The organism is Deltaproteobacteria bacterium, assembly GCA_019308905.1.
Lineage (GTDB): Bacteria > Desulfobacterota > BSN033 > WVXP01 > WVXP01 > JAFDHF01.
Genome location: JAFDHF010000041.1, coordinates 1 through 57,425, shown reverse-complemented (window position 1 = coordinate 57,425; position 57,425 = coordinate 1). Strand labels below are relative to the sequence as shown.

At 56.8% G+C, this 57,425-nt stretch carries 56 protein-coding genes and 2 pseudogenes (1 of these 58 running past the window's edge); 47 read left to right on the top strand and 11 right to left on the bottom strand.

Annotated features, from left to right (window positions below; all coding sequences use genetic code 11):
* From JRJ26_13475 to JRJ26_13445, 7 genes are all read right to left on the bottom strand, one after another.
* Positions 1 to 660, bottom strand: partial view of an amidohydrolase family protein gene (locus JRJ26_13475; protein MBW2058497.1) — the 5' end (the start) only. 744 nt of this gene lie to the left of the window's left edge; only the first 660 of its 1,404 coding nucleotides appear in the window; the start codon lies at positions 658 to 660; its stop codon lies beyond the left edge, outside the window.
* Between the two features lie 32 nt (positions 661 to 692).
* A complete protein-coding gene (locus JRJ26_13470; protein ID MBW2058496.1) occupies positions 693 to 1,679 on the bottom strand; it encodes an ABC transporter permease in 987 nt (328 codons plus the stop codon).
* Positions 1,680 to 2,756, bottom strand: coding sequence for an ABC transporter ATP-binding protein (locus JRJ26_13465; GenBank protein ID MBW2058495.1), 1,077 nt, complete (start codon positions 2,754 to 2,756; stop codon positions 1,680 to 1,682).
* A complete protein-coding gene (locus JRJ26_13460) occupies positions 2,656 to 3,738 on the bottom strand; it encodes an ABC transporter ATP-binding protein (GenBank protein ID MBW2058494.1) in 1,083 nt (360 codons plus the stop codon). The genes JRJ26_13465 and JRJ26_13460 overlap by 101 nt, the downstream gene beginning before the upstream one ends.
* A 33-nt stretch (positions 3,739 to 3,771) precedes the next feature.
* A complete protein-coding gene (locus JRJ26_13455) occupies positions 3,772 to 4,563 on the bottom strand; it encodes an ABC transporter permease (GenBank protein MBW2058493.1) in 792 nt (263 codons plus the stop codon).
* A gap of 160 nt (positions 4,564 to 4,723) precedes the next feature.
* A complete protein-coding gene (locus JRJ26_13450; protein ID MBW2058492.1) occupies positions 4,724 to 6,382 on the bottom strand; it encodes a hypothetical protein in 1,659 nt (552 codons plus the stop codon).
* 412 nt (positions 6,383 to 6,794) lie between these two features.
* The gene (locus tag JRJ26_13445) at positions 6,795 to 7,940 is read right to left on the bottom strand and encodes a radical SAM protein (GenBank protein ID MBW2058491.1); all 1,146 of its coding nucleotides are present in this window, start codon (positions 7,938 to 7,940) and stop codon (positions 6,795 to 6,797) included.
* Between the two features lie 254 nt (positions 7,941 to 8,194).
* On the opposite strand from JRJ26_13445, the gene JRJ26_13440 reads away from it, so the two are divergent.
* The gene (locus JRJ26_13440) at positions 8,195 to 9,718 is read left to right on the top strand and encodes a transglycosylase SLT domain-containing protein (protein ID MBW2058490.1); all 1,524 of its coding nucleotides are present in this window, start codon (positions 8,195 to 8,197) and stop codon (positions 9,716 to 9,718) included.
* Between the two features lie 125 nt (positions 9,719 to 9,843).
* Here JRJ26_13440 and JRJ26_13435 read toward each other — a convergent pair whose 3' ends face one another.
* Positions 9,844 to 10,899: a CDP-alcohol phosphatidyltransferase family protein gene (locus JRJ26_13435; protein ID MBW2058489.1), complete on the bottom strand. Its 1,056-nt coding sequence runs from the start codon at positions 10,897 to 10,899 to the stop codon at positions 9,844 to 9,846.
* Between the two features lie 280 nt (positions 10,900 to 11,179).
* Between JRJ26_13435 and JRJ26_13430 the strand changes: the two genes are divergently transcribed.
* From JRJ26_13430 to mvk, 12 genes are all read left to right on the top strand, one after another.
* Positions 11,180 to 11,815: a stage II sporulation protein M gene (locus JRJ26_13430; GenBank protein MBW2058488.1), complete on the top strand. Its 636-nt coding sequence runs from the start codon at positions 11,180 to 11,182 to the stop codon at positions 11,813 to 11,815.
* Positions 11,816 to 11,999: 184 nt separating this feature from the next.
* Complete coding sequence (ugpB, locus tag JRJ26_13425; protein ID MBW2058487.1) at positions 12,000 to 13,316, top strand: sn-glycerol-3-phosphate ABC transporter substrate-binding protein UgpB; 1,317 nt, start codon at positions 12,000 to 12,002, stop codon at positions 13,314 to 13,316.
* Between the two features lie 77 nt (positions 13,317 to 13,393).
* Entirely contained in the window at positions 13,394 to 14,275 is an 882-nt protein-coding gene (gene ugpA, locus JRJ26_13420; GenBank protein ID MBW2058486.1) for a sn-glycerol-3-phosphate ABC transporter permease UgpA, read from the top strand.
* A gap of 11 nt (positions 14,276 to 14,286) precedes the next feature.
* On the top strand, positions 14,287 to 15,129 hold the full coding sequence (ugpE, locus tag JRJ26_13415) for a sn-glycerol-3-phosphate ABC transporter permease UgpE (GenBank protein MBW2058485.1): 843 nt from the start codon (positions 14,287 to 14,289) through the stop codon (positions 15,127 to 15,129).
* 10 nt (positions 15,130 to 15,139) lie between these two features.
* Complete coding sequence (locus JRJ26_13410) at positions 15,140 to 16,225, top strand: sn-glycerol-3-phosphate import ATP-binding protein UgpC (protein MBW2058484.1); 1,086 nt, start codon at positions 15,140 to 15,142, stop codon at positions 16,223 to 16,225.
* A 123-nt stretch (positions 16,226 to 16,348) separates the two neighbouring features.
* A complete protein-coding gene (locus tag JRJ26_13405) occupies positions 16,349 to 16,906 on the top strand; it encodes a glycerol-3-phosphate responsive antiterminator (GenBank protein ID MBW2058483.1) in 558 nt (185 codons plus the stop codon).
* 260 nt (positions 16,907 to 17,166) lie between these two features.
* A complete protein-coding gene (glpA, locus tag JRJ26_13400; GenBank protein MBW2058482.1) occupies positions 17,167 to 18,741 on the top strand; it encodes an anaerobic glycerol-3-phosphate dehydrogenase subunit A in 1,575 nt (524 codons plus the stop codon).
* A gap of 1 nt (position 18,742) precedes the next feature.
* A complete protein-coding gene (gene glpB, locus JRJ26_13395; protein ID MBW2058481.1) occupies positions 18,743 to 20,023 on the top strand; it encodes a glycerol-3-phosphate dehydrogenase subunit GlpB in 1,281 nt (426 codons plus the stop codon).
* Complete coding sequence (locus JRJ26_13390) at positions 20,020 to 21,231, top strand: anaerobic glycerol-3-phosphate dehydrogenase subunit C (protein ID MBW2058480.1); 1,212 nt, start codon at positions 20,020 to 20,022, stop codon at positions 21,229 to 21,231. The genes glpB and JRJ26_13390 overlap by 4 nt, the downstream gene beginning before the upstream one ends.
* Before the next feature lie 67 nt (positions 21,232 to 21,298).
* Positions 21,299 to 21,592 carry a hypothetical protein gene (locus JRJ26_13385; GenBank protein ID MBW2058479.1) on the top strand — a complete coding sequence of 98 codons (294 nt, stop codon included), beginning with the start codon at positions 21,299 to 21,301 and terminating at the stop codon, positions 21,590 to 21,592.
* Positions 21,570 to 22,832, top strand: a complete 1,263-nt coding sequence (locus tag JRJ26_13380) for a DHH family phosphoesterase (protein ID MBW2058478.1) — start codon at positions 21,570 to 21,572, stop codon at positions 22,830 to 22,832. The genes JRJ26_13385 and JRJ26_13380 overlap by 23 nt, the downstream gene beginning before the upstream one ends.
* A 4-nt stretch (positions 22,833 to 22,836) precedes the next feature.
* Positions 22,837 to 23,772, top strand: coding sequence for a mevalonate kinase (gene mvk / locus JRJ26_13375; GenBank protein MBW2058477.1), 936 nt, complete (start codon positions 22,837 to 22,839; stop codon positions 23,770 to 23,772).
* Positions 23,773 to 23,821: 49 nt separating this feature from the next.
* On the opposite strand, the gene JRJ26_13370 is transcribed toward mvk, so the two are convergent.
* From JRJ26_13370 to JRJ26_13360, 3 genes and pseudogenes are all read right to left on the bottom strand, one after another.
* Positions 23,822 to 24,550: a glycerophosphodiester phosphodiesterase gene (locus JRJ26_13370; GenBank protein ID MBW2058476.1), complete on the bottom strand. Its 729-nt coding sequence runs from the start codon at positions 24,548 to 24,550 to the stop codon at positions 23,822 to 23,824.
* 62 nt (positions 24,551 to 24,612) lie between these two features.
* Positions 24,613 to 25,002: a type II toxin-antitoxin system VapC family toxin gene (locus tag JRJ26_13365; protein MBW2058475.1), complete on the bottom strand. Its 390-nt coding sequence runs from the start codon at positions 25,000 to 25,002 to the stop codon at positions 24,613 to 24,615.
* An 8-nt stretch (positions 25,003 to 25,010) separates the two neighbouring features.
* Positions 25,011 to 25,250, bottom strand: a pseudogene (locus JRJ26_13360) (type II toxin-antitoxin system Phd/YefM family antitoxin).
* Positions 25,251 to 25,618: 368 nt separating this feature from the next.
* Between JRJ26_13360 and JRJ26_13355 the strand changes: the two are divergent.
* The 34 genes and pseudogenes from JRJ26_13355 to JRJ26_13190 form a co-directional block, all read left to right on the top strand.
* A complete protein-coding gene (locus JRJ26_13355; GenBank protein MBW2058474.1) occupies positions 25,619 to 26,479 on the top strand; it encodes a CehA/McbA family metallohydrolase in 861 nt (286 codons plus the stop codon).
* Positions 26,480 to 26,765: 286 nt separating this feature from the next.
* Positions 26,766 to 27,047 carry an AbrB/MazE/SpoVT family DNA-binding domain-containing protein gene (locus JRJ26_13350; GenBank protein MBW2058473.1) on the top strand — a complete coding sequence of 94 codons (282 nt, stop codon included), beginning with the start codon at positions 26,766 to 26,768 and terminating at the stop codon, positions 27,045 to 27,047.
* Positions 27,044 to 27,325, top strand: a complete 282-nt coding sequence (locus JRJ26_13345) for a cytotoxin (protein MBW2058472.1) — start codon at positions 27,044 to 27,046, stop codon at positions 27,323 to 27,325. Before JRJ26_13350 ends, JRJ26_13345 begins: the two co-directional genes overlap by 4 nt.
* Positions 27,326 to 27,935: 610 nt before the next feature.
* Positions 27,936 to 28,256 carry a PilZ domain-containing protein gene (locus tag JRJ26_13340; GenBank protein ID MBW2058471.1) on the top strand — a complete coding sequence of 107 codons (321 nt, stop codon included), beginning with the start codon at positions 27,936 to 27,938 and terminating at the stop codon, positions 28,254 to 28,256.
* 296 nt (positions 28,257 to 28,552) lie between these two features.
* Complete coding sequence (locus JRJ26_13335) at positions 28,553 to 29,659, top strand: response regulator (protein MBW2058470.1); 1,107 nt, start codon at positions 28,553 to 28,555, stop codon at positions 29,657 to 29,659.
* 4 nt (positions 29,660 to 29,663) lie between these two features.
* Positions 29,664 to 31,067: a sigma-54-dependent Fis family transcriptional regulator gene (locus JRJ26_13330; protein MBW2058469.1), complete on the top strand. Its 1,404-nt coding sequence runs from the start codon at positions 29,664 to 29,666 to the stop codon at positions 31,065 to 31,067.
* Positions 31,068 to 31,700: 633 nt separating this feature from the next.
* Positions 31,701 to 33,344 carry a sigma 54-interacting transcriptional regulator gene (locus JRJ26_13325; protein MBW2058468.1) on the top strand — a complete coding sequence of 548 codons (1,644 nt, stop codon included), beginning with the start codon at positions 31,701 to 31,703 and terminating at the stop codon, positions 33,342 to 33,344.
* Positions 33,345 to 33,560: 216 nt separating this feature from the next.
* A complete protein-coding gene (locus tag JRJ26_13320) occupies positions 33,561 to 34,988 on the top strand; it encodes a sigma 54-interacting transcriptional regulator (GenBank protein MBW2058467.1) in 1,428 nt (475 codons plus the stop codon).
* 130 nt (positions 34,989 to 35,118) lie between these two features.
* Positions 35,119 to 35,559: a diguanylate cyclase gene (locus tag JRJ26_13315; protein MBW2058466.1), complete on the top strand. Its 441-nt coding sequence runs from the start codon at positions 35,119 to 35,121 to the stop codon at positions 35,557 to 35,559.
* A 258-nt stretch (positions 35,560 to 35,817) separates the two neighbouring features.
* Entirely contained in the window at positions 35,818 to 37,464 is a 1,647-nt protein-coding gene (locus JRJ26_13310) for an AAA family ATPase (protein MBW2058465.1), read from the top strand.
* A 580-nt stretch (positions 37,465 to 38,044) separates the two neighbouring features.
* The gene (locus JRJ26_13305) at positions 38,045 to 38,527 is read left to right on the top strand and encodes a hypothetical protein (protein ID MBW2058464.1); all 483 of its coding nucleotides are present in this window, start codon (positions 38,045 to 38,047) and stop codon (positions 38,525 to 38,527) included.
* A gap of 178 nt (positions 38,528 to 38,705) precedes the next feature.
* On the top strand, positions 38,706 to 39,398 hold the full coding sequence (locus JRJ26_13300; GenBank protein ID MBW2058463.1) for a polysaccharide biosynthesis/export family protein: 693 nt from the start codon (positions 38,706 to 38,708) through the stop codon (positions 39,396 to 39,398).
* Positions 39,399 to 39,426: 28 nt separating this feature from the next.
* Positions 39,427 to 40,728, top strand: coding sequence for an outer membrane beta-barrel protein (locus JRJ26_13295; GenBank protein MBW2058462.1), 1,302 nt, complete (start codon positions 39,427 to 39,429; stop codon positions 40,726 to 40,728).
* Between the two features lie 193 nt (positions 40,729 to 40,921).
* Positions 40,922 to 41,149 (top strand): hypothetical protein, encoded by a 228-nt coding sequence (locus tag JRJ26_13290; GenBank protein MBW2058461.1) that lies wholly within the window; start codon positions 40,922 to 40,924, stop codon positions 41,147 to 41,149.
* Complete coding sequence (locus tag JRJ26_13285; GenBank protein ID MBW2058460.1) at positions 41,146 to 41,532, top strand: clan AA aspartic protease; 387 nt, start codon at positions 41,146 to 41,148, stop codon at positions 41,530 to 41,532. Before JRJ26_13290 ends, JRJ26_13285 begins: the two co-directional genes overlap by 4 nt.
* 89 nt (positions 41,533 to 41,621) lie before the next feature.
* Positions 41,622 to 42,866: a hypothetical protein gene (locus JRJ26_13280; protein MBW2058459.1), complete on the top strand. Its 1,245-nt coding sequence runs from the start codon at positions 41,622 to 41,624 to the stop codon at positions 42,864 to 42,866.
* Positions 42,863 to 43,054 (top strand): hypothetical protein, encoded by a 192-nt coding sequence (locus JRJ26_13275; GenBank protein ID MBW2058458.1) that lies wholly within the window; start codon positions 42,863 to 42,865, stop codon positions 43,052 to 43,054. Before JRJ26_13280 ends, JRJ26_13275 begins: the two co-directional genes overlap by 4 nt.
* A gap of 6 nt (positions 43,055 to 43,060) precedes the next feature.
* Complete coding sequence (locus tag JRJ26_13270) at positions 43,061 to 43,303, top strand: hypothetical protein (GenBank protein ID MBW2058457.1); 243 nt, start codon at positions 43,061 to 43,063, stop codon at positions 43,301 to 43,303.
* The gene (locus tag JRJ26_13265) at positions 43,276 to 44,118 is read left to right on the top strand and encodes a polysaccharide biosynthesis tyrosine autokinase (protein MBW2058456.1); all 843 of its coding nucleotides are present in this window, start codon (positions 43,276 to 43,278) and stop codon (positions 44,116 to 44,118) included. Before JRJ26_13270 ends, JRJ26_13265 begins: the two co-directional genes overlap by 28 nt.
* Positions 44,119 to 44,271: 153 nt before the next feature.
* A complete protein-coding gene (locus JRJ26_13260) occupies positions 44,272 to 45,465 on the top strand; it encodes a sugar transferase (protein ID MBW2058455.1) in 1,194 nt (397 codons plus the stop codon).
* Between the two features lie 95 nt (positions 45,466 to 45,560).
* Positions 45,561 to 46,598 carry a Gfo/Idh/MocA family oxidoreductase gene (locus JRJ26_13255; protein MBW2058454.1) on the top strand — a complete coding sequence of 346 codons (1,038 nt, stop codon included), beginning with the start codon at positions 45,561 to 45,563 and terminating at the stop codon, positions 46,596 to 46,598.
* Positions 46,588 to 47,187 carry an N-acetyltransferase gene (locus JRJ26_13250; GenBank protein MBW2058453.1) on the top strand — a complete coding sequence of 200 codons (600 nt, stop codon included), beginning with the start codon at positions 46,588 to 46,590 and terminating at the stop codon, positions 47,185 to 47,187. The genes JRJ26_13255 and JRJ26_13250 overlap by 11 nt, the downstream gene beginning before the upstream one ends.
* Positions 47,187 to 47,393 (top strand): annotated as a pseudogene (locus JRJ26_13245) (GxxExxY protein). Before JRJ26_13250 ends, JRJ26_13245 begins: the two are co-directional and overlap by 1 nt.
* Positions 47,394 to 47,649: 256 nt before the next feature.
* A complete protein-coding gene (locus JRJ26_13240; GenBank protein MBW2058452.1) occupies positions 47,650 to 48,780 on the top strand; it encodes a hypothetical protein in 1,131 nt (376 codons plus the stop codon).
* Positions 48,781 to 48,850: 70 nt separating this feature from the next.
* Positions 48,851 to 49,075 (top strand): acyl carrier protein, encoded by a 225-nt coding sequence (locus tag JRJ26_13235; protein MBW2058451.1) that lies wholly within the window; start codon positions 48,851 to 48,853, stop codon positions 49,073 to 49,075.
* Positions 49,072 to 50,604 (top strand): amino acid adenylation domain-containing protein, encoded by a 1,533-nt coding sequence (locus JRJ26_13230; GenBank protein MBW2058450.1) that lies wholly within the window; start codon positions 49,072 to 49,074, stop codon positions 50,602 to 50,604. The genes JRJ26_13235 and JRJ26_13230 overlap by 4 nt, the downstream gene beginning before the upstream one ends.
* Positions 50,591 to 51,475: a hypothetical protein gene (locus JRJ26_13225; protein MBW2058449.1), complete on the top strand. Its 885-nt coding sequence runs from the start codon at positions 50,591 to 50,593 to the stop codon at positions 51,473 to 51,475. The genes JRJ26_13230 and JRJ26_13225 overlap by 14 nt, the downstream gene beginning before the upstream one ends.
* Entirely contained in the window at positions 51,472 to 51,747 is a 276-nt protein-coding gene (locus JRJ26_13220) for an acyl carrier protein (protein MBW2058448.1), read from the top strand. The genes JRJ26_13225 and JRJ26_13220 overlap by 4 nt, the downstream gene beginning before the upstream one ends.
* Positions 51,744 to 52,808 carry a ketoacyl-ACP synthase III gene (locus tag JRJ26_13215; protein MBW2058447.1) on the top strand — a complete coding sequence of 355 codons (1,065 nt, stop codon included), beginning with the start codon at positions 51,744 to 51,746 and terminating at the stop codon, positions 52,806 to 52,808. The genes JRJ26_13220 and JRJ26_13215 overlap by 4 nt, the downstream gene beginning before the upstream one ends.
* A 113-nt stretch (positions 52,809 to 52,921) precedes the next feature.
* Entirely contained in the window at positions 52,922 to 53,971 is a 1,050-nt protein-coding gene (locus JRJ26_13210; GenBank protein ID MBW2058446.1) for a GNAT family N-acetyltransferase, read from the top strand.
* Between the two features lie 84 nt (positions 53,972 to 54,055).
* Positions 54,056 to 54,538, top strand: coding sequence for an acyltransferase (locus JRJ26_13205; GenBank protein MBW2058445.1), 483 nt, complete (start codon positions 54,056 to 54,058; stop codon positions 54,536 to 54,538).
* Between the two features lie 102 nt (positions 54,539 to 54,640).
* Positions 54,641 to 55,615 (top strand): hypothetical protein, encoded by a 975-nt coding sequence (locus JRJ26_13200; GenBank protein MBW2058444.1) that lies wholly within the window; start codon positions 54,641 to 54,643, stop codon positions 55,613 to 55,615.
* A complete protein-coding gene (locus JRJ26_13195; protein ID MBW2058443.1) occupies positions 55,612 to 56,808 on the top strand; it encodes a glycosyltransferase family 4 protein in 1,197 nt (398 codons plus the stop codon). The genes JRJ26_13200 and JRJ26_13195 overlap by 4 nt, the downstream gene beginning before the upstream one ends.
* Positions 56,809 to 56,903: 95 nt before the next feature.
* A partial coding sequence (locus tag JRJ26_13190; GenBank protein ID MBW2058442.1) for a Gfo/Idh/MocA family oxidoreductase occupies positions 56,904 to 57,425 on the top strand: 522 nt, incomplete at its 3' end.

Below are 57,425 nucleotides of genomic sequence, written 5' to 3'. Positions count from 1 at the left end.
CAGGAGATCGTGCTTTTCGGCGAACTCCTTGCACTTCTTATAGGTCTCCCCGGTCGTCATGTCAGGAGCCTTTGGTGTCATCGCGGTCCTGATCCGCCCGTTGTCTCGTCCCTGCCACTTCTCGAAGAGCTCCACCGCTCTTTCGAAGCCGGCTTGACCCTTCTCAGGCAGATAGACGTATTCCCCGTACCTGAGTCGTTCCAGATCCACCTCCTCGATATCAGCGCCGAGCAAGGCCCTCAGGCCGGCTTCTTCCACCACGCCGGCGAAGCCGTCAGGGTAGGTGTAGATGACCATGATCGTCGTGCACCCCCCGTAGATGAACTCGGCGCAGGATGCGAGTCCGAGCATCTCCATGTCGTCCGGCCTCCTGTATCCTTCAAGGGGCAGGTTCACAGTGAAGAATTCCCCGATCAGCTCGTATACGCCGCGAAAGTACTGCTGCAAGTGGCAGTGCGCGTTCACAAAGCCCGGGAGCACGACCCTGTCCTTGCCGTCGATCACCTGGCATCCTTCAACGTTCTCCCCGGCCAAGTCGCCGACACCCGATATGATTCCGTCTCGGATCAGGAGGTCTCCCCTGGGGTATGTTCGACCCTCCCCGTCCATTGTCAGGATATAGGCGTCCTTTATGAGAATGTCCTTTCTTTCGTCAAGCATATCCTTACCCTCGCACGCTCAAGATGATGGTGTCATCGCCTGGTTGAGTCCTCGGACGCGATTCTCGGATCGAGGTAGACGTAGATCAAATCCATGACGAGGTTCAGCACGATGACCACCATGGCCATGAGAAAGAAAGTGGCCTGGGCGACCGGATAGTCGTGCCGCGTGACGGAGTCGACCATGAGGCGGCCGACTCCGGGCCAGGAGAAGACCACCTCCACCAACACCTGGCCTCCGAAAGCAAACCCTATCATGATCGTGGAATAGGTGAGGACCGGAATGATTGCGTTGCGGACCGCTATGCGCCTGATCTTGGAGGGCGAGAGCCCTCTCGCCCTGGCAAAGCTCAGGAATTCTTCGCCGATGAGTTCTATGATGCTCGTCCTGGCTATCATCAACACGTCACCGACGTTGTAGAGGATTGTCACCACGAAAGGGAGGGCCATGTGGTGGGCTACATCGAGGAATTCTTGCCACCACGTCAGTCCCTTGGCTTCGACGGTCCTCATCCCCCCGAGAGGGAAAAGATCGAGGTAAAAGGATAAGAACATCATGGCAAAGACGCCGCTCACAAAAACCGGGAAAGACCGCGCCAGCAGGGAGAAGATGACCCCTGCTTTTTCCGTCTTCGAGCCGTGTTTCCACCCGAGATAGGACCCTGCCATTATCCCGAGGACCACGGTAGCCAGCATGGCCGGCCCCATGAGGATCAGTGTGTTGAAGATCCGGGGGGTTATGATGGCGACCACATCGTCCCGGTAGAAGAACGATCTGCCCAGATTGCCTTTCAGCAGATTGCCGACGTATCGGAAATACTGAATGTAGATGGGATCGTTGAGCCCCCAGGCTTCCCTTATGGCCTCGATTTCTTCCGGTGCCAACCGGCCGCTCACGTACATGGCGGTCGGATCACCCGGTACCAGCCGAAACAGGAAGAACATCAGAGTCAAGACGACCAGCAAGGTCAGGATGGTCTGCAAGACCCTGCTGACAACGTACCTTCCCTGCAAGATCACTCACCCTTTCCCGGCGAACGGACACGCAACCAGGTGTCCGCTCCCCGTGTCCCTGAGGCGGGGTTTTTCCCTGCTGCACAGTTCGGTCCTGGCCGGACATCTCGTTTGGAATGCACAGCCTCGGATCACTCGTGTGAGGTCGGGCGGCTCCCCTGAAATGATACCGGAGGTGTGACGCACCCGGGAAAAATCCGGCACCGGGACAGCAGCAATAAGAGCTTTGGTGTAAGGATGGAGAGGCTCGGATATCACGTCTCTCGGCTTACCCATCTCGATGATCTCACCGGCATACATCACTGCCACTTTCTTGCACAGGCTTCCGAGCAGAGCCACATCGTGTGAAATATAGAGCATGGCCATCTGGAGCTCTTCCGTCAAATCCCTGAGCAGGTTCAGTATGCTTGCGCGTATCGACACGTCCAACATGGATACAGCTTCATCGGCGACCAGCAGGGTCGGCTCCAGCACTATCGCACGGGCGATGCAGACACGCTGTCTCTCGCCACCGCTCAACTCGTGGGGGTACTTGTCGATGAACGATTCGATGGGGGTAAGCCGGGCCCTTTCCATGGCCCGCACTATGCGGTCGAACCTCTCTTTCCTGGAGCCCAGGTTGTGGATCCTCAACGGCTCGTCGATTGTGCGGCGGACGGTGAACCGCGGGTTCATGGATTCGAAGGGATCCTGGAAAATCAACTGTGCCCTCTTCCTGAAGTCTTTCAGCTCTGCTCCTTTGAGTTCTCTGAGGTCTCTGCCTTCGAAGATGATTTTCCCGTCCGTGCAGGAGTAAAGGCCGAGCAAAAGCATACCGGTAGTCGTCTTGCCGCAGCCGCTCTCACCCGCCAGGCCGAATACCTCTCCCCTTTCTATGGAGAAGGAGATGGAGTTGACGGCCCTTACGTATCTCTCCTCCCGGCCGCGGGTGAAGAGAGACGCCATCGCGTCGAGCAGCGATTTTCGCACCGGAAAGTGCTTCTTAACATCGACCAGTTCTATCATGGAGCTCCTGGGCCGCCTGTCTCTTCGCGGTTTCTGCCAGCAGGATCTCTTTGATCCTGAGGCGGAACTCTTCTGCATGGTCCATTCGGAGGCAGGCACACAGATGCCCTGGTTCCACCTCCACGGTGTCCGGAACGGTTTTGTAGCATGCTTCCACAGCGAATGGACATCTCGGTGCAAACCCGCAACAATCGAGAGGCCTCGTCAACTCGGGCGGGCTCCCCGGTATGGAAACAAGCTCCTTATCCAGGTCGGAAATGCTCGGGAGCGCTCCTTTCAACCCCATGGTGTAGGGATGAAATGGGTGATCAAAGACCATCTCAATCGGCCCGAACTCCATGAGCCTCCCGGCATACATCACCCCGACTTTCTCGCAAATCTCGGCCACCAGAGATATGTCGTGGGTGATCAAGACGAGGGAGATCTTCTTCGCTTCCGACAAGGAGCGTAGGAGATTTATGATCTGGGCCTGCATTATCACGTCGAGGGCCGTCGTGGGTTCGTCGGCGATGATCAACTTCGGGTTGAGGGCAACGGCCATGGCGATAATGACCCGCTGCCGCATGCCGCCGCTGAATTGATGGGGGTACTCGTGAATCCGCCTCTTGCTAAGGCCCACCAAGTCGAAGAGCTGTTCAGCCTCCAGCATGACCTTCTGTTTGTGCGGCATCCCGTGGGCCGCGAAGGTTTCCAGAAACTGTTCGGAGATGCGGGCAACGGGATTGAGGGCGTTCATGGCGCTTTGGGTCACCAGGGAGATCTCAAGCCACCTCACCTCGTTCAATTCGGTCTCACTCAGGCGGAGCAGGTCGCGTCCCCGAAAGAGTATGTTTCCATGGGTAGTCCGCGCATTTTCCGGCAGCAATCTCAATATGGCCTTGGCGATGGTGCTCTTGCCGGAACCGGACTCGCCGACCAGGCCTATCCTCTCACCCTGCTCCAGTGTGAAAGAGACCCGGTCGACTGCGTGGATCTTCTTGCCTTGGCCGAGCCGATAGGACACGCTCAAGTCCCGGACGTCCAGCAGGGGCTGCGAGTTGCGGTTCAACCGCTCCGTCATCGGCAGGGGGTCTCTCGGTGCCACCATGGTCTGCTACTTCCTCTCTCTCAGGCGAGGATTTATCTTGTGTTCATAGGCGAACCCCACCATGAAGGCAGAGACGACGAAGATGGTGATGGCCATCCCAGGGGGTACGACGACCCACCAACTCCCGCGGACCGAACCCGTCTGAAAAGCGCCGTAAAGCATCGTCCCCCAGCTGATCATCCTGGGGTCGCCGAATCCGAGAAAGCTCAGGCTGGCTTCCGCGATAGTGGCCCAGGCGATGCCGAGGGCGATGTAGAGGAACGAGATGGGAAGGACGTTGGGCAGGATGTGCACATACATGATTCGGATGTTGCTTGCACCCGCGACGCGGGCTGCCTGCACGAACGGCCTCTCCTTGAGACTCAGGACCTGCGAACGGATGACTCGCGCGGTTGTTCTCCAGAAGAGTATGGAAATCGTGAGGATGATGTTCCAGATTGAGGGTTCGGTCAGGGCGATCAGGAGAATGGCGAAGGGCAGGAATGGAATGCCGAAAGTGACGTCGGTGAGACGCATCAACACACTGTCGAGCCGCCCGCCGAAATATCCTGAAATCAGCCCTATGTTGGTGCCGATAAAGGTGATGAACAGAGCAGCCGTCACGCCGACTATGAGTGCGGCCCGGGAGCCCATTATCAACTGGCTGTAGACGTCATAACCGTAATAGGTGGTGCCGAGCCAGAATCTGGTTGAAGGCGGCTGCGAACGGGCAAGCCGGTTGTCCACGTATTGGTATTCGGTGGGATCGTACCGGATCAGGTGAGGGGCGCCCACGGCCACGAAGACAAACAGGCACATTACCGCGAGGCCCACGAGCCCCGCCTTGTTTTCTAACAGGAAGCCTGCGGATGAAAGAATCCTTTTGATGAATCTCTGCTTCACATCAAAGTCTTGGAAATCCAACCCCCCGGGCGCTCGGTCACCGGGGGGTGGATCTGCCAGTCACATAGCAGCCGGGCTACTTCTTTGGATAGTGCAAGCGGCCCTTCTTGTCCCACGTGTAACCCGCTTCCTTGAGGATCCTGCGAGCAGTATCCAGGCTGAACTCGGTGGCCTTCAGGTTCGGATTGGACCAGAAGGTCAGGGCAGGGGAGATCGGCTCGTCGGGCGCGACGATGCCGTGGCCGCCATAGTTGATATCGAGCATCAACCGCCGGTTTACGGCGTGCTTTATCGCCTGGCGAAATGCAGGATCGGCGAAGGGCTTCTGTTTGAAATTGGGACGAAGCTCGGTCGGTCCGACGCTGCCGGTGCTGACGGAGGTCAGGTGAGCAAACGAATCGAGGCGCTTGGCCTGCTCGGCGTCCAGGTTCCAGGCGACGATATCGGCGTCCCCTTTCTCGAGTGCGGCCATCAGCCCCTCCGTGGTGGGGATCACCTTGTAGTAGAGTCCGTCGAACTTGGGAGCATTGAAGTGCTGCTTGTTTGCTGCCAGGTGGAAGAATTCGCCTTTTTTCCACTCCGCGAACTTGTAGGCGCCGCTCGCTATCGGCTTGGGGTTGGTCCAGTCGACCGGGTTGTCCACATCGACCGTATCCGGGATCTTTTCCCAGATATGCTTGGGTGCTATGAAAATATAGGGAAGCACCGTCTCCTCGAAGGGCGCATAAGGCTTGTTGAAGACGAGGCGGACCGTTCGATCGCCGACAATTCTCGCCTCTTTGACGAGTTTCCAAATCGTGGCGTGGTTGGGGAATTTCCACTTCTTGACGTAGTCGAATGTGAACTTTAGATCCTCGACCGTGACAGGACGGCCGTCATGAAACTTCATCCCCTTCCGCACGGTGATCTCGAAGTTGAGCGGATCCACGACCTTCCACGATTCTGCTGCCCAGGGTATCAGTTCCAGCTTTTGGTTTCGCCTAACCAGAGGGTCGTATATGAGCCTTAACCACCACATGTCCTCAACATCGGGTGTATAGAAGGGGTTCATGGAATTCAGGCCGTGTATGTTGACGACGGTTATCTCACGCTTGTCGGTCTTGGGGCTCGCGTTCAGATAGGTCAGGGGGATGTACGGCCAGCCCACACCGGAGCCGAGCACGGGCTGAGCCCCCTCGATGCGGTCGCTGTTGTAGGCCTGGAAATAGTCCTTGAAATAGCAGATATACTGCGCGTTGTCACGGTGTAGGATCTCTTCTGCTTTCCAGACCAGTTTTTGCCGCTTCTTGCGCTCCATCTCATCCTGCTGGGCCAGGACCAGCCTGTCGTACTCATCGTTGATGTAGTACCCGTAGTTCTTGCCGCCCGGTTTACTCCGGTCCGAGAGAAAAATCTCGGACAGGAAAAAATTGGGGTCGAATCTGGCCGGTGAGCTGCCCCATGTACAGAGCACCAGGTCAAACGGGTTCTCGCCCCGCACGATGTCGGAGACCCACAGATCATAACCCGATGATTTGATCTCCATCTTGATTCCCAACTTGTCGAGATCCTTGGAAAGGATGCGGGTGATTTCCAGTTCCGGGGGATAGTTCGGGTTCCAATACTTGATCACCACCGGCCCACCGGCTCTGCCTTGAGCCCGGGCCGCCGCAGCGCCCATGGCCAGTGCCAGCAGGAATGAGAGCGCGATTACGAGCAGCAAGCTCCGTGTACGGTACAAGGGTCTCTTTTCCATCTCTGCACCTCCTCTGTCTTAGTGATTAGGGTTCTGGTCAGGCGACGAGGCCTTTCCCCCCGTGCCCCAGTTGAGGCCGGCCGATGCAGTGAAGCCCGTGTTTGGGTAGCGAGTCCGGACTTCGGTCATCTATATATTGTATTTTCTGTATGCTATACTTTCTCTCCTACCGTGTCAATACTCAGAATCGGTGCAGTCTCCAGAGTTTCGGTCGGGGATTCCTGCAAGTATGTGACCTTACAATCGTTTTCCATAGGAGTTTTTTGGCGCACCCGTCTCGCCGAGAGGAGCGTCCCCGGAGGGACCTGCTCCTGCTTTCTGAGGCCGCAAGGCCGGGTTCAGGAGGTCGAGCGGAGGCGGGGTTTTCGGTGGCGACTGCTTGACAAAGGGCCGGCCTGGAAGCTCCCGGCGTCTAGATGAAACGGTTCATCAGCGCTCTGAGGCTCTCTTCCGCCTTTCCTTCTCCCCTCTGGTCCAGGCGGCCGATGATCTCTTCCACCCTGAGACGCCTCTCGCTGTCCCGGAGGTCGTCGAGACGCCGATAGAGACCTGCCCGCCGGCCTACCTTGAAGGCCAACCGATCTCGTGCCGGCAGCGAGAGGTAACGGTCGATGAGGGCGATCATCTTCTCCTTGTCTTCCGGCAGCCTGCCCTCGACCTCTTCGAGGAGGTTGAGGATGTGGTCGCTCACGAGGCAGCTCCGGATCCCCTCGAGTCGCTCGACAAAAAGGCGGATCTCCCGCACCACATCGTCCTCTTCCAGCAGTTCCATCTCGCCTGATTCGACCTTCCGGTAGAGAGGCATATCGCTGCTTACGCAGAGAGTGCGGAGCCGGATGAATTGCGGGTTGATCCGGTTGAGGGTCGTGGCCGTCGCGACCGCGTGTTCCGTGCTCCATCTCTTTCCGCCGAGACCCGGCATCACATACTCACACAGAGAGATCCCCGATTCCACGACTTTCCTGCCCGCCTCCACGTGCTCGGCGGCGGTAACGCCTTTTCGTATGTAGGCAAGCAGCGGATCGTGGCCCGTTTCAAGGCCCACGTGGATCCTGGACAAACCGGCTTTGCGGAGGGCCGTCAGTTCTTCCACGGTCTTGGAGGCCAGCGTCTTGGAGCGGGCATAGGTGGTGATGCGCGTGATGGAGGGGAACTCCTGTTTCAGGAAGGCCAGGACGTCGGCGAGATCTTCGGTTTTCATGATCAGGCTGTTTGCATCCTGGATAAAGGCCTGGCTTCCCCCGAAGTAGAGCCATGCTGCCACGGATCGATGGCTCTCGCCGTACCTGGAGTAGTCCCCGTAGACGATTCTTACAACCTCGTCGGTGATCTCGCCGCCGCAACCGTGACGCCAGGAGATCTCGCGGATCTCGTCGGCGATCTCCCTGGCCCTCTCGATATCCTTCTTGATTTCGGGTACAGGACGGATCTGGAATTTCCGGCCCTTGTAAGTGTGGCAGAATTCGCAGCGGTTCCACGGGCAGTTCCGGGTCGCTCGAATCAGCAGGCTACGGGCCTCGCTCGGCGGTCGTATCGGTCCCTGTTCGAATTCAAACATAGGATCTCCTCGGAACTATCCATGATACCATGCCGGGAGGATCTTTTTCATCCTCTTGGGGTTCCGATCGCGCGCGGCACAGGGGAACGGATCCGCCCGCGGACGGCTTGGTCCAGAAATTGCACCGCATCATCGCCGTAGAAAAGATCCCTCAAGCCTGCACCGCCGGGTGCCGTTCCCTGGCCATAACGCACCTTGTTGTGTCCAAGACCCCTTGACTCACCGGTGTTTCCGGTGGTATGAGAACCGCTATTATGGCAAATCCCTTCGGATTCAGAAGTCTGACCGTCGGTGCCGTCCTTTCTCTCACCGGCTTCCTCGTTGTTTCGTGTTCAGGTGTAGCCGTAAAGGGATCCTCCCCCGGGACCCCCGAACCCGGTTCGGATCCCCCCGGCCTACAGGCGGGTCTGGAATGGACGGATCTCGACTGGCGTGTTTTCGCCGGGCCCTCTGGTACCGGGTCGACAGGCCCGGCCCTGGATGGAGATCCGTCCGGGGCAGGAGAAGAGGCCGGCGGGGTTGCGGAGGGCCAGGGCCGCGAAGATCCTGGTGATAAGAACGGCCACTCTCCGGATGATGTCAAAGAAGATGAGAACGCCGACCAGGCGCGGCTCTACGATGCCATCGACTTCTGCCAGAAGTCTCAGGATCTCTGGAAGGCGGGCAGGTTGGACGAGGCCAAGAAGAGCCTCGACCAGGCCTACCAGTCGATACTGGACATCAATCGCAGGGAAGACCCTGAGATAGCCCAGCAGATAGATGATCTCCGCTTTCTCATATCCAAGAGGATTCTGGAGATCTACGCGTCCCGTCTCAATGGGGTGAATGGGAACTACAAAGAGATCCCTCTGGTCATGAACGGTTACGTGGAGGCGGAGATAAAGCGCTTCCAAACCAAGGACAGGGATTTCTTTCTCCAGGCCTATTCCCGGTCCGGCAGGTACCGTCCCTACATCCAGGAGAAACTCGAAGAGGCCGGCCTGCCTGCCGAACTCTCATGGCTCCCCCTGATTGAGAGCGGCTTCAAGGTGAGGGCCCTCTCCCGGTCCCGCGCTCTCGGCCTCTGGCAGTTCATCCCTTCCACGGGATACAAGTTCGGCCTGAGAAGGAACCGGTGGATCGACGAGCGGATGAATGTGGAAAAGTCGACCAGGGCCGCCATCGAATATCTGAAAGAGCTTCACGGGATCTTCGGGGATTGGACGACCGTGCTCGCCGCCTACAACTGCGGCGAGGGCACGGTCCTCCGCGAGATTCGGCGCCAGAGGATCAACTATCTCGACGACTTCTGGGATCTATACGGGAGGCTGCCGCGGGAGACCGCCCGTTACGTGCCCAGGTATCTCGCCGTCCTCCACATCATAGCGGATCCTGAGCGGTACGGCTTCGTACTGGACGGCCCGGATCCGCCCATGGCTTTTGAAGAGGTGAGAATAGCCAAGAGGGTGAGACTGAGGGATGTGGCGCGTCAGATAGGAGTTCCGGAAGCCATGCTGGTTGAGCTCAACCCGGAGCTTCGATACAAGGTTACCCCGAAAGGCTACAGTCTCAGGGTACCCTCGGGCAAGGGACGACTCCTCCTGGCGAGGCTCGAAAAGATCCCGGTCTACGTTCCTCCCAAGAGGCGGTATGTATACCACCGAGTCAGACGAGGTGAGACCCTCTCCCACATCGCCAGGAGATACCACACCTCGATACGCTCCATTGCCAAGGCCAACGGAATCGTCCAGAGGAACTTCATTCGGGTGGGCCAGAAGCTCAAGATTCCCGTGAGGTAGAAAGCCTGCCGGGAAGAGAAGCACGCGGGTCCGTTTTACCCTGGAAAGCCTCGCGTTACCCTCGCGATTCTCCGTGAAAACCCCGGAACCCCTGTCCAGGGGCGGTGGAAGAGACTCCCGGAAGGTTAAGATGAGGATGTGCTGGCAAGAAGGAGTTGCCGGTGCCCGTAGAAATCGACCGCCCCGTAGATACCGCTCAGAGAGAGGGAAATCCATAGAAACGCCGTGGCAGCGGTCTGGACGTCGGTGAAGGCGAAAAATCCGACCCCCGCGATCAAGGCCAGGGGGATCATCACCATCCGCTTCAGTCTCTCCTTGGTTCTCTCTTCCCTGCCGAGGGCCGCAACCCAGATATCCAGGCCCTGCGAGGCGAAATCGAATGAGAGAATGAGAATCACCATCCATGAAGCTTCCGGAACGAAACGGACCATGGCCAGTGCGGCCATTGGGACCAGAAAGCCGGTGATAAGCCGGAGGAATACCCCTAGGAGGCTCCCCCCGGTTTCCCTCCAGGCAGAATAGAAGACCCTCAGGTACTGCAGGCCGGAAGCGTAGGTGAACCCCAGGATCACTACCATATAGAGGAGGGCGCTCTGCCTCTTCGGGAAGACGGCCGCGATCGCCAGGATGTATGAAAAACAGCCGAGAGCCAGCATGGTTCGGTGCGGTATTCTCCCCCGGCGGATCAGGTCGACGGCGGCAAGGACCACCGCGACGGCGAGGGGAAGGCAGAAGAGGGCGACAACCAGTCTCCTGTCAGGGACGAGATAGACCAGGAGGATGAAGGCGGCCCCGCCCATTTGAATGGTCGTCTTCGACTTGGCGAGTTCAGTCACCCGGAGCTCCTGTTTTGTGCGGCTCAGAAGGCGCCGGATCTCCGTGATGAGGAACTCTCGAAGGAAGAGGAGAAAGGCCGCCCAGAGGGGAACATAACCGAGTTGGACAAAGGGGATGTAAATGACGGTTATGAAGATCTTGTCCGCTATGGGATCGAAAAGGGTTCCAAAAGGTGTCGTCCCGTAACGTCTTGCCAGGACTCCGTCGAGATAGTCGGTGAATCCGAGCAGGGCGAACAGAGACAGGGCGACGAGCTTTGCCGCAAGACCCCCGTAAAGAAGGACGCAGGGAATGGGGAGACAGATGATTCGTATAATGGTAAGCTGATTTGCCGTGATTCTCACAGGATCTGCCTGCAGGATCGAGCTCTTTTTGTGGTAGACCGCCCGGAAGACCGCGGTCAGAATCCGGACGGGTCAATTAGGATGCCAAGACAAAGAATAAATCAATTTTCTCGGGCAGGCAATGCTTTGTTGCGAGACCTTCTGCCTCGCCTTGCCGGGAGGTCGTGGATCCCTGCTCCGACAGAGACGCTGCAGGCGGCCCCGGGGCAAGCCCTGAGCCGTCCGTCGCGGGATGAAAGTAGCCTCTTCTAAATGATTCCACTTGGGTCCGGGGGTGATCTTGGAAGCACTGGCATTCTACCTGCGCCTCGTGCACTCCCTGAGGGGGGATCTGCTGGTCTGTGCCGCACTCCTCTTTTTTGGAGGCCTTTTGTGTTCCCCCCTGGTGGTGGAGAAACAGATCAGGCCGCTGCTGGTCTATCCAAGGTGGCTGTGGCGCCGAATCCAGGGGTGGGTTCATCCGGGGACGCCTTTCTTGAAGATGGTGGCGCTGATCTTTCTTCTCAACGCCGCCTCCCTTCTTGTGAACATAGTCTCGGGGATGTCCGGCGTCCTCCCCTTCTTGTTCGGGTTTCTTATCGGACTGAATGTGGGGGTGATCGTCGTGGAAGAGACAGGCACGTGGAGTCTCCTGGGCCTTGTCCTCAACCCGGTGGCCCTTTTGGAGTTTCCTGCCACGTGGATCAGCCTTTCTGAGGGAATGGAGCTGGGGCTGTCTGTGCTCGGTCGCTTCTCCTTCTCAGGATCCCTTGCGGTGCTGGACAAAGGTCTGACCGTGTATCTGGCCCTCATCCTGCCTCTCCTGCTGGTTGCCGCCTTCACAGAAGTGGCCCTCATCAAATGGGGCGCGAGGGTTGGAGGGAAGGGGAGAGGAACAGGGCCCTCCGGGGGGACCGGCGTTCTGCGCGGCCCCTGAAATCTTTCGCCTTCAACGGCCCGGTCTCATGTCGCTTGATGTCACGGAAGTCCCTCTCTTTGATTTCCACTTGCATCGGATTTGGTTTGAGGCTAGACTGAAATTGGGAGGTCAATCACGGGAGAAAGGAGGGATCGGGGACGAGATAGTTTTGAATGTTTTTGAAAAGAAAGGAGGATTCGGCATGAGAAGGTCTCGATTGGTTTTGTTCATTGCTGTTTTTGTTCTCGGCCTTGCCGTGACCGGTGCGCAGGCGGTCACTGAAATCCAGTGGTGGCATGCTCACGGGGGGCGGCTGGGGGAGAAGGTCAATGCCATTGCCGCGGGTTTCAATAGCCTGCAGAGCAAGTACCGGGTGGTACCGACATACAAGGGGAGCTATCCTGATACCATGACTGCCGGTATTGCGGCGTTCCGCTCAAAGAATCCGCCTCATATCCTTCAGGTCTTTGAGGTGGGGACGGCGACCATGATGGCGGCCAGGGGGGCCATCAAACCGGTTTATGAGGTAATGGCGGAATCGGGAGTGCCGTTTGACCCCAATGCCTATCTTTCCACGGTGATCAGCTACTACACCACACCCGACGGCAGGATGTTGTCCATGCCCTTCAACAGTTCGACCCCTGTCCTGTACTACAACAAAGATGCCTTCAGGAAGGCGGGCCTCGATCCGAACAAGCCGCCCAAGACATGGCCCGAGGTGGCCGAGTACGCGAGGAAACTGGTCAAGGCGGGCTACTCTGCCGGCTTCTCAACCGCGTGGATCTCCTGGATCCACCTCGAGAACTTCAGCGCATGGCACAATGTGCCGTTCGGAACCAAACAAAACGGTTTTGGTGGATTGGATACGGAGTTTGTCTTCAACGGACCCCTGCAGGTGAGGCATATCCAGCAACTGGCCGACTGGCAGAAGGAAAAGATATTCGTTTACGGTGGGCGGCGAAACCTTGGCAACGCCAAGTTCTCCTCCGAAGAAGTGGCCATGTACACGGAATCTTCAGCCGGGTATGCAGGTTTCAAGAAGACCTGCAAGTTCGAGTTCGGAACGAGCATGCTCCCCTATTGGCCGGATGTGCCCGGAGCTCCTCAGAACACGATTATCGGCGGCGCGAGCCTCTGGGTGATGGCCGGGCATCCCGCCGAGGATTACAGGGGTGTGGCAACCTTTTTCGGCTATCTCTCCTCACCTTCTGTCCAGGCCGACTGGCATCAGTTTACCGGATACCTGCCGATTACGACTGACGCCTACTACCTGACAAAGGGGCAGGGATTCTACGAGAAGAATCCGGGGATGGAAACCGCATTGAAGCAGATGACCCTCCACAAACCGACCGAAAACTCCAGAGGCCTGCGGTTCGGCAACTACGTGCAGGAGCGCAGCATCATCTACGGTGAGCTGGAAGCCATCTTTGCCGGAAAGAAGAGCGCGCAGGAGGGGTTGGACGACGCGGTGGCTGCCGGGAACAAGCTACTGCGCAAGTTTGAAAGAGCCCACAAATAGCTGCCATGGGGCGGAACCGGACCCATCCACCGCCGTGGCCGGGTCCGGCCGCCCTCTTCAGAGTCCATCGGTCTCTTATGGAAAAACGGGTTGTCTTCAGACACAGGTTTCTTCCCTATCTCCTGGTTGCGCCCCAGATCATCATCACCCTCATATTCTTCATCTGGCCGGCTTCCCAGGCGATCTACCAGTCTGTCCTGCAGCAAGACCCTTTCGGTCTTTCCTCGGCCTTTGTCGGGCTGGCGAACTTCCAGCAGATCTTCACCGACGAGATCTACCTGCACTCCATCTACGTGACGGTGGTCTTCAGTTTCTCGGTTGCGGCAATCGCCATGTCGGTTGCCCTGGTTCTCGCTGCAATGGCGGATCGGGTCATTCGGGGAGCCACCACGTACAAGACCCTGATTATCTGGCCCTATGCGGTTGCTCCCGTCGTAGCCGCGGTGCTGTGGTACTTTCTCTTCAACCCGACAGTGGGGATCGTTGCCTTCTATCTTAAGACCCTCGGATACGACTGGAACCACACCCTGAACGGGGGGCAGGCGTTGTTCCTGGTTGTCATCGCAGCCGCCTGGCGTGAGATCGCCTACAATTTTCTCTTCTTCCTGGCCGGGCTTCAGGCCGTTCCGAGGTCCTTCATCGAGGCGGCGGCCATCGACGGTGCTTCGCCGCTGAAGCGATTCTGGACGATCTCCTTCCCCTTGCTGTCGCCTACGTTCTTCTTCTTGATAGTAATGAACATCGTGTATGCCTTCTTCGACACCTTCGGTGTGATCCATGCCATCACCGAAGGAGGGCCGAACGACGCCACAAACATCATGGTCTACAAGGTCTATCACGACGGGTTTCTGAGTTTGGATCTCGGAGGGTCCGCGGCTCAGTCGGTTATTCTGATGATCGTCGTCATCTCTCTCACGGTTGTTCAGTTTCGCTATATCGAGCGGAAAGTGCACTACTAGAGGAGCCGTTGATGGTTGAACATCGTCCCTGGCTTACCTTTCTGACCCACGCGGTGCTGGTTCTGGGCATGTTGATTCTCGCCTTCCCCATCTACGTCACCTTTGTCGCTTCGACGCACACCCTGGGGGAGATAACGACGTCCTTTCCCCTTCTGCCGGGAAAGCATCTGATCGAGAATTACATCCGGGCCCTGACTCTGGGAACGACCGAGGTGGGGGCTACTGTGGGCAGGATGATGCTCAACAGCCTGATCATGGCCCTGGGAATCACCTTCGGGAAGATTGCCATCTCCCTGCTTGCCGCCTATGCCATCGTCTATTTCAGGTTCCGCTTCCGCATGTTCTTTTTCTGGATGATTTTTATTACCCTGATGCTGCCTGTGGAGGTTCGTATTCTACCGACCTACAAGGTTGCGGCCGATCTCAAGATGCTCGATTCTTACTCGGGGTTGATCCTCCCTCTCATCGCCTCGGCTACGGCCACTTTTCTGTTTCGCCAGTTCTTCATGACGGTGCCCGATGAGCTCTGCGAGGCGGTGAGAATCGACGGGGGCGGCCCTATCCGTTTCTTCTTCGATATCCTGTTGCCCATGTCACGCACCTCGATTGCGGCTCTATTCGTGATCCTCTTTATCTACGGTTGGAATCAGTATCTCTGGCCTCTGCTGATCACCACGAACGAGGGTTACTACACGGTTCTGATCGGCATCAAGCGGATGCTCGACGTTGGGGAGGGGCAGGCGGAATGGCACATCATCATGGCCTCTTCCATGCTGGCGATGATCCCGCCGGTGCTCGTCGTCATCTTCATGCAGAAGCAGTTTGTTCGAGGCATGACCGAAACCGAGAAATAGGGGTACGGCTATGGCCGATGTCAGTCTCAGGGATGTGTACAAGAAGTTCGGGAAGACCGAGGTTATCCATGGAATAAGCTGCGAGATCAGGGACGGCGAGTTTATCGTGATCCTGGGTCCCTCTGGCTGTGGCAAATCGACCGTGCTCCGCATGGTTGCGGGACTTGAAGTGATTACCAGCGGCGAGATTGCCATCGATGGAAAGGTGGTCAACCGCCTGGAACCCGCCGACAGGGATATCGCCATGGTATTCCAGAACTATGCCCTCTATCCCCATATGACGGTCTACAAGAACATGGCCTACGGCCTCAGGATACGGGGCATGCCCAAACCCGAGATCGAAAGAAGGGTCCGCGATGCCGCAAGGATCCTGGAGCTGACCGACTTCCTGGACAGGAAGCCGAGACAGCTCTCGGGGGGGCAACGGCAGCGTGTTGCCATGGGCAGGTGTATTGTACGGGAGCCCAAGGTCTTTCTTTTTGACGAACCCCTCAGCAACCTCGACGCCAAGCTGCGAGTCCAGATGCGACTTGAAATCCGGAGGCTTCACGAGGACCTGAAGATCACCAGTATCTACGTCACCCATGACCAGGTGGAGGCGATGACCCTGGGTGACCGCCTCGTGGTGATGAAGGACGGTGTGGTTGAACAGATCGGTACGCCCCTGGAGATCTATCAACGGCCAAGGACCATTTTTGTCGCCGGTTTCATCGGCTCACCCTCCATGAACTTTCTTCCGGCACGGCTGGATAGTCGAGGAAGAGGGATCGAGCTCTCTGGAGGGGAGACCCTGCCCCTTCCGGATGAAAGCCTCTCTGCCCGGGGAGGCAGGCAGGTGACCCTCGGCATCCGGCCCGAGCATCTGGTCGTGACGGAGGAGAGCTCGGCCCAGGTCCATCTGAAGGTCGACATGATTGAGGCACTCGGGGCCGACACGGTTGTCCACGGGCATCTGGGGGAGGATCGACGCCTTGTTACGGTTCGCGTGCCGGGTGTCATGAAGGTCGCAACGGCCGAAACCCTGCCCCTCAGGTGTGACCCGGAGCGATTGCACCTGTTTGACCCTGAAAGCGGGGCTCGTCTGGGCTCCACCTGAGTTCAGGCTTCAACGGCCCGGCGATCTCCGGGGAAGTACTGTTTGGTCGTCTCAACGGGCAAGAAGCCTGCCCTCGCTGTACTGCTTTGCTTGCCGGACCTTTTGTGAGAAATAGGCTCTTACATGGATTTTCTCGCCGTTCTGAAAGAGAAGCCGCTGGTCGCGGCCCTTAGGGACCTCGGTAATCCACCTTTCCCCGAGTTCCCGAACGTGGGGGTGTTGTTCCTTCTCGGGGGTACGATATTCGACATCCCCAGAATCGTCGATGAGGCCAGGCGCCTCAACAGGCTCGTTTTTGTCGATATAGACCTCATAAAGGGAATCGGCAAGGACAGCTCCGGGGTGCGTTATCTTGCCAGAGAGAGCCGGGCGGACGGCATCATCACCACCAAGAGCAACCTCGTTGCCGCTGCCAGGAAGGAAGGCCTGTCTACCGTTCAGCGGATCTTTGTCCTCGATTCGGAATCCCTGGCAGGAGGCCTGAACGTGGTGGTGAACTCGAGACCCGATGCAGTCGAGATCCTGCCGGGTTTGATCGTGCCCAAGATCATGAACGCGATCCGGGCGAGAACATCCACCCCGGTCATCGCCGGCGGGTTGATAACGGAAGAGCGTGAGGTGGAAGAGATCCTTGCTTCAGGGGCTGTGGCGATATCGACCACGAGCTACCACCTGCTGTGACCTTCCAGGTGTTCCGGTCTCCTCCTGTCAGGGCAGGCTCTTGGGCAAGGCGGAGGAATGATACCGCCGGCAAATGGTCTGGGTCGGACCAAGTGAAGATAGAGAGCGCATAGGGTGAAGGCGGCCACTTGACAAAGCCCTTCGCGTCTTGTTATATCTTTACAGGACAGAGACAAAAGAGAGAGTCCTGATAGGAGGCGCACCGGGTTTTGGGGCGCAGGACTATCAGGATTTTTTTGTGCCGACAGAGGGAATCCGAGATGGTGCTCGAAGCCGACGTCATCGTTATCGGAGGTGGATCAACAGGTACCGGTATCGCCCGGGACCTCGGCCTCAGGGGATTGAGCTGCCTGGTTCTTGAGAAGAGCGACCTTGCCAGTGGGGCCACGGGGGCCTGCCAGGGACTCCTTCACAGCGGCTGCCGCTACGTGGTTTCCGACCCCCCGTCTGCAAAGGAGTGTTACCAGGAGAACAGGATCCTGAGGGAAATAGCCGCAAGCTGCGTCGAGGAGACAGAGGGTCTTTTCGTCTCCCTCCCCGAGGATGGATTGGAATACCAGGAGCGGTTTATCTCGGCCTGCGGCGCCGTGGGCATACCGGTGGAGCGACTCTCCCCTGAGGAGGCTCTTGCCCTCGAGCCGAGTCTCTCGGGCGAGTTGATCGGTGCTGTAAGGGTTCCTGACGGTTCGATCAATCCCTTCACCCTCGCGGCGGAAAACGCCAGGGCGGCTCAAATTCACGGCGGGACGATCATTACCCATGCGAGGGTGGATAGCCTGCTTGCCGAGGGAGGAAGGGTGAGGGGTGTCCGGGGCACCCATGTCAGGACAGGAGAGGTCTTCGAAGCCTTTTCCGGATTCGTCATCAATGCCGCGGGTGCCTGGGCCGGCCAGGTGGTCCGCAGCCTCGGACTTTCGATTCCCCTTGTCTACTCAAAGGGAAGCATCCTGGTAACGAGCAGGCGGCTGACAGAGACCGTGGTCAACAGGTGCCGGCCCCCCTCGGATGGAGACATAATCGTCCCGAACGAGACCACGGGTCTGATCGGCACCACGTCGATCCAGGTGGAAGACCTGGATCGGCTCACAGTCGAGCCCGATGAGGTCAGACTCCTGCTGGAGGAGACCGCCAGGATGATTCCCTCTGTGGGCTTGGCGAGGCTCATCCGGGCCTATGCCGGGGTGCGTCCCCTTTTCATGCAGGCTGGCGTGAAGAACGATCGACAGGTGAGCAGGGGATTTGTCGTCATCGACCATGAAGAGGAGCAAGGGGTCCGGGGACTTCTGAGCATCGTCGGCGGCAAGATGGCCACCTACAGGCTGATGGCCGAGAAGGCCGTGGATGCGGCCTGCGAGAAACTCGGCGTTACCGCCTCCTGTGCGACCCACCTCGAACCCCTCCCGGGTTCCAGGAAGCACGGTTTTGTCAGCCTGGCGGAGCGGTTGAGAAAGACCTCCCCGGAAGAAAGAAAGGATCCGGGGAAGGATCTGATTCTCTGCGAGTGCGAGCTTGTCACCCGGAGAGAGATAGAGAAGGCGGTGATCGAGGACGGGGCCTCTGATTTGAACGATATTCGGATGCTGACGCGCATGGGGACCGGTCCCTGCCAGGGGGCCTTCTGCGCGTACAGGAGCCTCGGCACTCTGCTGGAGGCGGGCGGGGCCGGGGAAGGGTTTCCGGATGAGATGTTGAAGGATTTCTTGGAGCGTCGGTGGAAGGGTGTGAGGCCCGTGGTGGAGGGCGACCAACTCAGGGAGGAGCAGGTGGCCGAAGAAATCTACATCGGGATATTCGGCCTTGAGAAGAAGGGGCCGGCGAGACTTTCGGGGAGGTAGGATGAAACACGATGTCATTGTAATCGGCGCCGGACTTTCCGGGCTCATGGCCGCAAAGACAGCGGCCGATTGCGGCCTCAGGACGCTGATACTGGCAAAGGGCATGGGAATGATCCATGTCTCCCCGGGTGGGATAGACCTGCTCGGGTACTACCCTGAGGAGAGCATGGAGATCGAGGAGGACCCATTTTCCGCTCTCGGCCGGTTGATAGAGGAGAGGCCGGATCATCCCTACTCAAAGGTAGGCCTGGAGGATCTGGAGCATGCCCTGGCCTCATTGTCCGCCCTCTTTTCCTCCGGGGGCTACCGTTACACCGGCGAAGGGCGAAAAAACACGGTGCTTCCGACCGGTATCGGCTCTGCGAGACCCTCATACCTGGTTCCCTCCACCATGGTCGGAGGAAAGGGCGTTTTTTCCGAGCCGACCCTGCTCGTGGGATTCCACGAATTTGCCGGTTTCTATCCTGCCTATGCTGCGCGGAACTTGCGCAACTCCGGAGGGGAGGGCGGCGGCGGCCCGGAGGTGAGGAGCGGGTATGTTGAGGTCGCAGACATCGGGGGCCGGAACAGCTTCAAGGGTTCTTCGCTGGCTCTCCAGTTCGATGTGGGGGCCTTCAGGGAAGCGGTGGCCGAAAGAGTCCGGGGGATAATGGAAGGGGAGAGGCTCGTCGGCTTTCCGGCCGTGTTGGGCCTCCGTGATCCACAGGGAGTGAAGCTCGACCTCGAGGCACGGATAGGCTCAGAGGTTTTTGAACTCTCTGTCCTTCCCCCGTCGATCCCTGGAATGAGGTTGTTTGACGCCTTCCAGCGGGCCCTCAGGGCAAAGGGGGTGAAGATGATCCAGGGTGTCGAGGTGGTCTCGGCGGTTCGGAAAGGCCGTCATTGCCGGGGGGTTGTGGTCAAGACCCCCTCAGGCCAGCAGAGGGTCCATGAGGCGGATTCTTTTGTTCTCGCCACCGGAAGGTTTTTCGGAGGCGGACTCAGGGCGGAGCACGATCGGATCGTGGAACCCATATTCGACCTGCCGGTCGTGCAGCCGGAGGGAAGAGCCGAGTGGTTCTCCGATGACTTTTTCGCAAAGGAAGGCCATCCCATCAACAGGGCCGGCATCAAGACGAACGACCGGCTCAACCCCGTTGACGGGAAAGGCGGGCCGGTGCTTGAGAATCTCTTCTTGGCCGGTTCAATACTTGGACATCACGACCCTGCCAGGGAGAAATCCGGAAGCGGGGTGGCGGTGGGTACGGGTTACAAGGCTGTCCAGAATCTGGTGGAAAAATGAAACAGAAGACCCCGGTGGCGGATAGAAGCGACCAGTGTATTAAGTGTGGGATATGTACGGAGTACTGTCCCGTTGCCCGAGTAACAGGGGATTTTCTCGGTTCCAAACAGGCCGGCCCCGATGCCCAGCGGTTTCGACGCCCTCAGGATCGATCCGCGGATCCCTGGGTGAGCCTCTGCATCGGCTGCGGCAAGTGCGATCTTGTCTGTCCGGCCGGGGTCAACGTCTCCGACCTCACCCTCATGGCAAAGGCCAAGCTGGCCGGAGAGAAGGGATTCAGCCCGAGAGACTGGCTGCTGGGCCACACCCATCTTTTCGGTTCGGCTGCCGTGTCCTTGGCTTCCCTTACCAATATGGTGCTCAGGAGCCGTCTTTTCAGGGGAGTTTCCGATCGCCTCCTTGCCATAGACCGGAGGAGGCCGCTGCCCGGCTATGAAAAGGAGACCTTTCGCGGGTGGTTCAGGAGCCACAGGTCCAAGGGGCAGAGGAAAGTGGCCTATTTCTATGGATGCTACGCCAACACAAACGAGATCGATGTGGCGATTGCAGTGGTAGAGGTTCTTGAGAAAAACGGCTTCGAGGTCGTCCTCCCCTACCAGGAGTGCTGCGGCATGCCCTCTCTGGGACAGGGGGACCTCGAATCGGCGAGGGCCCTGGGCGAGAGAAACGTCCGTTCCTTGGCCAGGGTGGTCGATGAGGGATACGACATCGTTTTCAGTTCGGCCACATGCGGCCACATGATTCGTTCCGAATACCCGGAGTTTTTCAGAATCGAGGGAGCCCAACGGGTGGCCGAAAGGATCTTCGACGTATCCGAGTACCTGCTGATGCTTCACGAAAGGGGAGAACTCAATACGGACTTCGAGCCCTTGAAGGACCGGCTGCCCTACCATGCGCCCTGCCATTTGAGATCGTTGGGAATCGGCCTTCCTGCCATAGACCTGCTCCAACTGATCCCGGGTCTGGAGCTGGTGGACATCGATGCAGGCTGTTGCGGCCTCGGCGGTACCTATGGATTCAAGAAGGAGACGTACGACATCTCCGTGGCTATCGGCCAGAATCTCGTAAGGGCCCTTGAAGAGTTCGGATCGAGCGTGGTTGTTTCGGACTGCGAGGGGTGCAGGATGCAGATCAGGCACCTTACAGGGCTCGATGCGGTCCATCCCCTGCAGATCCTGAGAGACGCCTATAGGCGGGGTAGAGCATGACAAGACCTGTTGCAATCCCTCAGGGAAACGCCTACAATGGGGATACACAGTCTCAAGGAGGCGCTTCATGCTCAAGAAGCTGACCCAAAAGCTCTTTGGCGGCGGCCCCTCTCCCCGGTCTTCGGATGGGTTTTTCTTAAAGGTCCGTTGTGCGGCCTGCGGAGAGATATTCAATCTCTTCATCAACAAGTCGACCGACCTCGCGCAGGATTTCGGTGAGGACGGAAGCGTCACCTACTTCTTGAACAAGGAGATAATCGGGGGGCGCTGCAAGAATGCGATCCAGGTGCGAATGAGATTCGACGGGGACAGGAACCTCAAGTCCAAAGAGATAGAAAATGGAGAGTTCGTCGAGGACTAACGGTCCTACGGCAATGATCGAACCGTGGGTCGAGGCCGTGGAAGTGGCGATCGGGGAGCTCAGGGCGTGGCCGAAAAACGAGATTCATATCTTCCACCACAACGACGCCGACGGCCTCTGCTCGGGGGCGATACTCACCAGGGCCTTTGAAAGAGACGGATACCGGGTCCATCGTCTCTGCCTGGAGAAGCCTTATCCGGAGGTCCTCGAAAGGCTCTTTGAGGAGGACGGGCAGATCTTCGTTTTCGCAGACTTCGCCGGGAGAATCGCCCCGATGCTCTCCGGGTTGAACAGGGGGAGGAATCTCACCCTGATTCTCGATCACCATGCGGCCCGGGAGGCGACCGATCCCAGGGTCCATAATCTCGATCCTGATCTTTTCGGTCTCAAGGGAGACAGGGACATTTCGGCCTCCACCACGTGCTATCTCTTTGCCGGGAGCCTCGATCCGGCCAACCGGGACATGGCCGATCTCGCGGCCCTGGGGGCCGTAGGGGATGAGTTCTTCGTGGAGGGGAGGCTTGTGAGCGAGAACAGGGCGGCAGCCATGGAGGCGGTCCGCCAGGGGAGGCTCGAGATCCAGGAGGCGGAGAGAGGAGAAAGGTATATTCTCAGGACATCCCGGGGTGAGCTGCCGTGCGACCGGTTTGCGGCCTATCTGGACGTCCTGGGAGGGGTCGGATACTACAGGGGAGGGCCGGAAGTAGCTGTCAGGGTTTGTCTCGATGGTTTTTCGGAAGAGTCTGACAGGATGGCCGGCGAGCTGGAGGCCACAAGGACCCGCGCCTTCGAATCAGAGATTGCAAGACTCAAGGCCGGAGCCCTCAGGTATTCTCCCCACATTCAATGGTTTCACGTGGAGAACCGCTTTTCCCCCATGGGGGTGAAGACGATCGGGGCCTTCTGCGATGCCATCAAGAATGCGGACTGGATAGATCCCGGGCGTTACGTTGCAGGCTTTCAGGCCATTCCCGACGAAATCCCGGGTTTCGGCCCCGTGGCCTTGGATCAGGTGAAGATCTCCATGCGGGTGCCGGCCTATCTGGAAGGTGAGATCAGGCGAGAGAGGGCAATGGGACTCGACCGGCTCCTTCCGGATGCGACCGACAGGCTCGGCGGGTTCTCAGACGCCTGCCACAGCCTGACTGCTGCTACGACGGTGGCCAAGGGCAAAGAAGAGAGCCTCATCGAGGAGATGGAAAGGATTCTTGAGACACACTCGTCGAGTCCGGGAGGATGATGCAATGGGGAGAGGAACGGGTTACGGCAAGACGATTCTGATCGGTGATCAGTTCGTGCTGGAGGGAGTTCCGGCCATCGTCTCCTCTATCCCCTTCGAGACCGTTGCCAGGGTGGAAAGGACCGGAGGCAGCGGCTGGGTGCTTGAGGACAATCGGATCGAGGTGCCGGGATACAAGGATAGCAAGAAGGAGCAGCAGGCGAGATCGATCAACAGGATTCTCGAGGTGATGGGGATCGACGCCGCAAAGACCCCTATCAAGATCACCTTTGAAGGCACCCTCTTGGCCGGAAGCGGGGTCGGTGCCAGTGCTGCCAGTTGTGTCTCCCTGGCAAGAGCCCTGAACGACGAGTTCGGGCTCGGTCTTTCGATCGACGAGATAAACCAGGTGGCCTGGGAAGGGGAGTTCGCCTATCACGGAGTGCCTAGCGGTGTGGACAACACGGCCTCCTGCTATGGGGGCCTCATGCTGTTTCAGCTTAGAGACGGCCGAAAGACCGTGGAAAAAATCGAGGTCAAGGAGCCCATCGAGGTGGTCCTGGGAAACAGCGGTGTTTCGGCGAACACGGCGGCCCTCGACGATCTCGTCAACAGGGAGAAAGAGAGGGACCCCGAGCTTTTTGCCTCGAGGCTCGGGACCATCACGGAACAGGCCCTCGAGGTGAGGAGGTGTCTCGAGTCTGGCGACCTGGAACGGGTCGGCAGGATCATGACCGACAACCACGGGATCCTGATCGACATGGGGCTTTCCCACGAAAAGCTCGTCTACCTGTGCGATCTGGCTCTCCGAGAGGGGGCTTTTGGAGCGAAACTCACGGGCGGCGGGATGGGAGGATACATGGTGGCCCTCACACCTGGCAGGGAGCTCCAGGAGAGGGTGGCCTCGGCCATCGAGAGCGAAGGGTTCGCGGTCATGCGGGCCACTGTGGGTGGAGAGTGACGGTCGATTCGGTGGATGAGAAGGACCACGCACGAGGGATGCACCTGCGTTACACACGGAGGGTTTTGTCTCTCGCACGCACGGCCAGATCGGGTCTGTCCGTTATGATGGCCTCGATCCGGGGGTCTCTTGCGAATCGCTCCATCTTCTTCTCTTCGTTGACGGTCCAGACGTAGACGGGTTTGTTGTTCCTTCTCGCCCTACTCAGAAAGCCGAATCTCAGGAGCTTGAAGTGGGGTACGAGGAAGTCCGCCCTCGCGATCCTGCATCTCTTCATGGGAAAGAATTCAGAAAACCTCGTTTCTATATAGTCGTCCGGCTTTTTCCGGCCCAGTATCAACCCGGTCCTCACCCAGGGGAAGTCGTCCTTTATCCTTCTTACCGAGGAATCGTTGAAGGAGGTGACGACGAACCCGTCTTCACCGAAACGGCTGCGGACGAGCTCGATGAGCTGGTCTTCGTATCCCTCCTCCTTGATCTCCACGTCCATCCCGATCCTTCCCCTTGCAAAGTCGAGCACCTCTTCCAATCTGGGCACATGGACGTGTCTTGCCCGGAGGTCTTCCTCGATCTCCCCGTATGTGAGTCCGCTGACGGGTTTGCCGTGGACGAACCGGTCGTGATGGGCTATAAGGATACCATCTTTCGTCCTTCTCACATCGAACTCGATCATGTCGGCCCCGGCGCGGAGGGCCTCCTCGAATGATTCGAGGGTATTGTCTTCTGCATAGGCAGAAGCCCCCCGGTGGGCTATGATAATCGGTCTTTGGAAGTTCAAAGCGTCTTCAAATCGAGGTAGACAATCACCGATACTGATCAAAGCGGCAACCCGTATGAATATCAGACCGCTGCCAGGACCGGAACGGATTCAGCGGCGATGATTCTTCTATCGGCGGTAACCAGGATCAGGTCGTACACAAACGCAGTGGCTGCCAGAAATCGGTCAGCGGGGTCCTGGTGGGGAAGATTAACAAAACGGGCTTGAATCGCTACTTCCCTGTTGATGGCTGCCTCCCTGAGAGGAATCTTTTGAAAAATATCACGTACTGATCTTTCAATGTCTGAGGTGAAGGAAATATGCCCTTTTTCGGCCAACAAGAGAATCTCCCATACGCTGATTGGAGAAAACCAGAGTTCATTTGATGCGCTTTCCAGCTCCTCTGCGAGCTTTTGGGGGAGTCGCTCAGGCTCAGCGGCACTCCAGAGAATAATGTGCGTATCAAGGAGCAGCCTCGATCTTTCAATGCCTCCCACTCTTTTTCATCCAATGGGGGAGATATGATATCACCTGTAATCTTGATACTATCCCTCATACAGCCCAGCCATCGATCAGGTTGAGGAGGAGGTGGAGGCGGTGTTACCAGCGCGACGGGCTCGCCTTTGCGCGTCACCAGGATTGATTTCCCGGTCTTCTTGACGTTGTCCAAAAGGCGCAGGCAGGTGGCCTTGAACTTTGAAATTGGTATTGTCTCCTGCATCTTGGGATCCGTTTTTCATTGACGGTTCTGCCTTAATCATACTATAGCCAATGACCATGGTCAAACGGACCACCGCCGTGTTACTAGGTAAGCGTCACCGAAAGATGCAGGTTATGCTCTCTCTAGGAATCTCCCGGCCTATGCAGAGCCTTCCCGCCTGAAGTGGACTCGAGCTTCGAAACTCGGTCTCATCGCGCCGGCCGGTCCACAAATCTCCTCGCGTTCACTGCACCGGGATTTCTCAATGCCGACTAAATAGGTGTGGACATGTTTCTCGGATGGGAGTAGAAAAGAGGGGACGGCGAGAAAAGCAAGGGGCAGATACTTGGTGTGATTGTTCCCTTTGCTGGAAAAGAAAGGATGAGACCATGAAGTTACGACCCTTTGAGTTATCAGGACCGAGCTACAGGGGCGCACTCCACGTTCACACCACCTTTTCAGACGGGCGGCTCAGTCCGGAGGAATGTTGCGACCGCTACAGGGCGTTGGGCTTCGATTTTCTCTTCATAACCGACCATGACGTGTGGAACGACCATTCCTCCCTGTCTAGTCCGGGGTTCGCGGTCTTCAATTCCGTCGAGGTCTCCGGCTCGGGTGGCCGTGAACACGTGCTTGCCCTCGGGGTCCGGGGAGCCGGAGAGACGGGGGATACCCAGAGGGTGATCGACTGGACAAACGCACAGGGAGGGGTGCCTGTTCTCTGCCATCCTCACTGGACGCGCATGTCCCTGCGCCGGGCCCTGGAGCTCGGCGATTACCCCCTTATCGAGATCTGGAACGGCACCAGTGAAAGGGAGCTCTCGGCGGACAACGTCCATTTCTGGGACCTTCTCCTCCAGGAAGGGAGGAGGGTCTACGGGGTGGCCGACGATGACTGCCACAGGATCCAGGACTACGGGCGTGGGTTCGTGCAGGTCTGGGCGGACGAGTTGAGCGAAGGAGCTATCTTGAAGGCCTTGAGAGAGGGGCGGTTCTATTCGACGAGCGGGCCGAGGATCGAGGTGATCCGGGCGGGAGAAGACAGTCTCTACGTCAAGGCGCAAGAGCCGATGCAGCGTATGGCCCTTTTCGGCGATGGGGGGTATGTCGGGCGAAAGGAGACCTTGCCGGGTGAGATGCCGACGGTTTCGGAGTACGAGGTGACAATTCCCGGGGAGATCCGATCCTATGCACGGGTCGCAGTGGAGGATCGGTCGCTCCGGCGAGCCTGGACCCAGCCCGTCTGGTAGCCCAAGGGGTCAAATCTCGTTTTGAGTCTTACTGCCTAATCAGACAACCGCGCTCATGCCCTCCTAAAACCAACCTGGAGCCAGCAAGGAGACAGGAGCATACAAAGCGAAGTATTCGATCTTCAAAGAGAAGCTCTCCAAAAGACTCAAGTCGAGACTTGAGCCCAAATCTATGAAGATGAAAACCCGCGTACAACTCCAAAAACCCTTTATACTCGCGGGGTTGACTTTTCTGAGATTTGTACTATAATTATACAAAAATACTGTACTACTTTTGGACAGGACTATGGAAACCGTAAAGATCCGCACGAAACACAGTATTACGATCCCGAAATCAATCCGGGAGAAATATCCCTTTCCCCTCGAAGTGGGCGACCGGGTCATGGTGTCGCTGCACGGGAACGAGATCATCATCAAACCCGTCAAGGAGATCCCGGCTGACCAGGCGTGGTTCTGGACAAAACCCTGGCAGGAAAGAATCAAAGAGGCTGAGGAAGACGTGAAGGCCGGTCGATACAAGGAATTCGACTCAGCAGATGAGCTTATAAAGGAACTTGACGAAGAGTGAAGATCTACCGGTCTGACAGGTTCAAGAAGAGTTACGGGAAGCTTCCAGATAGGGTCAGAAACAGGTTTCACAAACAGATTCTTTTATTCATTGAAAACCAAAAACACCGTTCTCTAAGAACCCGCCGCATTGTCAATACGCCTTACCGGGAATTCAGAGTGGACCTCCGGTACCGGGTGATCTTCAGACCTTATGAGGATGGTTTCATGCTTCTCGATATCGGCCCGCATGATATCGTGGATGCCTGGGGCCGGAGGGGGCGGTCTGTCCCAGATTGAGTAACCTGGAACTTGCTGGAACTCGTGGAACTTGGAACTTGGGGTCAGGTCTTGAATTATCAGTTCACCATGAACGTTGATTTAAGAGGTGCTGACCTGAAATTGCCGTGGAAGTGGTTTTGCGTGTTGAGCCTTAGCCGGAATGCGACAAGCCCTGGCAGGGGAAAAAAGCAAAGGAGGCCCAACCCCATGAAGAGAGTACGAAGTTTAGAGGTTACGAATTGAACACCGCCTGGAACCGAAGATACAAATTGTGGCATATAGATATAGGTGTTAGTGGCTCTGCGACGGGAACATTAGGGGAGCGGGGTCAAGCCTAGTCTTGAGTCTTTTGGAGGGCTTCTCTTTGAAGATCAAATACTTCGCTCTGTATAGACCTGTCTTCTTGGTGGCTGCAGGTTGGTTCTAGGAGGGGATGAGGGCGGTTGTTTGATTAGGGAGTAAGACTCAAAACGAGACTTGACCCCTTGTTTCCTGGTTGGGATTTTTTTCTTGACAGGTCGCTGGTTGGGATTTTTTTCTTGACAGGTCGGTTTCTTTTTGCTAAAAAAGCGCCGGTTGCTGTTTGGTCATTGTTGCCGTTTTTTCACATGCTGTGATGGGCCGAATCATGAAAGAACGCCGAAAACATCGCCGGTTTTCTGCATCGCACCATGTGAGCTTCAGCTACAACGGCCGGACGAGGACAAGCAATACTGTAGACCTTAGCCTGGGAGGGGTCAGGATTGAGACAGTGTTTCCCGTAAAGGTGGGCGAGGTCATCCAGGTCTCCATTGTGATCGGGGGGAACACGATCTCCCCTGTCGGGAGGGTCGTCCATGGGCGGGAGCGCCTCGATCTGCGATACGATGCCGGTTTCTACTTCGAGGCCCTCGGGCAGGAGGAGCGGGACTACCTTTTGAGTTATCTCGCGAGGCTTTCACGCCCTTGAGCCCGGTCCATCACCCTTTCTCCGACTTGGGTCCGTCTCGAGCATCCGTGGGTCAGCACCGAGCGCCTCTGAAAGGCTGTCTCTCTCTCCCGCTGCGTTTCTTTTCTGCCCGGAATTTCCTTTGTTTTCAATCAGAGACTCCTGACTCGTGTCTCAGCGCTCCCGTAACCTCGCTCGGGGACAAGTCTGGTTGTTCAAGAGTGATGAGGCTCCACCTGCCCGCCCTGTTGACATTCCGGGAAAAAAGCTGGACAAAGACAGAAGGACTCTGTACGCTTTGACGTGGAGAAGTGAGGGTGCCGGAGCGCCGCAAGAAGATTCTCATTTGTGACGACAACCTGGATTTCCTGAGGGTCACGGCTGAGATGCTCAGGGTCCACGGCTATGAGCCTCTTGCCGCAAAGACCGGGAAGCAGGCCCTGGAGAAGGCCGCAAGGTTCGGTCCGGATCTTGTACTGCTCGACTACCGTTTGCCCGATACAGACGGTGCTGCAGTGCTCGGTGAGCTGAGGAGAGTCCATGATGCGATCCCGGTGATCGTGATGACGGGCTTCGGCCATGAAAAACTGGCCGCCCGCGTGATCAAGCTCGGTGCGATGGACTACCTGGCCAAACCCTTCAAGAGCGGGGAGCTTCTGAAAAGCATCGAGAACGCCCTGAAGGCCGCCGAAGAGCTGAGAAAAAGGCAGGAGCTCGAGAAATTGGTCTTCTGGGGCAAGCTCTTCCCCCTTGTGGCACACGAGATCAGGACCCCTCTGCACAGCATCGGAGGGGCTTTGACCCTGATCAAGAGCCGCCACCAGGATGACGAGACCACTACACGCGCCCTCCAGATCATTCATGAAGAGATCGTTCGCCTCAACGAGTTCGTAAACCAGTGCCTCGATTTCTCGCGCCGTCCCTCAGGAGAGGGTTTCGATTTCATCGACCTGAACGAGACGGTGGCTTTTTGCGTTCAGTTGATGCAGCCCTTCCTCAGGAGCAGTTCCAAGAAGGTCAGGTTGGAGACTCGACTTGAAAAGTCTCTCCCGCGGGCTTACGTCAATCTCTACGGGATGAAACAGGTACTCATCAACCTGCTGAAGAACGCTGTCGAGGCGGTCCCGAAGGGGGGACGAATCGTTGTGAAGACCCGTTACAAGAAGGAACGGTTTGAAGAGTCGGTGGAGATCGAGGTGACCGACAACGGTGTGGGTGTGCGCGAAGAGGATATCCCGGATCTGTTTACTCCGTTCTTTTCCAGGAAGAGAAGGGGAATAGGTCTGGGATTGGCCATCTGCAGAAAGATCGTCGAAGAAGACCATCACGGCCGGATCCGTATCGAGAGCCAGTTGTCCAAAGGAACGACCGTCACGGTCACCCTGCCTGTGGGCACCGGGAAGAACACGGTTCAGGAGGCTTAGCGAAGTGGTTCTGGAAGGAGAGAGTTCGCGCGGGGCCGAGCCCCCAACCCTGATGGTGGTGGACGACGAACCGAATGCCCTTTTTACGGTTTCGAAGATCCTTGAGGACCATGGCTACCGGGTCGTCCAGGCCCTGGGTGGCCGGCGCGCTCTCAGGAAGCTGAAGAGAAAGCGGTGCAACGTGGTGATAGCGGACGAGAGGATGCCGGACCTCAGCGGCATGGAACTCTTTCGGAGAATAAAGGCGATGGACGAGACCATTCCCGTGATCATCCTCACGGCTTACGGGTCCGTCGACTTTGCGGTCCAGGCGTTGAGGGAGGGGATCTACTACTTCTTTGAAAAGCCGATCTTTTCGAACCTCGAACGGTTCCTGGCCATCATAAAGCAGGCGACAAAGACGGAGGCCTTGGAGAGAGAACTCAACGCACTGAGAAGGGAGAAGTCGGAAGGAATGGAGTTTCCCGGAATCATCGGGAAGAGTCGAAAGATGCGGGAAGTTCTCGAGATGGTCCGAATGGTCGCGCCCACCGACAAAACGGTCTTGATCCAGGGGGAAAGCGGTACGGGTAAGGAACTCATCGCCAGGGCGATCCACAAGCTCAGTCCTCGAAGGGGCAAGCCTATGGTGGCCGTGAGTTGCGGGGCACTCTCCGACGATCTGCTCACGAGCGAACTCTTCGGCCATGTCAAGGGTGCCTTCACCGGGGCTGTCGACGACCAGAAGGGCCGATTCGAAACGGCTCACGGAGGGACTCTCTTCCTCGACGAGATCGCAGAGGTGCCTTTGCAGCTCCAGCGGAGACTGCTCCGGGTGCTGCAGGAGAAAGAGTTCGAGAAGGTAGGAAGCAGCAGGACGATCAAGACAGACGTGCGTATAATCTCTGCAACCCAGACCAATCTGCATGAAGAGGTAACCAAGGGTAATTTCAGGGACGATCTCTATTATCGCCTCAGCGTAGTGCCCATCATGATTCCTCCTCTCAGAGAGAGAACCGACGATATTCCCCTCTTGTTGGGTCACTTTCTTACCAAGCACCAGGAAAGAGGGGAGAGGTACAGGGTCCTTCCCGAGGTCGTCGAGAAGCTGCAGGCCTACCGCTGGCCGGGAAACGTTCGGGAATTGGAGAACGTCGTCCAGCAGATGATGATTTTCTGCCAGAGCCGGACCATCAGGCTCAGGGATCTGCCTCCCCACATCCTGGTAAACCGGAAAGATGCCTCCGAGACAGGCGAGACCATATCGCTTCCACGGCTTGTGAGTGAACTCGAAGAGAGTTACATCCTGCAGGCTCTGAGCAAGACCGACTGGCATCTCGGAGAGACTGCCAGACAACTCGGGATGACCCGCAAGATGCTGGGCGACCGAATCCGCAAATACCAGCTCGACCGCCTGAGAAAACGATAACCGCAGCGTTGAAATCGTTCGATCGGCTTCGCCTTTGGCCCGACTGAACTCGCATGTCTAACAGGGCCAGGCCCGGGCCCTATAGCTCGACTGGTCCCACCCAATCAACACAATCAACCCAATTAACCCAATCAGCCCACTCGACTGACTCGACTCGATTAACTCTCTCGAGTCATTTAACCGATTAACGGAGTCAACCTGGTTGACCCAATAAACAAGGTGGGCTAATCGAACGCTTCGAACATCTCGAACAATCCGAACGACTCGAACAATGCGGGCCACTCCCCTTTGTCCCTTTTGGAAAATCGTGACAACTCCTTGAGATAATTTTGGTTTTCCCCGAAACCCCCGCTGTTTTGGAAGATTCTTTTGACTTTGTTGCAAAAAAATTCCCATTTTTTCTCCCGTGGCTCGGTCTCCTTCGTGGAACGCCGCGGAAGGGCGAGGCTTCAAAGTAAGAACCAGTGCGGGAATCCCGCGATCGGCATGCGTGTGGCCCAGGTTTTGCCTATGTGGGTAATGACTTTCCACTTTTTGTTTTTTCTTTACCTATTTTACACGGGTTTTCTCCATTTGACAGAACCATCTTCCAGGTAGAAGCGGCACGAGACCAACAGGGAAAAGGGGACGATCATGAGAGAGAGTTCGGGTGGTTTGTCAGAAAAAGACGGGTACGGCTTGATCCGCCAGTTTACGGAAGCCCTGCGCTACATGCCCGATTCGCAGAGGACGTGGGATGAGATGCTGGGGATCATGATGGATGTGACCCGCGGGGAGAACTGCTCTTTGATGCTCAAGAGCAACCATGGTGATGGGCTTGTCGTGCGGGCGGCCAAAGGCAGGAAGGACAGGGAACTCCCGGTGAAGGAGAGCCCTTTCAGGAAATACTTTCATCTCAACGGTGGAGTGGCCACGTGGGTACTGAAAACCGGCCACGGGGTCTATCTTTCGGACGCAGAAAAGGATTCCCGATTCGTTCAGATCGAGGAGAGTCCTTTCAGAATCGGCTCCCTCATGTGTTTCCCTGTGAGGGACGGGAACCGGACCGTGGGAATCGTCAACTTGAGCCACGAGGACAGGTCGGCCTTCGGCGAGATCGAGGAGCGGGCGATGAAGATTGTTGCAAATCAGCTCGCGATCGTGCTTGCCACGACGCCTGGGGATTGCGGTTCAGCCGATGAAGTATCCGGCGCCCCAGGGCCAAGCGATCGGGAGCCCTGGGCTTTGCCGGGCAAGAAAGGTCGCCAGGTGGTCATTCCCTGGGCCGGTGGTTACAGGAAGGGAGAGGGCATCTGCTTTCTCTATCAAAACGAAAAGATGGTCAGGATTGTGAAGATGATCGAGCAGGTTGCCGACACCGACGTGACGGTGCTGATCCACGGCGAGAGCGGCGTCGGTAAGGAACCGATCGCCCGGGCCCTCCACTACCGATCCACGAGGAAGAACAAGCCCTTTATCAAGGTCAACTGTGCGGCCCTTCCGGAGGAGCTCCTCGAAAGCGAGCTCTTCGGTTACGAGAGGGGAGCTTTCACCGGGGCATACAACCGGAAACCCGGCAAATTCGAACTCGCCCAGGGAGGGACCATATTTCTCGACGAGATCGCCGAAATCAGCCCCTCGCTTCAGGCCAAGCTGTTGCAGGTTCTTCAGGACGGAGAGTTTGCAAGGCTGGGTGGGAAGAGGGACATTCAGGTGAGTGTCCGGGTCCTGGCTGCCACGAACAAGAACCTCGAGGAGTACGTGAGGGCCGGCCGTTTTCGCGAGGACCTCTACTATCGTCTAAACGTGTTGAACATCCACGTGCCTCCCCTGAGAGAAAGACGGGAAGAGATCCCCCTCCTGGTCCAGTACTTCCTCGACATGTACAACCGGAAATACGGGAAAACAGGCTTAACTCTTTCCCGGGAAACACGCGACCTGCTTCTCCTCCATGAGTGGCCCGGAAACGTGAGAGAGCTCGAAAACATGATCAAGAGGCTGGTCGTGCTCGGAGACGAGGGTGCCATCAAGAAGGAGCTCGGCGGCCGGCCCTTGGCCCTTCAATCCCTTCAGGCAAGGCCTGAAAGAGCCGCACCTCCCGAGCCTGAGCCGGTTTCTCTCAAGGAGATCAGCCGGAGAGCCGCCCTTGAAGCCGAACGGGAAGTGATCGAAAAGACACTGAAAAAGACCCGCTGGAACCGCAAAATGGCGGCAAGGCTCCTCAATATCAGTTACAAGGCGCTTCTGTACAAGATCAAGGAGTGCGGTCTCGATAGCTCACCTACCATGGGCGGTTGAACAGCGCCCCACCACCCTCGAGTTCTTGAGCGTCCCTGGGAACTCGGGGGTGTGAAAAGAATTTCCACTTGTTTCCCAACCAATAGCACTTAGTTCCCCAGAGATACTCTCGGCCATAGTCAAAATACAAGCTCATAGGCGATAACACGTCGAAATTACAGGCAAACTTTTCCTGGTTCCCATGGCACCCGGATTGCTCTAACTCCAGGTGGTACATTGCCCGGTTCATTCAACCAGATCCCAGGGTCGACCATGGTACCCGAGGAGAGATCTTCTACCATTTCCGCGAAAGAGGTGCTCTTCATACCGCCTCCACCAATTCCCGTGGCCTCGGTGGAATCGGATTTCAAGGGCGAAGGCATCAGGTTCAGCTCCGTGACCGAGGACGGAGAGCTTCTGAGCCGTCTCAAGGCTGCCACCCCTTTTCTGCTCGTCTTCGACCTTTCCAGGTGGGACGGCTCTATTTGGACGGTGATGCCTAAAATCGAGGCCTGCCTCGGCCGCTGCAAGGCGATTGTCTTCGGAAAGGACGGCGACCTGGATATGGTGAGCGGGCGGGTGGCCGAAGATGTGGTTTTCTTGCCGGATGTGCTCGATGCAGGGCTCCTGTCCACGGCTCTGGAGAGAATCCTGAGGGGAGGTTGGGATCTTTTCAAGAGAAGGTGCTTTATCAAGACCCCCTATCATCTCCTCTTCTGCCACGGCCCTAAGATGGAAAAGGTGAAGGCCGTTATCGACGAGATCGCCCCGACTGAAATCACACCTCTGATAAGTGGAGAGAGCGGGACGGGCAAGGAACTGGTGGCCCATGCGATCCACTCCAGATCATCGCGCCGCGACAAACCGCTTATCAAGGTGAACTGTGCGGCCGTTCCTGTAAGCGTTCTGGAAGGCGAGCTTTTCGGCCTGGAGAAGGAGGCCTTTTTCGGGGTACCAAGGCAGAAGCCGGGAAAGCTGGAACTCGCCGATGAAGGGACGCTCTTTCTCGATGAAATAGGGGGTCTTGACGCGCCCCTCCAGGCCAAGCTGCTCCGTGTGCTCCGCGACAAGGAGTTCTTCCGGTTGGGCGGCAGCGGAAGCATAGCCGCACATGCACGGCTCCTTGCATGTACGAGCGTCAACCTTCGCACTGCCGTGGAGGCCGGTCGTTTCAGGGAGGATCTCTACAATTGTCTCAGCGTCGTACATATCACACTCCCGCCGCTCAGAGAGCGGAAGGAGGAGATACGCTCCCTGGTTCGCTACTTTGTCAAACTCTACAATTTTCGTTACGGGAGGTCTTACCCCGGACTCTCGGAACAGACACAGGCTCTTTTCCTGAGGTATGACTGGCCTGGAAACATCAGAGAGCTACGAGATATCATAAAGAGGATAGTCGTCTCGGAAGACGAAGAGGCAGTTGTCCGGGAAATGACAATGGGTGGGGCAGATTTCGCGGCCCCTCCCCTTCGGTTAAGGGCTTTTTGCAACGGGGCCGGGAGCCTCAGGGAAATCGGCCGGAGGGCTGCGAAAGAGGCGGAAAAGGGAATCATCCTGGACATGCTGGAACGGACCCATTGGAATCGGCGAAGGACTGCAGCCCTGCTGCAAATAAGCTACAAGGCACTGCTTTACAAGATCAGGGAGTACGGCCTCGACAGGTGAGGCGGCCCCGGGTGAGCAGTAGTGAAGCTCCCCGCGGCAAGCTGCGGGGCACCCGGGCAAAGGCGAGTGGAAGAGACATGGAATTGGAGGATTCGACATGGAGTTGAATCTGCGATGGAGGAGGGGAGGCATGTTTTCGGAGGGGCCTGTCTTTGTCAGGGATGATTTCTTTCAACTCTTGGATCTGGAGATAAAAAGAGCCCGGAGGTACCAGAACCTCTTCGGTCTCCTGAGGTTTGAACTGCTTGACACCGGAGGCACGGATACGGGAGGCCGGCACAAGAGTCTCAGGTCACTGCTCCAGCTTGTAAGGGAAGAGATTCGAGAGACCGATCTGGTGGGACATACAAAGAATAACGAAATCATGATCCTTCTTCCCTATTGCGATTCCATCGGTTCGGAGGTTGTCTACGGCCGCCTCAACAGCCTGGTGAGGGATTTTCACTTCGGTAATGACCAATTGAAGGTCATCTCCGGATATGTCTGCTTTCCCATGGAGGGGACGGACATGGGAGAGATCTTGAACAGGTTGACTGACAAAAGCCGTGACGCTGCGAGCGCCGCAAACTAGTTCCGGTCTTGAGGGGTTGACGGGTTGACTAGGTCAAATCGATTCAAGCAAGGCGAGGTTGGTCGAACAAGCCGAGCGGTCGGGCGTCTCAGATGCTTTGAACGATCTCTCCCAACTAACTCAATCGAGTGTGTGGGCTTGTTTGACTCAATCGACTTACCCGGTCAATTCCGCCGCAAGGGGATGAAGTGGAATGGGTTTTTTTCACTTAGTGGACTTGTTTAACCAATTCAACCGATCCTTTTTCGGGTAGCTGCCGTGTACGAGACCTTTTTTGGATTCAGAGAGAAGCCCTTCAAGATGACCCCTGATCCGAGGTTTCTCTACCTCAGCGCGACCCACAAAGAGGCCCTGGCCCAGTTGCTCTATGGCGTCAAGGAACGGAAGGGGTTCGTCGTCCTTTCGGGAGAGGTGGGTACCGGCAAGACCACCGTTGTCAGGGCGATGCTCGAACGATTGGATGAAAACTGCCAGTTTGCATATATCTTCAACACGAAACTCTCGGTACTCGATTTTCTCAGGCTCGTTTGCCACGATTTCGGCCTCCACGTGAGAGGCGAGGCAAAGACGGATTACCTGATAAGCCTCCACGACTTCCTGATCGAATCCGACAACGATGGCAAGACCACCACCCTGATTGTGGATGAGGCCCAAAACCTCGATGCCTCTGTTTTTGAAGAGATCAGGATGCTTACCAATCTTGAGGCCCCGAGCCACAAGCTCCTCCAGATATTCCTGATCGGTCAGCCCGAGCTGAACGTGCTTCTCGACCAGGCCGACCTGCAACAGCTCAAGCAGAGAGTCAGCACCCGCTACCACCTCATCCCCCTGGACCAGAGAGAGACCAGAGAATACATCCACCTCCGCATGAGGATAGCCGGGGCGAGGTTCATGAACTGCTTTACGGAGGGGGCAATCCAGAAGATCTACCACTACTCCCATGGCATCCCGAGGCTCATCAACAACATCTGCGACAACGCCCTCCTGCTCGGCTATGCGAATGACACCCCCATTATCAGCGAAAAGACCGTCCGTGAGTGCGTAGTCGACCTCGACTTGCAGAAGGGTTCCAAGAATCATGGGCGGCCCTGCCGGGGCGAGCCGGGAAAGGGGCGGCAGAGACGGTCGATCGTCTATTTTTCTCTCCTCGTCCTGCTTCTCGCCCTTCTGGCCTCCGGGGTTTTCCTTTTTCTTACCGGCAGAATCGGAAACCCCTACGGCCTCTCAAAGCCTGCTGAGACGGTGAAACCCCTCCAAGATGAGAGTCGGGCAGGGGACGTCCGAGACCCCGGGGCAGAGGAGACCGCGGTACCAGGCCTATCCGAAGGGGCACGGCCCGTTGCATCAGGCCTTGCGGGGGCTGTCCCTCCAGCCCGGTCCCGGAAGAATGACGGCGAGGAACTGGAAGAGCCCCGGGTGCCGGAAGCTCCGGCAGTCTCTCAAAGCCCGGAGGCCCGCACGGTGACGGTGGGAAAAGGGGATACCCTCGGTCGAATCATCTTCCGGGAATACGGGAGGGTCGATACCCATCTTCTGAGGGCCGTCCAAGAGCTGAATCCCGATATTACCGACATCGACACGATCTTCGTCGGACAGCAGGTCGGATTGCCTGCTGATTTGGAGCAAGCCTACAACAAGCCGGGAAGGCCTTCTTATTTCTCCGTTCACGTGGCGTCCTTCAAGGCCTTTGATCATGCCAGCAAGTTTTTCAAGGAGCTGATGGAAAGGGGAGAGAAACCGGCGATAGTTCCAGCAACCATCAACGGCAAGACATGGTACAGGGTGGCCGTGGGCGAATATGGAGGCTTGAGAGAAGCCCTGACAAGTGCAAAGAGACTCGTCCGAACAGGCCGGACCAATTATGCAAAACCCATAAAACTGCCGGACCTGCCAAAGCAGAGTTGAATAAGGTAAGGAGTCAAATAAGCTAAATGGGTCAAGTGGGTCAAATATGCCAGATACGCCAAACAACTTAGGAGCGTTGAGCGAGTTGAAGGTGTCGACTGAATCGACTGGGTCGATTGGACCAGGCAGTCTGCATGTTGACTCAACCGGGCAAGGCGGCCCGACCAGCCCGACCAACTTAGCGGACTTGGTTAGGTTAACGGGGCTGGTCGGCTTTGTTGACTTAGTTAACCTAATCAACCAAATTAACTGATTTCTTGCTACGCATTGTTACAAACCCTGACAATTTCTTGACGGGGGAAAGGAAGAACCCCTGACCGGCGGAGCCATATCTCGACAAAATCAGTCAAGTAACTCAATAGATAGGTCCAATCAGTTGACCAAAACGAAGGGTGGGCATATGAAATCGCGTGAAATTTGCCGGATCAAGTCAGCCGACACAGCTGATCCAGCTCGCTCAGTTAGCCCAGTCAAGTCAACTAGCTCAATCAACTCAATCAACTCGGTTGACTCAGTTAACTCGATCGACTCAATCAACTCGATCGACTCAATCAACCAAACCCTCTCTCGCCGCTGGTACGTGATCTACACCAAACCCCGTGCCGAGGACTTGGCTCACGATGAACTCGAGGGCAAGGAGATCTCCGTCTTCCTGCCCAAGATCAAGGGGGTCAAGTTTCGGAGGCGCAAGCTTCGTGAGATCGTCGAGCCCATGTTTCCCAGCTACCTCTTTGCAAGGTTTTCGATTCCCGAGGAGTATTATCACGTCAAGTGGGCAAGAGGGGTGAAGCGGATCGTGGGTTGTGGCGAAGGACCGATCCCTCTGGACGATTCCGTGGTAGAGTTTCTCAAGGGACAGGTAGACGAGGAGGGCCTCATCTTCCGGCATCCCGGCCTGAAGGAAGGGGACAGGGTCAGGGTCAAGGAGGGGCCCCTGGAAGGGCTGTGGGGGGTGGTCCGTGGGGAGGTCGATTCCAAGCAGAGGGTCAGGATCCTCATGGACATTCTCCACTCGGGGGCCAAGGTCGAGCTGCCCTGTTCGTTTGTCGAAAAATACGACTGACATTCTTGACATGAGAGCCCCAATAGGAAATACTGAATGGTGTCTTTGCCGGATACGCCGGGAGGGTTTTCTAACCTTACAGCGACACTTTGGTTGCGGAGTCGTTCCTTCGCTTCGCTCCTCAAAATGACTCAGGTGTCGTTGTAGCGTCGAATTCAGGCAATTCTTGGTGACAAAAATGAAGAAAGCTTCCAAGATCGTGTTTTTTATCATCCTGTTTGTCTCAGCCACTGTTCGATTCGAACGAAACGGAGCGATCGAACACTTCGAACGTTTCCATCGACTCGGCCTGGTTGACTTAACTAACTTGATGAACCTGTTTAACCAGCCTTCGGCCTGGTCTCAAGAATCCCGGCAACAACCTGCATCAAGCGCGGTCAAGCTCCCCAGGAATTATGTCATCGGACAGGGGGATGTCCTGGAGGTCTTTGTGTGGCGGAACGAGAAGCTTTCCCGCCAGGTTGTGGTCAGACCGGACGGCAAGATCTCTCTGCCCCTGATTCAGGACGTGCGGGCTGAAGGGTTGACCGTCCCCTGGCTGAGGAATGAGATCACCCGCAGGTTCAGTAAATATCTGGAGCATCCCAAGGTCACCGTGATCGTGAACAAGATAAACAGTTACAAGGTGAGCGTCCTGGGCCGGGTGGCCAGGCCCGGTGTCTACCCCATCACGGGTGACACGACACTGGTGGAGGCCATCTCAATGGCAGGGGGATTCACCGAATGGGCGAACAAGAGGAAGATCACGGTGATTACCCACCGTAACGGGAAAAAGGAGAAGCTCGTCATCAACTACAAGAAGATCGTGTCCGGGAAGGACCCGAGCCAAAACATCGTTCTCAAACGCCACGACACGATCATAGTCCCCTGAGCTTTGACATTTGAAATCTCACAGCCTCATGTTCACTCTGAAACCTTTATGTGCCGCTGTCGCCATATTGCTGATCCCATGCGCTTGCCTTGGCGCGGGCAAATGGTCGATCGTCCCGCGTATCTACCTGGAAGAGCAGTACGACGACAACCTTTTCCTGAGCGAGACTGATGAGCAGGAGGACCTCATCACCACCGCCTCTCCCGGGATCGATCTGAAGTATGAGTCGCCCACTGGGATGATCGACCTCGACTATGAACTCAGGAGATCCATCTACAATGACTTCTCCGAGCTCAATTTCACGGGACAACGGGGGTGGTTGGAGGCTCGGAAGGAATTCAGCCCTCGATTCGCTGCCGGGATCAGGGAGCTCTTCATCCGGTCACAGGACCCCGTGGGGCTGACCCGAGTCCCGACCTTCGAGCGCCCCTCTATCAGATTCGGAGAGAGAAGGCCCTATACGCGTAATGTCGTGCAGCCGGATTTCACCTTCACATTCTACAAGGACAGTTCGATCCGGATCGGGTATCGCAACCACATACTCAACAACGACGCCGAGGATGTTGCCGATCAAGACGAGAACGCCGTAAATGCCTTGCTTACTTATTCTTTCAACGTGCGCAACAGGGCCGAGTTATTCTATGAACGTCTCAGCCAGGACTATGGGCCCACAATCCCTCCGGAGCCTCCCAGAGATTTTGTCGGAGACCTGGTTCGGGCGCGTTACACCCATAACTTCGACCCGAGGACGTCAGCCTACTTTGAGTATCGATACTACCAGAAGGACATGGATCAGGAGACACCCTCCTTTTTTGACTACAAAGTCCATGACCCGAAACTGGGCTTTTCTCGGGCCCTGTCCGAGAAGGTTTCCCTTGAGGCTTCTGCAGGGTATGCCTTTCGGGACACTGACACCGCGGATAACCAGGAAACCTTTACGGGTACGGTGCGCTTTTCGAGTCAATACAAGCGCCTGAATACCGAAGTCTATGGCGACACAGGTTTCCAAGACGACTTCCGTACCGCCGAAAGTCTGGGCTTCAACGAATTCTGGCGGGCGGGCTTCAGAGGGACCTATCAGTTTCTCCAGAGACTGTGGGGCGACGGTTACTTCTACGTGGAAAGAGACGATTATACGGATATTGATCGCACGGATAAGTACTGGGATGTCCGGGGTGTGGTGCGCTATCAGCTCCTGAGATGGCTTTTTCTCTCCTTCGATTACGAATACTTCAAGAGAAACTCCACCGCGGCGGGTCAAAGCTACACAGACAACCGGTTCTTCGGCCGTCTCACGGCCCGGTACGACATCGCCGAGAAATATCAATGAAAGAATGTTCAATCCATCGAAATCCTTCAAGGTGTCCAGATGAATCAAGAAATGTTATACTTACACGAGACCTTGCAGTTTTCCGATGGATTGACCTAAGGTTCTGAATTGACCCAATCGCAATCAACCATTCCGACGAAACAGACCAGATAGACGAGATCGACGATCCCGACGAGACGGAGGCTTTTCCCAAATGAAATGGGAAGAAATAAGGAATACTTTCAAGGACCAATGGGTCTTGGTCAAAGTTGATAAAGTGGATGCAAGCCTGAATATAGTAGAGGGAGAGGTGTTGGCGCATTCGAAAGACAAGGATGAGGTATACAAGAAGCTGCTCGAGATCAGGCCCAAGGAATTCTCAGTTGAGTATACAGGAATGATTCCCGAAGATTTGGCCGTGGTGCTGGTTGATCTTGAATGAGAACATATAATGCTCAAAAGAGAGGATCTCTCCTGCTGATCAAGGCTTTTGTTGAGGGAGTAGAGGGTAGGGCTTATCCGACCTTGTTGGTAGACACTGGGTCAGCCTATACGCTGATATCACAGGAAATACTCGAATCCATAGGTTGCAGCCCTGCGGTGCCCAAAAGGACTCAAAGGATCATAACCGGGAGCGGGTATGAGATAGTTCCCGTGGTTTCTGTCAGCAAGTTTCATTGCCTGGGGCGTCTATTGCAGGATTTTGAGGTGCTGGCCCATACTCTGCCTTTTGGAGTTTATGTCGATGGGTTGTTAGGTATGGATTTCCTGGGGAGATTTGAAATCGAGATTATACTTCGTTCCGGTAGCATACTGATGAAATAGGATTCGGTCGAAACAGGCACTTTTGCCTTTCCCGACGAGACAGACCAAATAGACGAGACAGACCAAATAGACGAGACCGACGAAATCCCATGCAAGACCAATCTCTGACCCACATCCAGATCCGCACGGCCCTTTACGTGGTCAAGAAACACAGGTGGAAGATCGCGGTCCTTTTCCTTTCCACGGTCATCACGGTGGCTGTGGGCTCGATGATGGCGACCCCCGTGTTCCGGGCCTCCTCCCAACTGCTTGTCCGGGCGGGACGGGAGGATATCTATGTCTCCCCCAGCGGAGGCGCGCCGGCGGTGGTGGATTACTCGAGAGAATCCGAGAAGGTGAACTCGGAAATCGCGATCCTCAAAAGCTTCAGCCTGGTAGTCAGCCTGGTCGACCGCATGGGGGTGAGCCGCCTCTTCGACTATCCCGACCGGACGCTCAAGGGCCGGCTGTTCGGGGGAAAGGAACAAAAGGAGGAAAAGAAGAAGATCCCCTCCTTGCAGGGGGTTTACAAGGCCGTGGCGAATAGCCTCAAGGTTTCTGCTGTTCCCAGGAGTAACGTAATCAACGTCACCTTTGAATGGCCGGACCCGGTCATCGCCGCCAGGGTCGTGAATACCCTCGTCGGCCTGTATCTCGATCAGCACATCAGGGTCTATACCAATCCTCGGACATACAGCCTGCTCGAGGAACAGGCCAAAAAGTGGGAACAGCGGCTGAGAGAGTCTGAAAGAGAGCTCGAAGCCTTCAAACGGAGTCATTCCATCACCTCTCTCTCCCAGCAAAGGACCATTCTTCTCGGGAGGCTCTCTGATGGTCGATCCCAGATGAGAAAGACCGAAAACGAGATTCAGGAGAACTTGGAGCTCGTGGCGTCCTTGCAGGGCCAGCTTTCCAGCCTCGACCAGAACGTTCAGCTCCAGGAGACGGTCAACAAGACTTCACAAACCCTGGCAGCCCTGAAGGCGAGGCTGGTCGATCTCGAGCTCCAGGGGCTCAAGGAAGAGATCAGGCGGGTCAAGAAGATGATCGCCGAAGAGGAGAAGAAGGAACAGAAGGTGGTCGTTTCGGGGAAGAGCCCGGTACGCCAGAACCTCGAGACAGACCTTCTCAGGGCAAAGGCACGCCTCGAGGCGCTGAAGGCCAAGGCAAGGAGCCAGAAATCCCAGATCGCCTCCTACCGGAAGGATCTGGCCAATCTCGACAGGTTTGAAAAACAGATAAACGAGCTTAAGAGGCAGGTTTCGATCAATGAGGCGAACTACAAGCTCTATCTTAGGAAGTTCGAAGAGGCCAAAATAGGCGAAAGCATGGATAAGCGGCTGTACCTGTTATGAGGCCGGTCAAGCCCAAGAAAAGGCTCAATGTGTTGATCGGCGGGTTTCTGGGGCTCATGGCCGGGGTGGGCATGGCCTTCCTGTTGGAGTTCCTCAATCCTGTTTTTCGCACGCGCGAGGATGTGGACCAGTTCCTGGGTCTTCCGGTTCTGGCCACCCTCCCCAAGGAGAAGGGGACCCGGGCATAGCGGGGTTTGGCCCGCCTGGCGGCAGACGCTCCCGACGAGATAGACGGTTTTGCTTTTTCTGACGAAATAGACGGTTTTAGTTTTTTCGACCAGACAGACGAAATAGACGAAATCGACCAGATAGACGAGACAGACCAGACAGACGAGACAGACCAGACAGACGAGACCGACGAAACAGACCAGATAGACGAAACAGACCAGACAGACGAGACCATGAAACCATGTCCAAGACCTATGACGCTCTCCTGAAAGCACAGAGGGAGCAGATCCAACGCAAAGAAAAGGCTACATCCTCTGCCCAGAAGGTTTCTCCCGCGTTCCCTCCGGAAAGGGCGCCGGTAAGAACCCTTACGGAGCGGGAAAGACTCACGAGTTGTGTCGTGGTGGGGAGCTTTACCGCAAAGCCGGATTCTCTCATGGCCGAGCAGTTCCGGAAAATGCGAAGCATGATAACCACCCATAACCTTGCCAATTCTCTTCGTTCGCTCGTGGTTACGAGTTGCATGCCCGGTGAAGGAAAAACCACTGTGACACTGAACCTTTCCAGCATAATGGCCCAGGGCCTGGATGGGTCTGTCATCCTGATCGATGCGGATCTGAGGCGGCTGAAGTTGACATCTCTGCTCGGCCTGGCCAAGGCACCAGGGCTTTTCGACCTTTTGGAAGAAAGGGTCTCTCTCGAAGAGGTGATGGTTCCTACGGAGATCGAGGGCCTCACCCTGATCCCGGCGGGAATCAGACCGTCTAATGCGGGTGAATTGGTCGGTTCAAGACGGATGAACGGTTTGATCCAGGAGTTGAAAGGGAGATACAGGGATTCTTACATCATAATCGACTCCACCCCTATTATTTCGACCTCGGAAGTAAGTGCTCTAAGCCAGATGGTCGACGGGATCATTGTCGTGATCATGGCCGACAAGACTAGAAGGGACCTGGTCAAGAGGGAGCTCAGGACGATCAATCGCGAAAAGATACTCGGAGTGGTGCTCAACTGCGCCGAATTCGAAACCTCCGACTACTACGGGGGTTACTACAAGCAATACTACGGCAAGGAAAAAGACTAACCCTCCCCCCGCCTTCGCCCAAACAGACGATCTTCGGTTTTTCGACCAAACAGACGAGACAGACGCTTTTGCCTTTCTCGACGAAACGGATGGTTTTGTTTTTTCCTGACGAAACAGACGAAACCGACCAAACAGACCAGATAGACCAATAACATGAAACTCTTCTCTCGAGATTCGCTGAACTATCGCCTCAACGGTCCTCTACCCCTGGATCCCGAGACGGGGCTCTATACCCGGAACTACTTTCTCCTCCGACTCAGGGAGGAAAGGGAGCGGAGCAGGCGGACCGGGAGCCCCTTTTCCCTGCTTGTCTTAGACCTGGCAGGAGCGGTCTCGGCGTTGAACGGCAAAGCCAGAGGGTCTGCCCGGGCCGTTGAGAGCCGGCTGATCAAGCAGCTCCTCAGGAGTGCCAGGGAGATCGATATCAGGGGATGGCTCGACGCAAGAATGGTCGGTCTCCTCATGCCCAACACCCAAAGATCGGGGGCGCTTGAAGTCAAGGCGAAGATATGCAACCAGGCAGGGCGGAACTGGCCGGTTGCCAAGGGCGTGGACCTCGGTCGATTCGTCCAGGTCTATACTTTTGACGGAGACTGTCCGGACGGAGGGAGCGACCCGCGGGAGGGAAAGGACAAAGCGGGAAGCGGAGGTAGTCTCAATGGCAGCCCGGTATACACGGACATAGTGAGCCCGGATACCCCATCCTCCCAGGGGAGGCTTGCAAAGCGGATCCTCGACGTGGTGGGGTCGCTCCTCGGCATCATTCTCACGTCTCCCCTGATGCTTATTCTTGCCCTCCTGATCAAGTTGACCTCCCGGGGCCCGGTGCTCTTCCGCCAGGAGAGGATCGGTTTTCTGGGCCGAAGGTTCGTCTTTCTCAAGTTCAGGTCAATGTATGTCGACACGGACCCCGAGATCCACAAGAGATTCGTAACGGGTCTGATCAGCGGGCATCACCAAAAGCTCAACCAGGGGACAGACGAAGAGCCTGTGTACAAGATCAGCGACGATCCCCGGGTTACACCGCTGGGTCGTTTTCTTAGGAAGACGAGCCTGGACGAGTTGCCCCAGCTCTTCAACATCCTTAAAGGAGAGATGAGCCTCGTCGGCCCTCGTCCTCCGATTCCTTACGAGGTAGAGAAGTACAGCCTGTGGCATTCGGCCCGGATATTCGAGGTCAAGCCGGGACTCACGGGGCTGTGGCAGGTGAGCGGCAGGAGCCGGACGAGTTTCGACGACATGGTAAGGCTCGACCTCCGGTACGCGAGCAACTGGTCCCTCTGGCTCGACATCAAGATCATCCTCAAAACCTTCGGCGCAGTCCTCTCGGCCAAAGGCGCCTACTAGGGCCGGATAGACGAAACCCGCGCCTTTGCCTTTCCCGACGAAACAAACTAAACAGACGAAACAGACCAGATAGACCAAAAACCCGGAGGTTTCTCATGATTACCATAGGCATCATAGGGTGTGGCTACTGGGGGCCGAACCTTATCCGGAACTACACCCAATTGGCCCAAAGCCGTATGCTCATGTGCTGCGATCTGGACCGGAAGAAACTCGACCGAATGGAGGCCCTCTACCCGGGCATCGTAACCACAGATGACTTCAAGCGGTTGATAAACAATCCGGAGATCGATGCGATCGGCATCGCCACGCCGGTCTTCACCCATTACGAACTGGCAAAGGAGGCGCTCCTCCACGACAAACACGTGTTTGTCGAGAAGCCCCTGTGCCACAACTCGGAGGCCTGCCTCGACTTGATCCGCCTCGCCGAGAAGAAAGACAGGATCCTCATGGTGGGCCACACCTTCGAGTACACGGCCGCCGTCAACAAGATCAGGGAGATCGTCGCAAGGGGAGACCTCGGCGAGATCCTCTACATATCGAGTGTCAGGCTGAACCTCGGGCTCTTCCAGCCCGATATCAACGTGATCTGGGATCTGGCTCCGCACGACATCTCCATCATCACCTACATCCTGGGGAAACACCCCGTGTCGGTCAACGGCCAGGGCAAGGGTCACTACAAGAAAGAGATCGAAGACGTCGCCACCATTACCCTCAACTTTCCCAACGGGACCATTGCATTCATCCACAGCAGTTGGCTCGATCCAAAGAAGGTACGGAGGACGACGATCGTTGGGAACAAGAAGATGCTGGTCTACGACGACACCGAACCCCAGGAAAAGATCAAGATATACGACAAGGGAGTGGAGGCACCGCCCTACTATGACACCTTCGGTGAGTTTCCCTTCTCCTACAGGTACGGAGACATCTACAGCCCTCGCATCGAGGAGTACGAACCCCTCCGGCACGAATGCGCCCACTTCATCGAGTGCATCGAAAAGAACCAGACTCCTCGCAGCGACGGCTACAGCGGCCTCAGGGTTGTGTCCGTGCTCGAGGCCGCCAGCGAATCACTCAAGAGGCAGGGCAAAGCAGTCCCCATCAAGTACGCCAACCTGATCAAGAATGCAGCATAAACGGATCGCCCCGGATGTCAGGCTGGGCCTGAACGTGAAGATCGCAGATTTCGTCAACCTCTACGGGTGTGAGATCGGCGACAACACCAAGATCGGCCCCTTTGTAGAAATCCAGAAGAACTCCAGGATCGGCAGAAACTGCAAGATCCAGAGCCACACCTTCGTCTGCGAAGGCGTGACGATCGAGGACAACGTCATGGTGGCCCACGGGGTCACCTTCACGAACGACAAATACCCAAGGGCAACAACCCCCGAGGGAGAGCTCCAGACCGAGGAAGACTGGTCCGTGGAACCCACCCTGGTCAAAAGGGGAGCCTCTATCGGCTCGGGATCGACGATCCTGTCCAGCATCACCATCGGCGAAGAAGCCATAGTCGGGGCGGGAAGCGTCGTCACCCGTGACGTGCCTGCAAAGACCATCGTCGCCGGCAACCCGGCCCGAGTGCTCAGAGAAATACCGGATGTTCACCGCAGAGGCGCAGAGGACGCAGAGAAAGCGCAGGTTTCCCTTTCTGCTGAGAGGGCGGAAAGGGGAAGCCCGGCATCTCCGAACTGTTCAAGTGAGAGGAACCGGATGGATCCCAAGTAATTGAGCAGTGCTGTCACGAGAATACAGTCATCCTAATCCTAGAGCCGAAAGCATGCTAGAAAATCGAACCGATTCATAAAGCCCGACTGTCGACCTATCTCAAGTTGTCGGGCCTCAAGTTGGGATTGCTGCTGAATTTCGATGTCCCAGTGATGCGCGACGGCATCGTCCGAATCGTGAACAATCTGGAGGAAAAGCCCATTTGAGACGCCTTTTGCTTTCCGCCCCCTCAGCGGAAAGCAAAAAGATAGCTCGACTCAGCGTTCTCTGCGCCTCTGCGGTGAAAGAGAACGAGGCCCCCGGAGGATCCCTTCAGGCAACCGAGACGGCGCCACACCTCAAAACCCGAAACGCGGCCGACGGAATTGAAGGGACCCAGAGACTTCTTTGAACTGGCATTCTGTCGTTCCCATGACCAGAAGAAACTTCTTGCAACTTGCGGGTAACGTAGGGGGAATGTTAATGGTCTTTCCGGCTTGTGGATTTTCCTTTATGGAGGGCATCTTCCGCCGTTTGAGAAGCCGCTTCGGCCTTGCGCCCGAGATACCACCAGACAGCGAGAGAGAGATCGTCGAGCTCCCTGACGAAGGCCGGACCGTTTCCATCGAAAAGGCTCTGAACTCACGGTGCACGAGCGACTACGATGAAGATCCCAGGAATTTTCACTGGGGCATGTTCGACAGGATGAAGAGATTGTCCGAGGACCAGGTGCACAGCGTAGTCGAACTCGCCAGGATCCCCCGTTTCACCGCGCTGGACGTGGGAATCCGGGCCAAAGAAGGCCTCCTGACCTTTGTCATCGACAACCATGCCTCGGGCATCGAGAGAGACTGGGCAATGATCGAAAGCGGCATGCAGCACCAGGCCGTAGGGCTAGTTTGCGCCGCTCTCGGCGTGGGCATGGCTTTTCGGAACCTCGGAAAAGACGGAAAAACCCTGTCCGATGGCGTCCATGCCACGGTAAACATACAGCTCGATGCCATGAAGCCCTCCTACGGCGCTTCGTTCTGGTCCGACATGCCTCCCGTGGAGAAGAAACCATGGCAAAGAGGGAATCTGCCCGATCCTGCCAGAGACGGCACGATACCGCTCACAGGTGCCCTGGAAAGGCTGAAGACCGAGAAAGGCCATGGCCAACAACCCACCGAGGAGTCAGTCGGCCAACTGCTGTGGGCGGCCAGGGGAAGAACCCCCCACTTCTACAAATCGAGGCCTTGGGGCATGACGGTTCCCACATGGGCCGGCGAGCAGGGCATATCGAGCGTCTATTTCGTGTCCGAAAGAGGCGTTTCAAAGTACGTGAACTGGCATGGCGGCAGGCCCACACATCTGCTCGGTGAGGCAGGGCAGGCGGACACGCAAGAGATCAGCCGGGTGTTGAGCTCGTTTTCGGCAAGCCTCGGGCTCGTCGTTCTCGGAAGGAACGAGGGCTTCGGGCGAGCACTTTGGGAGATCGGCTATCAGTTGCTCAATCTCCTCGTCCAGGCCCATGGTTTGGGGATTTCCTATCGGGCCGTCTTGCTCGACGAGGCACAGAGGACAACCCTCCGGCGGCTGGGGATCATGGATCCCGTCGCCCTGCTGGTAACTTGAGGCGTTGGACCCAATCATACACAGGTCTGGGCTGACTATGGATATCAAGGAAACCGTCAGGAACTTTTTCATGGAGGAACTGGCAGACAACGGATTTCACGACGGCATCCGTGACGACGAATCGCTCGTGGATGCGGGGGTTCTCGACTCCCTGGCGATCCTCGTGACGCTCAGCTTTCTCGAAGAACGCTTCGGCATAGTCCTCGACGAGGGCAAGCTGAAGCCCGAAGAGCTCGAGACCATAGACTCGATATGCGAGTTCATCGAGACCAACGGGAAGCCCGGAAAAAAATGAGAAACAGCGCCATCAGCTTTCTCTACGAGACGGTCAGGGAGTTCCCGGGCAAGCCCTGCATTTCCGACGACAGGGAAACCGTCACCTTTTCGGAAGTCCTTTCAAGGGCGTTCAAACTCGCAGAGGCCTTGAGAAAGGACGGCCAAACGAACCGGCCGGTCGCGGTCTACCTGCCCAAGACCACCTCGGCCGTCGTATCTTTTGCCGGCATCTTGATGTCGGGCAACTTCTATGTCCCTGTCGACCGGAAATCACCGAGGAAGCGGCTTCAGAACATCCTCGGGAACCTGCTTCCTTGGCGTGTGGTGACTGTGCGGCAATACGAGCCCGAGCTGCAGGAATTGTCGGTTCCCCCGGAAAAGACGGTTTTCCTGGAGGATCTCCCGGCCGCCGGCCGCGGGCTCTCCATTGAAGAGATGATCAGACAAGCCAGGGCAACAACCGACATGATCATCGACACCGACCCGTGCTACGTGATGCACACCTCGGGCTCCACCGGCATCCCCAAGGGTGTGGTAGTCCCGCACAGGGGGGTTGTCGATTACATAGAGTGGGCGATCCCGGCGCTCCGGGTCGACGCCGGCGAGGTCATCGGCAACCAGGCTCCCCTTTGCTTCGACAATTCGACACTCGACATATACCTGAGCTGGGCGACAGGGGCCGAGCTCCGTCTCATACCGGAAGATTTGTTTGTTTTCCCTGCAAGGCTCATACAATACCTGGAGAAGCACAGGATAAGCTTCGTCTTCTTCGTGCCGTCGGTGCTCGTCAACATCGCCAGGTTCGATCTGCTTTCCCCGGAACGGCTGCCCCATCTCAAGAAGATCGTCTTTGCCGGCGAGGTCATGCCCACCAGGCATCTGGCATACTGGCAGGAGAACCTGCCCGACAGACTCTACGTGAACCTGTACGGTCCCACGGAAATCACGGTGGACTGCACCTATTTCATCGTGGATCGCAGATACGAGCCCCACGAAAGCCTGCCAATCGGCTTTCCGTGCCACAATTCGGGCATCCTCATTCTGAATGACAAGGATCGCCCTGCCGGGACAGGCGAGCAAGGGGAGCTGTGCGTCAGAGGGTCCTCACTCGCCCTGGGTTACTGGAGGGACGAGGAAAAAACCAGGGAGGTCTTCGTCCAGAATCCCCTCCACAACGACTACAGGGACCCGATCTACCGGACAGGAGATATAGTCTACCGGAATGAGCGCGGTGAAATCATGTACGTGGGGCGAAAAGACGGCCAGATAAAGCACATGGGCAAGCGTATCGAGCTCGGAGAAATCGAGACGGCAGCCATGGGGGTGCCGCATGTTGACAGGTGCTGCGCGGCCTACGACCGGGAGAAGCAAGAGATTATTCTCTTCTACGAAGCCGGTGATGAGATTCCCGTAGGCGAATTCAAGAGATCCCTTGGAGAGGTGCTGCCCAAGTACATGATTCCCCGAAAAATCCGCCACCTCGAAAAGCTCCCCGCCGGTCCGAACGGCAAGATCGACAGGAGAAGATTGCTGGATGGCCTTTCCTGATGCGATCGTCATGGGATTCGGCAAGATGCCTGCAGATTGCGCTTCCGTCCTCCTGCAGAACGAGGTGGCCATACGGGGCATCTTGGAGACCGAGAAGGCCGGATTCTCCGGGCTCGCAGGATTCGCCGAAAGGGCAGGCATCCCCTTTGCCGCTCCGGCACGTGACGAGATCACCCATCGCCTCAGCCTCGTGGACAAGCCCACGGTCGTATTCAGCATCAACAACAACTATATATTCCCCCGAGACGTCTGCGGCAGAGAGAATCTCAGGATCGTGAATTTTCACAACTCCCTGCTCCCCCATTACCGCGGCCATGGCCGGGTTATTCCCTCCTGGGTCGTCTTCGCAGGCGAAGCCCGCCACGGGGTGACCTGGCACCTGGTGAGCGCGGATGTGGATGGGGGCAACATCCTGTGCCAGGGCGGTTTCGAAGTGTCGGAAGATGACACCGCACTGCAAGTGATGATGCGGGCCGTCTCTCTGGGGATTCGGCTCTTTGCCCGGCACTGGCAGGAGTTCATGGACCCAGAGTACAAGGGCCGGCCCCAGGGCGAGGCGCGCGGGCGGATATTCGGCAAGAACGACGTCCCCAACCGTGGCGAAATGGACCTGTCCTGGGATTTCAAAACGGCGGGCCGGTTCTTGAGGAGCATGGACTACGGGGTTTTCAGGCTGCTGCCCCTGCCCCGGATCCGTCTCGATGGGAAATGGTATGTGGTGAGAAAGTACAGAATTGAAAGCAGGGGAAACCGATTCTCCAAGGGGGGAGTTCAAGTCGTTGAGAGGCCCGAGGGAAAAGCCGGTGATGCTGCAATCCTGTATCCCGAGGGCATCATCAGACTATCGATTGCGGAGGAGAAGACCAGATGACCGACAGGCTGCTTGCACTGTTGGCGGAAATCCACCCGGAGCACGACTTCAGAGAGTCGAGTGACTTCATACACGACGGACTTCTCGACTCTTTTGACATCGTGACCCTTGTTGTGGCCCTCGAGGAGGCTTTTTCAATCTCCATCGACGGAGAGGATGTAACCTGGGAGAACTTCAGGAATCTCGAGAGCCTCGAGAACTTCCTGGACCGCTGTTTGGAAGCCGAAAGCCCGAATCGGGAAAAAACCCTTTCCACAGAGGAAGGGCCGTGAATATCACCCTCACCAACAAGAGGATCTCCGGGATCCTTTCCGTTGTGCCGAAGAACCGCGTGAGGTTTCTCGACGAGATCGAGAACTACGGCTTTTCGAGGGAAAAGTCTCTGAAGCTCCAGGAGACCATCGGACTCGACGAGCGCAGGATCGTCTCGGGCGACGCGTGCGGATCGGATTTGTGCGAATTCGGGCTCCGGTACCTCTTTGAGCGTGGCCTTCTCAGTCCGGATGAGATCGGGGCCATCGTTTTGGTGACCCAAACCCCCGACCATTTCATGCCGCCCACGTCCACGATCTTGCACGGCAAGCTGGGCCTCGGGCGCGAGGTGCTCTGCTTCGATATCAACCACGGCTGCACCGGCTACCTGTACGGGCTTCTCCAGGCGTTCATGCTGCTCCAACTTTCAGACGTGGGCAAGGTCGTCCTTCTCAATGCGGACACCCTGAGCCGGCGCTGCTCTCCGCGGGATCGGAACGTATACCCCCTCATCGGCGACGCAGGCACGGTTACCGTTGTCGAGAACACCGATGATGACAGCAAGATCTTCCTGAACCTGAGGACCGACGGCTCCCGCTTCGACTGGCTCATCATACCCGCAGGTGCCTTCCGCATGCCCTCTACCGAGGAGACCCGCAGGATCCGGGTCCTGCCCGACGGCAACCGGAGAAGCGACGAAGACTACCACATGAACGGTGCGGGTGTCTTCACCTTCACCCAGACCGACGTTGCAGCGGGGATAAAGCAGGTGTTCGAGTACGCGTCCATGGAAACCGGCGACATCGACTATTTCATGTTCCATCAGCCGAACCGGTTCATGCTGACCAAGCTGGCCAAGAAACTCGGCGTCCCGGTTGAGAAAATGCCGAACAACATAGTCGAGAAGTTCGGCAACTCGAGCTCGGCCTGCATTCCGGTCGCCATCTGTCACAACATAAGCCGCTTGCTTCTCCGGCAGAAACTCCGGATCTGCATGTCGGGATTCGGCGTGGGGCTCACCTGGGGAGCGCTGATCATGGACGTAGGACCACTTGAGTTCTGCGAGCTGATCGAGCGGTGACGATCCGTTTTGACCGGAGAAAAGACATGAACGCGCAGCGATTGCACAAAGCCGCGGAGTCCGTCCCATGGTAACCCGGTCGATATTTTACGAGCCACAAGACAGTTCCTGGTTTGAAAGTCTCAACCACTGACAGAGTCGATCCTGCTGCCTGGGACGAATTCGTCGAAGCCCATCCCCTCGGCTCGATCTTTCACCATTCTCTGTGGCACCAGGTCATCCGAAAAACCTACGGCTATCAGCCCCTGTACCACATCATCGCAGACAGGTCCTCCGGCCTCCGGGCCGGGGTCTGCTCGGTCTTCGTGAAGAGCCGCCTCACGGGGAAGCGGATTGTCTCCTATCCCTTTTCGGATTACTGCGACCCCCTGGTGAACGACGAAGCCGAACTGGACCTTCTGTTCGATGCCCTGGAGCGCTCCAGGGCCGAGCTTGGCGCGCGCTTTTTCGAGCTTCGTTGTTTCAGATCGCCGGGCCGTGCGATCGACTCCCAGGCCGAACCCGAGTACTACAGCCACCAACTCTCTCTTGACCGGGGACTCGGAGCGATATTTCGATCTTTTCACAAGAGCAGCATCCAGCGGGCCATCAAGAAGGCGCGGCGGGTGGACATCGAGATTTCGGCGGGAGAAGACCACGAGGACCTCAAGGCATTCTATCGCCTGCATCTCATGACTCGAAGGAGACAGGGTGTATCCATACAGCCTTTTCGGTTTTTCAAGAACGTGTGGGATGGGCTCCATCCAAAGGGCATGGTCAGCCTGCTGCTCGCGAGACACCGCGGAGAGTTCGTATCAGGAATCATAATGGGGTGGTTCAAGGACGTGGCCTACTTCAAGTTCGGCGCCTCGGACGACAGGCTCGCTCATCTCAGGGCGAATCAACTGCTCATGTGGGAAGCCATCCGTCTGGCTCAAGAACGGGGCTGCAAGAGGTTCGACTTCGGCAGAACCGGTGTAGCCAACAAGGGATTGATGCAATACAAGAGCCGGTGGGGTACGGAACAGTCACCGTTGAGCTATCTGAGGCTGCCCCTGGACCAAGAATCCGGGTTCTTGAAGGATGCGTCCACCAGGTCTCTGATTCTCAAGAAATCGATGATGCTGATGCCTTCCTTCGGGGTTCGTCTCACCGGGGAACTCTTCTACAAGCATTTTGCCTGACGTGCCGGAGACCCGGCTGGAGCTCTGAGCCCGAAAACCGGACGCGGAGTGCACTACACTGCGAAATAGACGGGGATGACCGGGATGGCTGGAGCCTTGATAAAACGGCTGCTCGCAAAAATCGCGTTTTTAGCCCCCGGGGGTTACTCCCTCAGGCCTTGGCTTCACAGGATACGCGGGGTCCAGGTGGGAAGAAACGTCTGGATAAGCCAGTACGTCTACATAGACGAGGTCCATCCTGAAAACATCATCATCAAAGACAACGTCGGTATCGGGCTCAGGACCACCATATTCTCTCATTTCTATTGGGGCAAGTACGAGCCAGGCAAGAAAGTCGGCAAGGTAGTGATAGAAAAGAACGTCTACATAGGACCTCACTGCGTCATCCTGCACGATGTGACAATAGGCGAAGGAGCCGTGGTAGCAGCCGGCACCGTGGTGACGTCCAACGTGCCCCCCGGGGTCCTGTACGGATATCCCTCGCCCAAACCCCTAGCCAGGGTAACCCGCCCCCTTGTCCACGGCACCAGTCACAAGGACTTTCTTTTGGGCCTGCGAAAACTCTAGGGGTACCAAAGGCCGCTGCTTGTCCCACGGGGAAGGTGCCTTCGGCTTTTTCACGCAAGGGCTTGAACCCACCGGAGAGCGGCCGAATCAACGGGTTTTCCAGTGACACGGAATAGTTTCTACTACTGTCTGAAGCCGGTCATTCCCCGCTCCCTCCAGATCTTTCTCCGAAGGCGGATAGTTCTCGCCAGGCGGAAATCACTGGCCCATGTCTGGCCCATCGATCACGGTACAGGACACCCACCCCCGGGATGGGCCGGGTGGCCCGGCCGGAAGCGGTTCGCCCTGGTCCTGACCCACGACGTGGAAACGGCGGCTGGCTTGAGGAAGTGCCGGGACCTGGTGTTCATGGAAAAGGAGCTCGGCTTTCGCTCCTCTTTCTACTTTGTCCCGGAAAGGTGCGACGTGCCGGGCGGACTCCTCCACTACATCAGAAACCAGGGATTCGAGGTCGGTGTCCACGGCTTGAAGCACGACGGCAAGCTTTACAATTCCTGGGAGATGTTCTCGGAGCGGGCTTCGCGGATCAACGACTACCTGAGAGAGTGGGATGCCGTGGGTTTCCGTTCTCCCTCCATGCATCACAACCTGGAGTGGCTCCACGAGCTCGAAATCGAGTACGATGCCTCTACCTTCGACACGGATCCCTTCGAACCCCAGGCCGACGGTGTTCGGACGATATTCCCCTTCTTCGTGCACGGGGATTCGAGACAGAAAGGGTACGTGGAACTCCCCTACACGTTGCCGCAGGATTTCACCCTCTTCGTACTCATGAAGGAAAAAGGCATCGACATTTGGAGACGCAAGCTGGACTGGATCGCCTCCCGGGGGGGCATGGCCCTCGTGAACACGCACCCGGACTACATGAGCTTTGAAGCCGGTCAACTCGAAAGAGATGAGTACCCTGCGGATCTTTACATGGAGTTCCTCGAGTACGTCAGGGCCAATTACGGAGATTCGTTCTGGCACGTGCTTCCGAGGGAGATGGCTGGCTTCTGGGCGGAAGAAGTATCGAGGAAGAAATATCGAGAAGGATCGGAAACACGGTCCAACCAGGCATTCGTGGCAGGTTCATGAAGAAAGGGGTTTGCATGATTCTTTACTCCTGGTACCCGACTGATATGCGGGTGAGACGGGAGGCAGAGACACTCCAGAGAGACGGGAGGTTCGAGGTGACCGTCCTGGCTCTCAAGCAGTACAAAACCCCGCGGCAATACGGGATGAACGGGGTTTCGGTCAAAGAGCTCGACGTGGAGAAGTACACGGGCAGGAGCAGGCTGAAATACCTCGTCTCCTACCTGAGATTCATGTATCTTTCTTTTTTGAGGTGCGCGGTTCTTACCCTCCGGGGCAGGGTGCATGTCGTACACGTTCACAACATGCCGAATTTCCTCGTTTTCAGTGCCCTTCCGGCCAAGATCCTCGGCAAGAAGATAATCCTCGACATCCACGATTCCGTGCCGGAGACCTTCTTGGCAAAGTTCGGCGATTGCTCTGGAGCCCTCTTCAAACTCCTCTGCCTGGAGGAGAGGATCTGCTGCGCACTCGCGGACAGGGTCGTATGCGTGAATCACGTTCAACGGGCCGTGCTCGTCAGGAGGGGCATTCCCCGGAGCAAGACGTTCATAGCCATGAATTTCCCGGACGAAGCGCTTTTTGTTCCTGGGAAAAGGAAAGAGGTCCGGCGGGACCGGCCCGGGGCGTTCAGGATGGTCTACCACGGGACCATCACGGAGAGGCTTGGTATCGACCTGGGAATTCAGGCCGTCCACGGCCTGTCAGCAGCTATCCCCAAGCTGGAGTTTCATATCTGGGGAGGCGGGGATGTCGATTATGTGGCTTACTGTGTCGAGCTGGCGAGAAAGCTGGGGGTGGGTGACAGGATCTTTTTCAACCAGGTGGTCCCCATGGATATCCTCTGGGAGCGCATCAAGGGGATGGACCTGGGAGTGGTACTGAACAAGAAGAATGCTGCCACCGAGCTCATGCTCCCTGTCAAGCTGCTCGAATATGTGGCGCTCGGAGTCCCGGTTGTTGCTCCGCGGCTTAAGACGATTCAGTATTACTTCTCCAATGGTACGATATCCTATTTTGAACCAGGCAACCTTGACTCCCTGACAGGCGTTATTCTCCGCACCTGGAAAGACAGGTCACGGCGAAAGCGGCAGGCCCAGAGCGCCAAGTCCGTTCTGGAAAAGTACGGCTGGCATAAGCGGAGGCACGACTTTGTCTCGTTTTATGATTGCTTGGGACAGCGGCGCAAACCGTGAAGACGATATCAGGTGTCGTTGTATGTATCTTTTCGACCCGGCTCTCCCGAGAGAAGATCCGGGGTTCTGAACCAAACGCGGGGGGAGAATCGGTCATGTTGAATATCGCTCAGATCGGCGTAGGCTACTGGGGGCCGAATCTGCTCAGGAACCTCGTGGCCAACAAGAAATGCGAGGTGACAAGAGTCGCCGAGCTCTCAGAAGAAAGGCGTGAATACGTGAAAAGGCTCTATCCCGCAGTCGAGACCACCCGCGATGTTGATCGGGTTCTTGAGGACGGCAGGGTGGATGCCTTGGTCATCGCCACACCCGTGGCCACGCACTTCGAACTGGCCATGAAGGGCCTGGAAGCGGGCAAGCACGTCCTGGTGGAAAAACCCTTGGCCAGGACCGTGAAAGAGGTGGAGGAAATAGGCAAGCTGGCCCGAAGAAAGAACCGGGTCGCCATGGTGGGACACACCTTCCTCTTCAATGCTGCCGTTCGCTACGTGAAAGAGCTCATCGATTCGGGAGGGGTGGGTGAGGTGCGCTACATTTACAGCCAGAGGTTGAATCTCGGCCGCATCCGTTCAGACGTGGACGAACTTTGGAACTTCGCCCCCCATGACACCAGCATT

What these genes read in the sequence shown, in the direction of transcription:
- JRJ26_13220 (MBW2058448.1), top strand. Translation starts at nt 51,472, where the DNA reads ATGACCGACAGGCTGCTTGCACTGTTGGCGGAAATCCACCCGGAGCAC.
- JRJ26_13205 (MBW2058445.1), top strand. Translation starts at nt 54,056, where the DNA reads ATGGCTGGAGCCTTGATAAAACGGCTGCTCGCAAAAATCGCGTTTTTA.
- JRJ26_13460 (MBW2058494.1), bottom strand. Translation starts at nt 3,738, where the DNA reads ATGACGGAGCGGTTGAACCGCAACTCGCAGCCCCTGCTGGACGTCCGG.
- JRJ26_13230 (MBW2058450.1), top strand. Translation starts at nt 49,072, where the DNA reads ATGAGAAACAGCGCCATCAGCTTTCTCTACGAGACGGTCAGGGAGTTC.
- JRJ26_13455 (MBW2058493.1), bottom strand. Translation starts at nt 4,563, where the DNA reads ATGTGCCTGTTTGTCTTCGTGGCCGTGGGCGCCCCTCACCTGATCCGG.
- JRJ26_13440 (MBW2058490.1), top strand. Translation starts at nt 8,195, where the DNA reads ATGGCAAATCCCTTCGGATTCAGAAGTCTGACCGTCGGTGCCGTCCTT.
- JRJ26_13445 (MBW2058491.1), bottom strand. Translation starts at nt 7,940, where the DNA reads ATGTTTGAATTCGAACAGGGACCGATACGACCGCCGAGCGAGGCCCGT.
- ugpB (MBW2058487.1), top strand. Translation starts at nt 12,000, where the DNA reads ATGAGAAGGTCTCGATTGGTTTTGTTCATTGCTGTTTTTGTTCTCGGC.
- JRJ26_13250 (MBW2058453.1), top strand. Translation starts at nt 46,588, where the DNA reads ATGCAGCATAAACGGATCGCCCCGGATGTCAGGCTGGGCCTGAACGTG.
- glpB (MBW2058481.1), top strand. Translation starts at nt 18,743, where the DNA reads ATGAAACACGATGTCATTGTAATCGGCGCCGGACTTTCCGGGCTCATG.
- JRJ26_13405 (MBW2058483.1), top strand. Translation starts at nt 16,349, where the DNA reads ATGGATTTTCTCGCCGTTCTGAAAGAGAAGCCGCTGGTCGCGGCCCTT.
- JRJ26_13290 (MBW2058461.1), top strand. Translation starts at nt 40,922, where the DNA reads ATGAAATGGGAAGAAATAAGGAATACTTTCAAGGACCAATGGGTCTTG.
- JRJ26_13235 (MBW2058451.1), top strand. Translation starts at nt 48,851, where the DNA reads ATGGAGGAACTGGCAGACAACGGATTTCACGACGGCATCCGTGACGAC.
- JRJ26_13255 (MBW2058454.1), top strand. Translation starts at nt 45,561, where the DNA reads ATGATTACCATAGGCATCATAGGGTGTGGCTACTGGGGGCCGAACCTT.
- JRJ26_13340 (MBW2058471.1), top strand. Translation starts at nt 27,936, where the DNA reads ATGAAAGAACGCCGAAAACATCGCCGGTTTTCTGCATCGCACCATGTG.
- mvk (MBW2058477.1), top strand. Translation starts at nt 22,837, where the DNA reads ATGGGGAGAGGAACGGGTTACGGCAAGACGATTCTGATCGGTGATCAG.
- JRJ26_13410 (MBW2058484.1), top strand. Translation starts at nt 15,140, where the DNA reads ATGGCCGATGTCAGTCTCAGGGATGTGTACAAGAAGTTCGGGAAGACC.
- JRJ26_13240 (MBW2058452.1), top strand. Translation starts at nt 47,650, where the DNA reads ATGGTCTTTCCGGCTTGTGGATTTTCCTTTATGGAGGGCATCTTCCGC.
- JRJ26_13465 (MBW2058495.1), bottom strand. Translation starts at nt 2,756, where the DNA reads ATGCAGAAGAGTTCCGCCTCAGGATCAAAGAGATCCTGCTGGCAGAAA.
- JRJ26_13260 (MBW2058455.1), top strand. Translation starts at nt 44,272, where the DNA reads ATGAAACTCTTCTCTCGAGATTCGCTGAACTATCGCCTCAACGGTCCT.
- JRJ26_13280 (MBW2058459.1), top strand. Translation starts at nt 41,622, where the DNA reads ATGCAAGACCAATCTCTGACCCACATCCAGATCCGCACGGCCCTTTAC.
- JRJ26_13390 (MBW2058480.1), top strand. Translation starts at nt 20,020, where the DNA reads ATGAAACAGAAGACCCCGGTGGCGGATAGAAGCGACCAGTGTATTAAG.
- JRJ26_13285 (MBW2058460.1), top strand. Translation starts at nt 41,146, where the DNA reads ATGAGAACATATAATGCTCAAAAGAGAGGATCTCTCCTGCTGATCAAG.
- glpA (MBW2058482.1), top strand. Translation starts at nt 17,167, where the DNA reads ATGGTGCTCGAAGCCGACGTCATCGTTATCGGAGGTGGATCAACAGGT.
- JRJ26_13350 (MBW2058473.1), top strand. Translation starts at nt 26,766, where the DNA reads ATGGAAACCGTAAAGATCCGCACGAAACACAGTATTACGATCCCGAAA.
- JRJ26_13385 (MBW2058479.1), top strand. Translation starts at nt 21,299, where the DNA reads ATGCTCAAGAAGCTGACCCAAAAGCTCTTTGGCGGCGGCCCCTCTCCC.
- JRJ26_13300 (MBW2058463.1), top strand. Translation starts at nt 38,706, where the DNA reads ATGAAGAAAGCTTCCAAGATCGTGTTTTTTATCATCCTGTTTGTCTCA.
- JRJ26_13295 (MBW2058462.1), top strand. Translation starts at nt 39,427, where the DNA reads ATGTTCACTCTGAAACCTTTATGTGCCGCTGTCGCCATATTGCTGATC.
- JRJ26_13380 (MBW2058478.1), top strand. Translation starts at nt 21,570, where the DNA reads ATGGAGAGTTCGTCGAGGACTAACGGTCCTACGGCAATGATCGAACCG.
- ugpE (MBW2058485.1), top strand. Translation starts at nt 14,287, where the DNA reads ATGGTTGAACATCGTCCCTGGCTTACCTTTCTGACCCACGCGGTGCTG.
- ugpA (MBW2058486.1), top strand. Translation starts at nt 13,394, where the DNA reads ATGGAAAAACGGGTTGTCTTCAGACACAGGTTTCTTCCCTATCTCCTG.
- JRJ26_13325 (MBW2058468.1), top strand. Translation starts at nt 31,701, where the DNA reads ATGAGAGAGAGTTCGGGTGGTTTGTCAGAAAAAGACGGGTACGGCTTG.
- JRJ26_13225 (MBW2058449.1), top strand. Translation starts at nt 50,591, where the DNA reads ATGGCCTTTCCTGATGCGATCGTCATGGGATTCGGCAAGATGCCTGCA.
- JRJ26_13275 (MBW2058458.1), top strand. Translation starts at nt 42,863, where the DNA reads ATGAGGCCGGTCAAGCCCAAGAAAAGGCTCAATGTGTTGATCGGCGGG.
- JRJ26_13195 (MBW2058443.1), top strand. Translation starts at nt 55,612, where the DNA reads ATGAAGAAAGGGGTTTGCATGATTCTTTACTCCTGGTACCCGACTGAT.
- JRJ26_13450 (MBW2058492.1), bottom strand. Translation starts at nt 6,382, where the DNA reads ATGGAAAAGAGACCCTTGTACCGTACACGGAGCTTGCTGCTCGTAATC.
- JRJ26_13315 (MBW2058466.1), top strand. Translation starts at nt 35,119, where the DNA reads ATGTTTTCGGAGGGGCCTGTCTTTGTCAGGGATGATTTCTTTCAACTC.
- JRJ26_13265 (MBW2058456.1), top strand. Translation starts at nt 43,276, where the DNA reads ATGTCCAAGACCTATGACGCTCTCCTGAAAGCACAGAGGGAGCAGATC.
- JRJ26_13355 (MBW2058474.1), top strand. Translation starts at nt 25,619, where the DNA reads ATGAAGTTACGACCCTTTGAGTTATCAGGACCGAGCTACAGGGGCGCA.